The 57,671-nt window shown below is 51.8% G+C and carries 44 protein-coding genes (2 of these 44 cut by a window edge); 19 read left to right on the top strand and 25 right to left on the bottom strand.

Annotated elements, in window-relative coordinates; translation table 11 throughout:
- The 3 genes from SH302x_RS08020 to SH302x_RS08030 all read left to right on the top strand — a co-directional run.
- Positions 1–434, top strand: the 3' portion of a protein-coding gene (locus SH302x_RS08020; RefSeq protein ID WP_479368211.1) for a hypothetical protein. Its footprint begins 178 nt before the window's first position; only the last 434 of its 612 coding nucleotides appear in the window; its start codon lies off the left edge, out of view; it ends in the stop codon at positions 432–434.
- Positions 435–460: 26 nt separating this feature from the next.
- Positions 461–1,657, top strand: a complete 1,197-nt coding sequence (locus SH302x_RS08025) for a TadG family pilus assembly protein (protein WP_479368212.1) — start codon at positions 461–463, stop codon at positions 1,655–1,657.
- Between the two features lie 99 nt (positions 1,658–1,756).
- Positions 1,757–2,185 carry a TadE/TadG family type IV pilus assembly protein gene (locus SH302x_RS08030; protein ID WP_479369249.1) on the top strand — a complete coding sequence of 143 codons (429 nt, stop codon included), beginning with the start codon at positions 1,757–1,759 and terminating at the stop codon, positions 2,183–2,185.
- On the opposite strand, the gene SH302x_RS08035 is transcribed toward SH302x_RS08030, so the two are convergent.
- The 4 genes from SH302x_RS08035 to SH302x_RS08050 form a co-directional block, all read right to left on the bottom strand.
- A complete protein-coding gene (locus SH302x_RS08035; RefSeq protein WP_479368213.1) occupies positions 2,182–4,662 on the bottom strand; it encodes a c-type cytochrome domain-containing protein in 2,481 nt (826 codons plus the stop codon). The genes SH302x_RS08030 and SH302x_RS08035 overlap by 4 nt on opposite strands.
- Before the next feature lie 19 nt (positions 4,663–4,681).
- A complete protein-coding gene (locus tag SH302x_RS08040; RefSeq protein ID WP_479368214.1) occupies positions 4,682–7,159 on the bottom strand; it encodes a DUF1549 and DUF1553 domain-containing protein in 2,478 nt (825 codons plus the stop codon).
- A 63-nt stretch (positions 7,160–7,222) separates the two neighbouring features.
- Positions 7,223–9,652, bottom strand: coding sequence for a PPC domain-containing protein (locus SH302x_RS08045; protein ID WP_479368215.1), 2,430 nt, complete (start codon positions 9,650–9,652; stop codon positions 7,223–7,225).
- 58 nt (positions 9,653–9,710) lie between these two features.
- Entirely contained in the window at positions 9,711–11,015 is a 1,305-nt protein-coding gene (locus tag SH302x_RS08050; RefSeq protein WP_479368216.1) for a DUF1501 domain-containing protein, read from the bottom strand.
- A 541-nt stretch (positions 11,016–11,556) separates the two neighbouring features.
- On the opposite strand from SH302x_RS08050, the gene SH302x_RS08055 reads away from it, so the two are divergent.
- From SH302x_RS08055 to SH302x_RS08070, 4 genes are all read left to right on the top strand, one after another.
- The gene (locus tag SH302x_RS08055) at positions 11,557–12,186 is read left to right on the top strand and encodes an anthranilate synthase component II (RefSeq protein ID WP_479368217.1); all 630 of its coding nucleotides are present in this window, start codon (positions 11,557–11,559) and stop codon (positions 12,184–12,186) included.
- Positions 12,187–12,296: 110 nt separating this feature from the next.
- Complete coding sequence (gene aroE, locus SH302x_RS08060) at positions 12,297–13,856, top strand: shikimate dehydrogenase (protein ID WP_479368218.1); 1,560 nt, start codon at positions 12,297–12,299, stop codon at positions 13,854–13,856.
- 9 nt (positions 13,857–13,865) lie between these two features.
- A complete protein-coding gene (locus SH302x_RS08065; protein ID WP_479368219.1) occupies positions 13,866–14,942 on the top strand; it encodes an extracellular solute-binding protein in 1,077 nt (358 codons plus the stop codon).
- A gap of 17 nt (positions 14,943–14,959) precedes the next feature.
- On the top strand, positions 14,960–16,000 hold the full coding sequence (locus SH302x_RS08070) for a DNA polymerase III subunit (RefSeq protein ID WP_479368220.1): 1,041 nt from the start codon (positions 14,960–14,962) through the stop codon (positions 15,998–16,000).
- Here SH302x_RS08070 and SH302x_RS08075 read toward each other — a convergent pair.
- From SH302x_RS08075 to holA, 6 genes are all read right to left on the bottom strand, one after another.
- The gene (locus SH302x_RS08075; protein WP_479368221.1) at positions 15,936–16,346 is read right to left on the bottom strand and encodes a VanZ family protein; all 411 of its coding nucleotides are present in this window, start codon (positions 16,344–16,346) and stop codon (positions 15,936–15,938) included. The two genes, SH302x_RS08070 and SH302x_RS08075, sit on opposite strands and share 65 nt — an antisense overlap.
- 162 nt (positions 16,347–16,508) lie before the next feature.
- Positions 16,509–17,480 (bottom strand): ThuA domain-containing protein, encoded by a 972-nt coding sequence (locus SH302x_RS08080; protein ID WP_479368222.1) that lies wholly within the window; start codon positions 17,478–17,480, stop codon positions 16,509–16,511.
- A 50-nt stretch (positions 17,481–17,530) separates the two neighbouring features.
- Positions 17,531–19,297: a gamma-glutamyltransferase gene (gene ggt / locus SH302x_RS08085; RefSeq protein WP_479368223.1), complete on the bottom strand. Its 1,767-nt coding sequence runs from the start codon at positions 19,295–19,297 to the stop codon at positions 17,531–17,533.
- A gap of 93 nt (positions 19,298–19,390) precedes the next feature.
- Positions 19,391–20,149, bottom strand: coding sequence for a hypothetical protein (locus SH302x_RS08090; RefSeq protein WP_479368224.1), 759 nt, complete (start codon positions 20,147–20,149; stop codon positions 19,391–19,393).
- Positions 20,133–21,239 carry a glucose 1-dehydrogenase gene (locus SH302x_RS08095; RefSeq protein ID WP_479368225.1) on the bottom strand — a complete coding sequence of 369 codons (1,107 nt, stop codon included), beginning with the start codon at positions 21,237–21,239 and terminating at the stop codon, positions 20,133–20,135. The genes SH302x_RS08090 and SH302x_RS08095 overlap by 17 nt, the downstream gene beginning before the upstream one ends.
- Before the next feature lie 105 nt (positions 21,240–21,344).
- The gene (gene holA / locus SH302x_RS08100) at positions 21,345–22,409 is read right to left on the bottom strand and encodes a DNA polymerase III subunit delta (RefSeq protein ID WP_479368226.1); all 1,065 of its coding nucleotides are present in this window, start codon (positions 22,407–22,409) and stop codon (positions 21,345–21,347) included.
- A 23-nt stretch (positions 22,410–22,432) separates the two neighbouring features.
- Between holA and SH302x_RS08105 the strand changes: the two genes are divergently transcribed.
- Entirely contained in the window at positions 22,433–22,705 is a 273-nt protein-coding gene (locus SH302x_RS08105) for an acylphosphatase (RefSeq protein WP_479368227.1), read from the top strand.
- 159 nt (positions 22,706–22,864) lie between these two features.
- On the opposite strand, the gene SH302x_RS08110 is transcribed toward SH302x_RS08105, so the two are convergent.
- On the bottom strand, positions 22,865–24,022 hold the full coding sequence (locus tag SH302x_RS08110) for an FG-GAP repeat domain-containing protein (RefSeq protein WP_479368228.1): 1,158 nt from the start codon (positions 24,020–24,022) through the stop codon (positions 22,865–22,867).
- Positions 24,023–24,182: 160 nt separating this feature from the next.
- Positions 24,183–25,550, bottom strand: a complete 1,368-nt coding sequence (locus SH302x_RS08115; RefSeq protein WP_479364187.1) for an IS4 family transposase — start codon at positions 25,548–25,550, stop codon at positions 24,183–24,185.
- A 275-nt stretch (positions 25,551–25,825) separates the two neighbouring features.
- Here SH302x_RS08115 and SH302x_RS08120 point away from each other — a divergent pair, with 275 nt between their 5' ends.
- Positions 25,826–26,185, top strand: coding sequence for a hypothetical protein (locus SH302x_RS08120; RefSeq protein WP_479368229.1), 360 nt, complete (start codon positions 25,826–25,828; stop codon positions 26,183–26,185).
- Between the two features lie 216 nt (positions 26,186–26,401).
- Here the strand turns inward: SH302x_RS08120 and SH302x_RS08125 are convergent, their stop codons facing one another.
- Positions 26,402–27,817, bottom strand: a complete 1,416-nt coding sequence (locus tag SH302x_RS08125; RefSeq protein ID WP_479368230.1) for a transposase — start codon at positions 27,815–27,817, stop codon at positions 26,402–26,404.
- Between SH302x_RS08125 and SH302x_RS08130 the strand changes: the two genes are divergently transcribed.
- Positions 27,818–28,045: a hypothetical protein gene (locus SH302x_RS08130; protein ID WP_479363705.1), complete on the top strand. Its 228-nt coding sequence runs from the start codon at positions 27,818–27,820 to the stop codon at positions 28,043–28,045. It abuts the gene before it with no gap.
- Positions 28,046–28,073: 28 nt separating this feature from the next.
- Here SH302x_RS08130 and SH302x_RS08135 read toward each other — a convergent pair whose 3' ends face one another.
- From SH302x_RS08135 to rsfS, 4 genes are all read right to left on the bottom strand, one after another.
- Positions 28,074–30,302: a CRTAC1 family protein gene (locus SH302x_RS08135; protein WP_479368231.1), complete on the bottom strand. Its 2,229-nt coding sequence runs from the start codon at positions 30,300–30,302 to the stop codon at positions 28,074–28,076.
- Between the two features lie 45 nt (positions 30,303–30,347).
- Positions 30,348–31,541 (bottom strand): prepilin peptidase, encoded by a 1,194-nt coding sequence (locus SH302x_RS08140; protein WP_479368232.1) that lies wholly within the window; start codon positions 31,539–31,541, stop codon positions 30,348–30,350.
- A gap of 346 nt (positions 31,542–31,887) precedes the next feature.
- On the bottom strand, positions 31,888–33,030 hold the full coding sequence (locus SH302x_RS08145; protein WP_479368233.1) for a prenyltransferase/squalene oxidase repeat-containing protein: 1,143 nt from the start codon (positions 33,028–33,030) through the stop codon (positions 31,888–31,890).
- A 355-nt stretch (positions 33,031–33,385) separates the two neighbouring features.
- Positions 33,386–33,847, bottom strand: a complete 462-nt coding sequence (gene rsfS, locus SH302x_RS08150) for a ribosome silencing factor (RefSeq protein ID WP_479368234.1) — start codon at positions 33,845–33,847, stop codon at positions 33,386–33,388.
- A 198-nt stretch (positions 33,848–34,045) separates the two neighbouring features.
- Here rsfS and bcp point away from each other — a divergent pair, with 198 nt between their 5' ends.
- On the top strand, positions 34,046–34,516 hold the full coding sequence (gene bcp, locus SH302x_RS08155) for a thioredoxin-dependent thiol peroxidase (RefSeq protein ID WP_479368235.1): 471 nt from the start codon (positions 34,046–34,048) through the stop codon (positions 34,514–34,516).
- 162 nt (positions 34,517–34,678) lie between these two features.
- Here the strand turns inward: bcp and SH302x_RS08160 are convergent, their stop codons facing one another.
- Positions 34,679–37,003 carry an ABC transporter permease gene (locus tag SH302x_RS08160; protein ID WP_479368236.1) on the bottom strand — a complete coding sequence of 775 codons (2,325 nt, stop codon included), beginning with the start codon at positions 37,001–37,003 and terminating at the stop codon, positions 34,679–34,681.
- Positions 37,004–37,006: 3 nt separating this feature from the next.
- Positions 37,007–38,032, bottom strand: a complete 1,026-nt coding sequence (locus SH302x_RS08165; protein ID WP_479368237.1) for an ABC transporter ATP-binding protein — start codon at positions 38,030–38,032, stop codon at positions 37,007–37,009.
- A gap of 125 nt (positions 38,033–38,157) precedes the next feature.
- On the opposite strand from SH302x_RS08165, the gene tadA reads away from it, so the two are divergent.
- Entirely contained in the window at positions 38,158–38,622 is a 465-nt protein-coding gene (tadA, locus tag SH302x_RS08170; protein WP_479368238.1) for a tRNA adenosine(34) deaminase TadA, read from the top strand.
- 87 nt (positions 38,623–38,709) lie between these two features.
- On the opposite strand, the gene SH302x_RS08175 is transcribed toward tadA, so the two are convergent.
- Positions 38,710–39,147: a hypothetical protein gene (locus SH302x_RS08175; RefSeq protein ID WP_479368239.1), complete on the bottom strand. Its 438-nt coding sequence runs from the start codon at positions 39,145–39,147 to the stop codon at positions 38,710–38,712.
- A gap of 234 nt (positions 39,148–39,381) precedes the next feature.
- On the opposite strand from SH302x_RS08175, the gene SH302x_RS08180 reads away from it, so the two are divergent.
- Positions 39,382–40,521: a glycosyltransferase family 9 protein gene (locus SH302x_RS08180; RefSeq protein WP_479368240.1), complete on the top strand. Its 1,140-nt coding sequence runs from the start codon at positions 39,382–39,384 to the stop codon at positions 40,519–40,521.
- An 88-nt stretch (positions 40,522–40,609) separates the two neighbouring features.
- Here the strand turns inward: SH302x_RS08180 and SH302x_RS08185 are convergent, their stop codons facing one another.
- A complete protein-coding gene (locus SH302x_RS08185) occupies positions 40,610–41,332 on the bottom strand; it encodes a Uma2 family endonuclease (protein WP_479368241.1) in 723 nt (240 codons plus the stop codon).
- Positions 41,333–41,769: 437 nt separating this feature from the next.
- On the opposite strand from SH302x_RS08185, the gene ndk reads away from it, so the two are divergent.
- Positions 41,770–42,231, top strand: coding sequence for a nucleoside-diphosphate kinase (gene ndk / locus SH302x_RS08190; RefSeq protein ID WP_479368242.1), 462 nt, complete (start codon positions 41,770–41,772; stop codon positions 42,229–42,231).
- A gap of 410 nt (positions 42,232–42,641) precedes the next feature.
- Here ndk and SH302x_RS08195 read toward each other — a convergent pair whose 3' ends face one another.
- Positions 42,642–44,399, bottom strand: a complete 1,758-nt coding sequence (locus SH302x_RS08195) for a dockerin type I domain-containing protein (RefSeq protein WP_479368243.1) — start codon at positions 44,397–44,399, stop codon at positions 42,642–42,644.
- A gap of 129 nt (positions 44,400–44,528) precedes the next feature.
- Here SH302x_RS08195 and SH302x_RS08200 point away from each other — a divergent pair, with 129 nt between their 5' ends.
- The 3 genes from SH302x_RS08200 to SH302x_RS08210 all read left to right on the top strand — a co-directional run bounded on the left by SH302x_RS08200 (position 44,529) and on the right by SH302x_RS08210 (position 50,247).
- Positions 44,529–44,702 (top strand): hypothetical protein, encoded by a 174-nt coding sequence (locus SH302x_RS08200; RefSeq protein ID WP_479368244.1) that lies wholly within the window; start codon positions 44,529–44,531, stop codon positions 44,700–44,702.
- Positions 44,703–44,754: 52 nt separating this feature from the next.
- On the top strand, positions 44,755–48,903 hold the full coding sequence (locus SH302x_RS08205; RefSeq protein ID WP_479368245.1) for a hypothetical protein: 4,149 nt from the start codon (positions 44,755–44,757) through the stop codon (positions 48,901–48,903).
- A 180-nt stretch (positions 48,904–49,083) separates the two neighbouring features.
- On the top strand, positions 49,084–50,247 hold the full coding sequence (locus SH302x_RS08210) for a sugar-transfer associated ATP-grasp domain-containing protein (RefSeq protein WP_479368246.1): 1,164 nt from the start codon (positions 49,084–49,086) through the stop codon (positions 50,245–50,247).
- Between the two features lie 68 nt (positions 50,248–50,315).
- Here SH302x_RS08210 and SH302x_RS08215 read toward each other — a convergent pair whose 3' ends face one another.
- The 3 genes from SH302x_RS08215 to SH302x_RS08225 form a co-directional block, all read right to left on the bottom strand.
- A complete protein-coding gene (locus SH302x_RS08215) occupies positions 50,316–53,399 on the bottom strand; it encodes a valine--tRNA ligase (protein ID WP_479368247.1) in 3,084 nt (1,027 codons plus the stop codon).
- Positions 53,400–53,401: 2 nt separating this feature from the next.
- Complete coding sequence (cimA, locus tag SH302x_RS08220; protein WP_479369250.1) at positions 53,402–54,970, bottom strand: citramalate synthase; 1,569 nt, start codon at positions 54,968–54,970, stop codon at positions 53,402–53,404.
- A 323-nt stretch (positions 54,971–55,293) separates the two neighbouring features.
- Entirely contained in the window at positions 55,294–55,644 is a 351-nt protein-coding gene (locus tag SH302x_RS08225) for a hypothetical protein (protein ID WP_479368248.1), read from the bottom strand.
- Between the two features lie 569 nt (positions 55,645–56,213).
- On the opposite strand from SH302x_RS08225, the gene SH302x_RS08230 reads away from it, so the two are divergent.
- On the top strand, positions 56,214–56,819 hold the full coding sequence (locus SH302x_RS08230; protein WP_479368249.1) for an RNA polymerase sigma factor: 606 nt from the start codon (positions 56,214–56,216) through the stop codon (positions 56,817–56,819).
- Positions 56,809–57,671 carry the 5' portion of a serine/threonine-protein kinase gene (locus tag SH302x_RS08235; RefSeq protein WP_479368250.1) on the top strand. Its footprint extends 712 nt past the window's final position, so the window shows 863 of its 1,575 coding nt (coding positions 1–863); its start codon is at positions 56,809–56,811; its stop codon lies beyond the right edge, outside the window. Before SH302x_RS08230 ends, SH302x_RS08235 begins: the two co-directional genes overlap by 11 nt.

Consider the following 57,671-nt stretch of genomic DNA (forward strand, 5'->3'; position numbering starts at 1 on the left):
TACTTTTGCAATTGGATATCAATCATGCAACAGCGCCAAGCTTCTCACCCGGCGGCCTGCAAGTTCGATACGCGTATAACGACGAAGATGTCGAACAGTATCGAATTCTTCCTGGTGAAAAGCTGAAGTATGCCAGCGAAACGATCCAATGGACACAGGTCGTTCAAAAGTTATCGGGAGGTTTTGCATTCGGAATTGTACAAGGCGATAGTCAGACGTGGGGCAGCTTTGGGGGCAACGAAACGTACGTGCCTGTCAGTATCGAGGAATACAGCGATCTCAGCTTGTATGATCACCTCGTTTCGATCGAAAACTCGCAGGTCACGTTTGCGGGAAACCGTGTTGCTTCTTTGACGTTGAAGTCCGTTCGCCTGACACGTGCTGATGGGCAAGTTTCGGATGCTGACGTGAATATAAACATCAATGCGAATTAATGCCGAGTGCAATGGGAGAAACAATCATGACTAGTTGCCGCATATTGCAAAACCAGCAGTTGAAACACCATCAAGTCGCTTGGACTTTTGCCAGCTTGCGCCGAAGACGAGGAGCTGCATTGATCCTTGCTTCCATCTTGATGTTCAGTCTGTTTGGTTTCTTGGCCTTCAGTATCGACACAGGATATTTGGCGGGCGCGCGTGCTGAAATGCGTCGCACTGCCGATGCGGCAGCCCTTGCTGGCGGTTGGGAAATCTACGACCAACTGGATGCAGGCAATGAACTTTCCGGTCATATGGATGCTGTGTACGCTGCGGCAAGTGCCATGGCGGCTCAGAATGTCGTCTGCAACGCGTCGCCTTTCGTCGATCCGGCGATTGGCAGCGATGACATCCAAGTGGGATATTTGAGTCATCCGTCTTCGAAAGCGATCAGTAGTGACAGTTCGCTGCCTTACTTTGCAGTTCGAGTGGAAGTGGCGCGCACTCTGACAAAGAACGGCGAAATACCATTTTTCTTCGGCAGGATCTTTGGCAACAGTGGTCGCCCCATGACGACTTCCGCAACGGCTGTGATGGCCAAGCAGATCAGCGGATTTGAACTTCCAGATGGGAGCAGCCAAGCCCTAGAACTACTGCCATTCGCTCTGGACCAAGACACTTGGATTGACATGAAGAACGGTATAAATGTCGCTGACGAATATACCTATGACCAAGAAACGGGACGCATCCTCAATGTTCCCGATGGAATTCTAGAAGTCAATCTTTACCCGCAAGGGACCGGTTCACCAGGCAACCGAGGGACTGTCGACATTGGGGGCAGCAACAATAGTACAAACGATATTGCGAGGCAGATTATCCACGGCATCTCGGCAGCGGATCTAGCTGCTTTGGGCAAGCCGCTCGTCTTGCAGGATGGTTCCATGACACTCAACGGTGATACCGGTATCAGTGCAGGAGTTAAGGATGAATTAGCGAGCATCATCGGGCAAAAGAGAATCATCCCTATCTTCTCTACCGTGTCAGGCAACGGAAACAACGCTACCTACACCATTTCGAAATGGGTCGGTGTGCGTATCTTGGAAGTCAAGCTGACAGGGAAAATGTCAGGCAAGAAACTCATCGTCCAACCTGCTCCGATTGTGACGCAGCATGGCATCCCAACAACTGACAATAGTGAATTTAGCGATTTCGTGCTAACCCCCGTCCATCTTGCTCAATAAATACATGAAGTGAGACCCATGAATTCATCTGACATTCTTAACTCCAAGCACAAAGCACGTTGTATGACTCTCCGTTCGCAAGGTCGTATTATGAAATCCATGAATCGAAACAGGAATCAGGTTGTACGAAAATTAACTCAAGGCCGTCTAGGAGCAGCGGTCGTTGAATTCGCAGTGGTCTCGCCCCTGATGATCATGATGACCGTCGGCATGATGGAAGTGGGCCGGTTGGTCATGGTGAAGCAGATTATCGTCAACGCTAGCAGGGAAGGAGCAAGGCAGGCCTCTTTACCTGGAAGCAGCAATTTGGCAATTACGTCGACACTCGTCCAACAACTTAAGGATGCCTCGGTTCCCGGGGCAATGGTCAGCATAACACCAGCAGACCTGACGAAAGCATCTGCGGGAACGCCAGTAACAGTTGAAATCAAAGTTCCTGCGCAAGCCATCAGTTGGCTGCCGAAACCGATGTTCAGCTTGAATAAAGACATTGAGGCGGTCACGACAATGCGCAAAGAAAGTCTTTAGTTCGTTAAAGGATAAGCTGCTTCGAAGCGAACTTTCTCTTCCTCATTGGACTTAAATTCACCCATCACTTCGGCCATGAGGTCCGAAGTGGCAGTCATTTGCGTCTCCACTTCTCTCAGCGTTTCTTCCAGGGCGAGCTTCTCTTGTTCCATGGCGGCTTTACTCGCAAGCAAGGCGTCGATCTGCTTTTGCAATTCTGCCATTTGAGAGTTCTTTGCATCCATAGCTTGCTGTTGTTGATTTCGAGTCGCTTCCAATGTGGACTGTGTCAACTTCAGTTCCCCAACCTTCGATTCTAGTGTTGCTGACTGTTGAACCAACGCATTTCTTTCCGCGTCGATGCGCACAACCTGGCTTGTAAGTCGCTCTAGCTTGGATTGCGTAGTCACCAGTGTAGCTTCATTCGCGTTGAGTTTTTCAGCCGCCGCGTCACGCATTGCAATCTTCTCGTTGAGCGATTGCGTAATCGCTTGCAGTGCAGCATCCCACTCTGAACGTTTTTGATTTAAAGCGTCTTTCTCAGACTTGTGTACCGCCAAAGCACTTCTTTCAGTCAGCAGCGAGCCTCGCATTCCTTCTACCTGGGCTTCGAGTTGTTCTATCTCCTTGTGCTTTTCCGCCACCTGCATAGAAGCTGAATCCAATCCAGTAGCGATCTGCGAAATCTGCGAAGTCAATTCCGCCGCTATGGCCGATGCGTCTTCAGCGGTGGATTCCTGCGCTGTTGCATTTTCGTCCACCGGTGCGACTTGCACGGCGGCTAACTGGTTCTGCAACGCTTGATGCTGCGCTTTGATGACTGCAAGCTTATCGCTCAACTCTAAATGTTCATTGTGCTTGGCTTCAATGGTTAGGACACTCTGTGCGATTTGCTGCTGAAGCGAAGCGATCTTTGGTTCTGTGGCAGCTATCGATTGCTCAGCGGCAGCCATCGCCTGATCCACTTGTCCTAGCGATGACTTTAGTTTTTCGCTGCTGCTTTGCATCTCCGCCATCGCTGCTGCCAAGCTATCGACTTCGGATTTTAAGGAATCTCGGACCGTCGATAAAGCGTCGCTTTGCACCTTCACCTGCGATATCTGCATATCGAGAGTGGGAGGATTGGCAAAGAAAGACTTTTCATCTTCCACTTGCTCCCGTTTCCATCGACGAACGTTCCCTAACCAATCTCCGGCAATCACATATTGGCTGTCGACGCTTAAGGCGACTTCCATTCCAGATTCCGCTAAGTTCGGCATCTGACCGGCCGCATTGCCGCCGCCGTCCCAAATCTTCACGAGATTGTCGCGACCGGTGGAAGCGATCATGCCATCGTTAGCCACATCGATCGCGGTTACACCACCTCCGTGTGCATCCCACGACTTGATTACATTGCCATTGTTCATGTCCCACATCTTGATCGTGTTGTCCATCGAACCGCTGTACAGAACCAGCGAATCTGGTCGCCAATCGATGGCTCGAATTTCACTTTTGTGACCTATCAGATCAAGATACAATCGGCCAGTGTCGGTTTCCCAAACGACCATCCCGTTGCTGCGATCGGCACTTGCAAGAAGCAGTCCATCTGGGCTGAATCGCAACGCATATATCCAGTCGGTATGTTTCTTGAGTTCATGCAACAATTCCCCGGAAGCAACGTCGAACACACGTACGACACGTTGAGGGCCAGCAATTGCAATTTTTGTGTTGTCGTCGCTGATATCTGCAGCCATCACAATATCGATCTCGTCGCCAATCGTGGTCAATCGTTTTCCCGTGGTGATATCGAACAAAGCCGCTACCCCGTGTTTGGAATGTTGTCCGCCGCCAACCAGCATTAATTGTCCATCTCGGGAGAATGTAATTGACTGGGGTTCGCCTTCTGGGAAAGGGATCACGCCCAACAGTTCACCTGACTCGACATGGTACAACGAAACTTGTTGTTGACCGCCAACGGCTACGAAAGGAGACCACGGAGCTGCGCCCAATGCTGCGATCGCGGCTGCTTTGGCGGTATGGCGAGGTGTTTCCAGCAGTAGGTCTCCTGGCATGGGAGGTGCGCCTTCAGGACGCCCATTGGCTCCCATGTTTACGGCTGCGACCTGTACCTTCTTGCGTTTGATTTGAGAGCCGCTGTTTTCTGGCATGCCTTGCTCAATCCACGTCTTGAACAGCTCTAGCTGTTTAGCGTCGATTTTGTCTTGGTCAGGAGGCATCGTGGGTTGTTCTTCATGATTGATCAACCGCCACATCCGCGAAGCTGATGCGTCACTCGCAACCAAGGATACTCCACCAGACCCGCCTTCTAACGTAGCAGCGAAGCTATCCAACGCCAAACCGCTGCTTTTATCGCTCGCACTGTGACAGCTCACACAATGCTCGCGCAAAATCGGCTTGATGTGGTCTTCGTAATTGATAACCGCTTCGTCGCACAGCGCTGCTGATGCAACCGGCACAAACAATGCGAATACTTTCCAGACGTGAATTCTAACTTGCATAGCTACGATGTGGTTCGGATCAGTGATTAAACAAAAACTCACGTGAGTTGAGAGTCGCCCAGAAGACATCTTCTAGACCAACCAAGCGATTCGGTGACGCTGCGACAATCTTTTGCAGCGATTCGACTTCCTCCACCAGCGGCTTACGAGCCAAGGACCGTAGGAATATCTTTTCGATTATCTGAGGATCTGTTAGCCCCTCGTCGATCCAAGTCTGCACCAATTTACCTTGCGATATCTTGCCGCCTACCGTTTGACCATTGATGAGATTCAAGGCCTGCGACAAAGATGGATCTGTACTCGCTTCGCAGGCGCACACGGTGGAGCGAGGGGAACGTCCAAAGGTCGTCAAAAAATACGTGCTGGTTGAACCGTCCGCAATTTGTACCGCTGTGGCTCCTAGTGGCAAGCCACGGAATTTATCTTTTGTGTTAGTCACCTGGCAGATGCAATCCAGTAATGATTCTGCAGGAATTCGACGCGGCATTGCATGCGAGTAGTTTCGCAAGTCATCTTTGTTGTCTGCCGTGGGCTGCGCGGCGCGCTGATAGGTCTGTGAGTTGCAGATATCTCGCACGATGCGTTTGAAGTCGAAGTCGTAGCTACGCAAACGCTTGGCTAATTCATCCAGTAACTCTGGATTGGATGGTGGATTTGAAACGCGGAAATCATCGACTGGCTCGACAATCCCAGTTCCAGTAAAGTGAGCCCAGATTCGGTTCGCAATACTCAGCGAAAAATACGGGTTTGCGTCGCTGGTCATCCATTGGGCTAGCACCGCACGACGATCCTGGTCGCCCTTGATTTCGGGCACTTCGCCACCTAAAAATTTCGGTTTAACGACTGCGCCGCCAACAGGATGATTTACCTCGCCTCCACGAGAGTCAAACACCACGTTTTGACGATAATCCTCGCTTTGTTTGCGACCGATCTGAGAGAAGAACGCGACGAATCCGTAGTAGTCATCCATCGTCCATCGGTCAAACGGATGGTTGTGACATTGTGCACACTGCGTCCGAATACCCATGAAGACTTGAGCAACGTTCTCGGATAGTTTCAAACGGTCGCGTTCCACTTCATAAAAGTTCGTTGCTGGATTATCAAATACACCACCGGTGCTCATCAGCATTTCTTGAACAATTTTGTCGATAGGTTCGTTGCCAGCGATCTTATTGGTAAGCCATCGATTGTAGAGGAACGCTGCCTTATAGCTGACTTCATTATTGCTTTTGATCATCAAGATTTCCGCCCATTTGGCAGCCCAGATCTCGCTGAATTCCTTTCGATCCAGCAGTTGGTCAATCAGTTGCGAACGTTTTTCTGGAAGCGAGTTTTCCGCAAAAGCCACTACCTCTTCGATTTCCGGAAGTTTGCCAACGATATCAATGTAAACGCGTCGAATGAATTCTTCGTCGGAGCAAATATCACTAGGCGAGATTCGCAGTTTTTGGAGCTTGTTGGCAACCAATTCGTCAATGTAGTTGCCAGCCGCCATGGGTACTTGATAATCCAAACTGGCCGGAAGTGCCAACACTTGAGTGCCAACAGTATGCACGTCAAAGCGAGCCATCACGAATGCTTCGCCTCGTACGCCTGATGTGACGTTGCCGGTCAAATCAATCGCGGCCGTGCGGTCGTTGTTCGTCGTGAATCCTGCAAGGTCGGTCAAGTCTCTGGTCTTGCCATCGGAATAGGTTGCCACTGCAACCAATGGTTGCGTCTGCGACTCGCCTTCGATAACAACTTGTTTGGGGTAGAGGTCTACTTTAGTAACACTTGGAACTTCGCCTTGATCCAGCGGCACTCCTTCGGAGATCCACTGCAGCAAGGTGCGATAGTGATCAGAATCTGGTTCAATCTTTTTGCCGCCAGAGTGCGGGACCGCACCAATCGCTTTGAGTAGCAGTAGGCTGTTTTCCGGAATGGCTTGATTAATTCTCCGCATGCCAATCTCGCGAGTGATGCGGTAATAATCTCCACGGGGATCATAACCAAACAGGCTGATTCGAAAGCCATCCTTGCCTCGGGCCGCTCCGTGGCAACTGCCGGTGTTGCAACCCGCTTTTGTTAGGATGGGTACCACATCGTTGATAAAACTGATCGGACGCTCGGCTGCGAAATCAGAAACAGTAATCGTCACATTGGCCGCAAGCCCATTCCAGTTTGCATGCAACACACCGCTGCCATCTGCCAGCGGTGTGACGAGGCGATCGTTCAGCTTGAACACGTTTTCCGAATCCGTATCCCAACGAACTTGTTGACTAACATGCTGCGTAACGCCATCGCTGCGTGTGGCAACGACCATCAAGTGTTGGAAGTCGCCTTTACCTTGCAATTGAATGGCCGGCGGATAAATGTTGATACGCTCCCATTTTACTTGGCTGGTCGTCTGAGGTACGGGAGCCTCTGCAGCTTGATCTGCAGCCAACATGCCTGAGGTCATGACAAGGAGTGTCAACCCTTTAAGTAAAACGGCGGATCGTTGGACGATATTCATCGGATGGGTCTGCAATTACTAGGAAGGTGTAAGACGTAGGATTTTCGGGCTGGGTCAGGATCGCTAGTTGCTCTGACGCATGGCCCGCAATTGTTCGAGGCGGGTTAAGACTTTAGGGGCAGCAGGCTGCTCTGCCTGCGCCACTTCTGCCGCTGGGGCAGGCGCCGGAGTGGTAGGCAATGGCACATCGATTTGAACTTCACCATTGCCATTGGTTTGCGTAATTACACCGCTCTGACTGGTCACCGTGGCGCGGCAGACAATCGTTTTGAAGCTGCCAGGTTTGGCATCGGCGGGCACGTTTAATTGGTAAACAACTTTGTCATTGGCAGGATCGAATTCGACCTTAGAGCGATCGCAAGTAGTGCCTGGCGGTATGCCCAATATCTCAAGTTCGATTTTCCCTTCTACGGGACGCTTCAATTGTGCCCCGATCAAGACATCTACCGGTTTACCTTGCTCGGCCATGGACTTGTTAAAGGCAAAATCGAACAAGCGATCTGCGATCTCGATCGTAAAAGGTTTTGAAGAAAGTTTGATGTCACCGCCATTGACACGCGACCAACCCAAGACAGCAAAAGTCCAAGTGCCCATCCGTGCATTTCCATTAGCCGTCACTGGGATCACAGCCTCGGTTTGATCTTTTTCGATCCGGACCGAACCACTGGCTGACATGCCCGGAGCGTTATAAAGGAATCGCAATCGAACTTGTTCGTTAAACCCTTCTTTGCGGATCAGCTTCACTTTGATGTCTAGCGAGCCGTCTCGTACTAAAGGCACGGCAGGCTGTTCTACTTCTAAATCAAATGGTGCGGCGTCTGTTACCGCCAAGGCCACTTTGTTGGAATCGTATCCCAATACATCACGGTCGTTCTGCGCGCGGATCAATTGCGTCCGTTGTTTTAGTTGGCCAGCAAACTTGTTTTCATTTTGTGTGATGCTTGCTTGGACCCCAACTAATGTGGAATTCAGCGGCGCATCTTCAGCGGCGTAAACAATCACGGGCACATTCCCTCGGTCGGCAGCACAACCAATCGTTTCAAAGGTCACACCTTCGGGCAGCCCGTCAAGAACCACTTCTGCCTCACCACCGATATTACGGCGATTGACCGTTACTTCGATGGCGGTTCGTGCTCCTCGAGGAATCACAAGTTGCTGAGAAACCAATCGTTCCTGATCTACGATCGTGGGAAAGACTTCAGGCGATTTAGGCGTAACCTCGATGCGATAAGCGAAATCCTGGCCTCCGCGGCCTAGGTGATCACGAACTCGGATTGCGTAGTCTGCGTCTTCGGGCGCCTTGAAGTCGACAAAAGAATCGGGGCCTTGGCTATCGTCGTTGCCAACAATATGCCCACCGCCAACTTTAAAAACATTGACCACGGTATCAGTTGGCGAGCGCATTAAGGACCTGGCAACCGACCGAATTTCGAATTGCTGATTCTTTTTTGCGTGGAACACAAAGAAGTCCTCGTCATTTTCTTCCTGCAGCACACCATGGAACGCCGCTGGCAAACTTGGGGACACAGCCACTTTGGTTGCGTCGCCATTTGGCTCTGATTCGAGATAGTGCTCCGCATTCATGACTTTCACATAGTTGGGCGACGGCGCTTGGAAGCCGTCACGCTCGGACCAGACGGCAAACGAATCCTTCGGCCCGGCGGGCAACTGAAAGCTCTCCTGCCAGACATTTCCCAATTCATCAATCAGCATTGCTTGCAGCATCTCGCCGGGTTTACCTCCAGCAGGAATGATCGTTACCGGTCGGCTTTGATCGTTGATGTGTAACCGATACAGGCAGTCGTCGTTTCCACCAAACGCACTTTCGCGAACCTCGATGACAAAGCGGCCGTCTTTGGTCGCCTTGTAAGTACACAAACAATCCTGCTTGAGGAGGTTTGAATCATCGCAACTAGCAACCTCGAATCGATCCTCGTCATAGATCGAAATCGACGGGTCAAAGAAATTTCGATCAAAGGAATGACGCAAGCCTTCTAGCTCGACACACAAGATTTGGTCCTTTTTCAAGTCGACTGCGTAATAGTCGACATCCTCATTGCGAACCGTACCGTCTACCGTTGTCCGCAGCGCTACGATTTGCGGAGTGTCGAAATCACTATTGGGCTCTACCTCGTCGACCGACGGATTACGATTCACGCCAATGAATCGCAGATTTGATAACCCTGTTTTGGTCACTAAGCGGAAGGCATACAGGTTATTCGAAAGAGTCGCTTCCGTTTCCACCTGCAACTTGATTTGTTTGTCATCGACCACTTCAACGTTTGAAGCCTTGAGGCCTTGGTCGTAAAACTGAATGCTGGTCACGTCCGCTAAACGTTCGCCGAGAATCGTCAACGTGCGTGGCTGGCCTGCCGTCACGCCCGCAGGTGTAATGCGTCGGACCACGGGTTCGGCAGCATAGCTGAATGAAGCTAAACCAACGAAGAAAGCCCAGACGAAAGTTCGTCTACTAGAAGTCAGAAACCGTAACATAAGCTTGCTCGCTGGACGATAGATTAAGGTTATCGAGGTAACCTTCATTGGATAATGACTACGCCAAGATATCTGTCAGCAGATTTCCGCCGTCACAGATTTCAATAGGCCGATCACCGGGAGCCATCAACTCTTTGTCGGCGACGATTCCCAGCAGATGGTACATCGTGGTTGCCAAATCCTCGGGACTGACAGGGTCCGAATCCGGTTCTGTAGCCGTGGCATCGGAGGAACCGTAGACCAGCCCTCGCTTCACGCCGCCGCCAGCCAACATGACACTGAATACTTTAGGCCAGTGATCGCGACCCGCATCAGGATTGATCTTGGGCGTGCGGCCAAATTCGCTGCTAACCATGACCAGCGTTCGCTCCAACATCCCGCGGCTTTCCAGATCTTCGATCAATGTTGCAAGCGCTTGGTCCAGCGGAGGCATCTGCCCGCGAATGTTGCTGGTGATTTGTTGGTGATGATCCCAGCCGCCGTAGGTGAGGGTAACAAAGCGGACGCCAGCTTCTACCAAACGTCGCCCCAACAGCAGTCGCTGTCCTGCTTGATTGCGACCATATTTATCACGCAACGCATTATCTTCGGCGTCGATATTGAAAGCCTCGCGAGCTTTCTCGCTACTGATCAGGTTGTACGCCTTCTCGTAAAAAGAATCCATCGCGATTACGTTATCGCTGTTTTGTCTACCAGAGAAATGTCGATTCACATAATCCAGGGCTTCGCGTCGGCGCTGGAAACGCTCAAAATCAACGCCGCCCGATAGATTCAAATCCTGCACACGGAATCCGTTGTTCGCGGGATCGGCCCCCAACGCAAATGGGCCGTACGAGGAACTCAAATAACCGCTGCTGGCGAATTCGTTGGGCACATTCGGAATCGCAACATACGGTGGCAAGTTGTTCCTTGGGCCATACTCATGCGAGACGACGGAACCAAAACTCGGGAAAATCAAAGCTGGCGAGGGCTTGTAACCAGTAAACATGTTGTGCGTACCGCGTTCATGAGCCGCTTCACCATGCGTCATCGATCGGATGACGGTTAACCGATCAGCCATGGAGGCTAGTCGCGGCATCGACTCGCTAAAGATTTCGCCGGTATTCGTTTTCGCAATCCCCATTTCGCCGCGGTATTCTATCGGGCTGTAGGGTTTGGGGTCAAAGGACTCTTGTTGAGCGAGCCCGCCTGGCAGAAAAATATGGATTACGCTATCGGCCTTCGGCTCGATAAAGTCATAGTGCTTCTGGTCCGCTTGAGCCTGCTTGGCTCGGAAAAAATCAGCCAATGAGAGCCCTACAGCTCCAAAGGTGCCGACCTGCAAGAAACCACGTCTACCTAGTAAATTACCATGACAACGCATTGCCGAACTCCAACTGGGTACGAAAAATACCGGTGAACTGTAATGAAGCGATCTTTTGGGGAAGATGTACCGCCAAATTTATGCTCACTGAATGAAACACGAAATTAGCGATAGAACGAATTCGAAAGCTGTGGACCTTTGCATAACTAGCAAATCAATTTCAACTCGCGAAGGCTGGGCGGGAGCAAGCTTCAGGCTGGACCTGGCTTGCCTTGGGGTGGGAGGGATTGTGCGAGTCCTTTTTTTCTGGCGGTCGAACCACGTCGAACTACAGGTGCAAGTCCGCGCACTCCTAAATAGAATAGCCAGCCTGACAAGAAGAATCAACGCCCCCGCATAGCTTCATCGACACATTTTGTACGTGCCACGAGACTTGCGCCGCCGCAAAGTTTTTAAAGAAGTACAGGCACGCACGGTAATCGAAGCTACAACAAATGTTCCCAATGTGTTCTAATAGTCGCGAATTCCTTAAAAAAAATGACGTCCGCTCGGATGTCCGCTGCCCTGCTCGCTTAATTCCCTTTGTCTACAGTCGCCTTGTATGATCCTGGTTATCGACAACTACGATTCATTTACCTTCAACCTGGTCCAGCGACTGGGTGAAATCGACAACTCCCTGGACATTCAGATTTTCCGCAATGATGCGGTGACCTTGGCCGAAATCCGAGAGATGGCTCCCGAACGCATTTTGATTTCACCTGGACCGTGCACGCCGACGGAAGCGGGAATCAGCATTGATGTCATCCGGAACTTTGCGCCGACCATTCCTACCCTGGGAGTTTGCTTGGGGCACCAGTCGATTGGCCAGTGCTTAGGCGGGACCATTGTTCGAGCTCCGCGGTTGATGCACGGCAAAACCGATCGTATCTCGCACGACAATCAAGGTTTTTTCCGCGACCTTCCCAACCCTTTTGTTGCCACTCGCTACCACTCTCTGGTCATCGATCCTCCAACGTTGCCAGACTGCTTGGAAGTTTCCGCTTGGATTGATGATCCCCAATATGGCCGAATCATCATGGGAGTGCGGCACAAAACGTGGCCCCTGGAAGGCTGGCAGTTCCATCCGGAAAGTTTTCTTACCGAACCGGGAAAAATCTTGTTGCAACGATTCTTGGAATGGAAGCAGCCAACCGTTACATTGCAGCCTCACTCGATCACAGCGTCGGACTAACGTCCTTGCTTGTTCGAAGGTTGCTCTGATCCAAGATGGTCCAGCAATACTGCTTAAGCGTAGCCCGGTGCGGCTAAACACTCTTCAACTCGAGATTGGATTTACAGCGAATGATTTGCGTAACGATAGCCAGAACCCGTCACAAACACACCATCAGCGAACATCAACGCTTGGCCGAAGCTGGTGCCGAACTTGCCGAACTGCGCTTAGATTACATCGGTCGAAAATCTATCGACTTGACCAAACTCATCAAACCGCGGCCAACACCGGTCGTGGTCACTTGCCGTCGACGCGAAGATGGCGGTCGTTGGAATCGTACGGAGGAAGAACGCCTCATGCTTTTGCGATCCGCGATCGCTATGGGCGCCGAGTATGTTGACCTTGAATTCGACATCGCGCTCAAGATCCCTCGTTACGGAAAGACCAAACGGATCGTCAGCCTGCATAACTTTGAAGGGACGCCGGAAGACCTCGCTGATATCCACAAAGAGCTGGCCGCGATGGATGCCGACATCGTAAAAATCGCTACCTACGCCAACTCATTCAGCGACGTGGTTCGCATGTTGGATTTGATGAAGAATGCAAAAGTGCCCACCATCGGTATCAGCATGGGAGAGACGGGAACACTTACACGAATTCTGGCAAATCGCTTCAATGCTCCCTTTACTTACTGCGTCTACAGCTCAGAACGCAGAGTTGCACCGGGACAGTTGACCTTCGAGCAAATGAAGAATGTCTATCGCGTCGATTCGATCGATGCAGAGACTACTTTGTTTGGAGTGGTGGCCGATCCAGTTGCGCACAGTTACTCGCCGCTGATCCATAACGCTGCGTTTGCTCACGAGCAGCTTAACGCTCGCTACCTGCCATTTCGCATTGCTCCCGAAGATCTTGGCGAATTTTTGGCTTGGTGCCCCGCCAACGGCGTGCGCGGCCTCAGCGTGACGATCCCTCACAAAGAAGCCGTCATGCCATTCCTCGATCGCGCTGAATCGGCAGCTCAAGATATCGGTGCCATCAACACCGTTGTGTTTGACCAACAGGACCAAATGCTAGGCTTCAACACCGATTATCGCGCTGCCATGGATTGCTTAAACGAAGCGATGAAGACTCGAACTAGCGAAGCGGAGCCTTTCAAAGGCCGCAATGCTCTGCTGTTGGGCGCTGGCGGTGTCAGCCGCGCCATTGGTTACGGTCTTCGCAATCGGGGCGCGAAACTTTTCATTAGTTCCAGAAGCATGGAACGTTCCGAGCATCTCGCAGCACAATTTAACGCCACCCCTGTCGCTTGGGCCGATCGCTACGAAGTCAAAGCGGGCATTATCGTCAACGGAACTCCCGTTGGTATGTTCCCAGATCTCGATAGCACTCCCTACGACACCAAAGGTTTAGATCAACGTACCTTAGTCTTTGATACCATCTATAATCCAGAACAAACATTGCTGTTGAAAATGGCTCGCGGTGTTGGTTGCCCAGCGATCAGCGGGCTGGAAATGTTTATTCGCCAAGCGGCTTATCAGTACAAGCTGTTCACCGGTAAGGATGCGCCAGTCCAACATATGGTCAAAGTGTTGCGGAAAGCGATCTCGCCGATCAACTACCAAGATTTGCCTGATGAAGACGAAAGTGATGATGACATCACCACTAAAATCGCTACCAGCAACTCGTAGGACGGCTTGATGAAAAATCGGATTCGAAAAGGTCGAGCTCTACTGTGCTTTGTTAGCCTGGCTCTGGTCGTTGTCGCAGGCTGTATTCAACGAAGTGAAAAACAAGTCGTTCTCTACTGTGCGGTCGATCGTGAGTTCGCCGCGCCAATCTTGGATGCATTCGAACGAACCCACGAGCAAATAGATATCGCTCGTCAGTTTGATGTCGAGTCGACCAAATCTGTCGGTTTGGCCAACCGGATCTTAGAAGAGCGTAATAAAACACGCTGCGACGTCTTTTGGAATGGCGAAATCTTGCAGACCATCCGCTTGCAACAGGCGGGCTTGCTGCAGCGACATCGTTGGAAATTGCCGAAAAACATGCGCGGCAACTATCAATCCGCAACCGGACACTTTGCCAGCGTGTCGGCTCGCGCGAGAGTTCTGCTGGTAAACAAAGAGCTTTTACCCAATCAAGCGGACTGGCCGCAGTCGGTCCAAGAGCTCAGCGATCCCAAATGGAAAGACCGTTGCGCACTGGCATCGCCATTATTCGGCTCTACGTCTACGCATTTTTGCGCTCTAGCTCTCAAAGATCAAGAATCCTTCTGGAACTGGTTGTCCTCTGCAAAAGAAAACGCAGTAGTGCTGTCGGGAAACAAGCAAGTCGCTCAAGCGGTCAGCCAGGGCAAAGTCGCTTGGGGACTGACCGACACCGACGATGCCTTGATCGAAATTGAAAATGGTCTCCCATGCGAAGTCATATTCCCGGATCAGGCGGCAGATCAAGTGGGCGTGCTGTTGATACCAAGCACCGTAGCGATACTCAATAACTCGCCCAACCCGGTCGCAGCACGATTGCTGGCCGACTATCTCGCGAGCCCGCAGACATCAAGCCGACTAACGATGGCCTCTGCCGCGCAATTTAATCTTTGGCCCGAACAGCCATTATCCGATCAGTTTCCAAATGCAGGTGAACTAAAACTGTTGGATGTTAACTATGAAGCGGTCGGGCAATCATGGGACCAATCCATGAAACGGCTTGAGCAAGTTTTCCGCAGCGGGACTCAGACGCTGGCAGACCCCCTTACGGAAACCTCCAATTAGTATTGGGATAAATTGAAATGGACTGGCAGCAATTCATCGGCCATCACACACAGCAAGCCTGGTTTAAAACTGCGATCAGTCGCGATCGATTGGCCAGTACCTTCTTGTTAAGTGGTCCGCCGCAAATCGGTAAACGGACGTTCGCGCGATTGGTCGCAAAGACATTGTTCTGCACCGGTCGCAGCGGCGACACGTTTTCGGTTTGCAATCGCTGTGAAGGCTGTGCCCAAGTAGATGCGGATACGCATCCAGATTTGATATTGATCTCTAAACCACCAGAAAGATCGACTTTGCCTCTTGAGTTGTTGGTAGGCAGCGATGAACATCGCATGCGAGAGGGGCTGTGCCATGACATTCGGATGAAACCCTTTTACGGGCAGCGCAAGATCGCGATTATCGACGACGCCGATTACTTGCCGATTGAAGCCGCCAACTCGCTGCTCAAAACTTTAGAAGAACCCCCGGCAGGATCGGTCATCTTTTTAATCGCAACTTCCGAACAGAGACAGCTACCCACCATCCGTTCAAGAACACAGTCGATTCGATTCCAAGCATTGCGTCCTGAGGAATTGGCCAAATTGCTGCTCCAAAAGGGCTACTGTGAATCGATCGAGCAAGCGTCCGAGATCGCGCGTTACAGCGATGGGACGCTCGCTCTGGCCCGGCATCTTCAGAACGAAACAACTAGGCAGTTGCGAACCGACATCACAAACATGTTGACCCAATCGCCACTGCCGATCGTCAAGCTTACGAAGTGCTTCGAAGGAGCCCTCAAACAGATCGGCGACGATGGGCAAGCCAAACGCGATTACTTCCGCATCCTGATGCAATTCGCGATCGATGTGTTTCGACGAGAGTTAACCGGAAGCTATCTGCGAGAACATCGCTCGGCACCGCTTCAACGCAAGCTTCATCCGGCTATCGCGATTCAAGCGATTAATGCAACACTGGAGACACAAAATTTGATCGATCGCAATCTGACCGCCGCTGGACTTATCGAGTCGTGGGTAACCCAACTGGCGAGAATCGTTGACGCCGCCAGAGCCAAGTCCGGCTAATTAAATAGCTGGTCAATCCAAAGGTCACTCCCGCACAATCAGCTAGCCAGTCGTTCAAGTCTGCCGTACGACCAACCGGAATTTGACTGAACTCATCAATGGCCGCGTAGGTCACGCATACGACTGCGGCGACTAACACATTCCACCGCGGTCGTCGCAGTTGCGTCGGTATTGCCCACGCCATCAGAAAGGCAAGGATCGAGAACGCCGTAAAGTGAACCACTTTATCAAAATGAGTGATCCGCGGCATGGGCACTCGAGGCAGGTGAGTGCCTGTGAAGATAATGATCCAATAAACAATCAGCAGAACCGTCGCGATTCTAACCCCATATAACGTCGATTTCATCAGTAAGGACTGCTCTGCTTTCAAAACTAGAATTACCGCTCTGTGACAAGATAGATCAAAAGACGTGAGATACGCTGATGACCTTACCTAAATCAACGGCAAAATCTACCCAAAAAGCAGAATTTAACGGTTATGCGAATATGAAGTTCGGGTGAACGAGGCCTAGGGCTGGAATGCTCGCGTGCTGGCCGTATCCGCCGATGGGAAGTCCTCTGGGATCTCCGTTAGAGTGACTTCGCCGGTCGCTGCCCATTCTGTTCCTCGCAATAAAACGGTGATGAAGCCAGCACAAGAAGTTGAAACGTCGTCATGGCCCATTGGTGTATGAAAAATACGCCCTTGACCGTAATCGATGGTCATCAACATTGGCTCGTGTCGACCAGTTCCCCTGAACTCTTTGGCTGAAAACGCGGTGGCCAAGATCGTCATATTGACCGCTGGCCCGCGAAGTTGCTGGTAGAGTTCATCCTTGGCATGCATCCAAGCACGTGGTAATCCCTTGGTAATCGGATGATCGGGCTCGCGGACCACGATTTGGTACTCGTGCTGAGGACCATGAGAACCGCCCGTTCCAGGACTGGTATCGCGGACTACTTCACCATCAACGTTGATGTAGACATAAGGCCCCGAGCGTTCATTACGACCATCCCAGCCGCCTAGGCCAATCATCTTGTTGAACTCTTCCCAACTGCCAAAAGAATTGTCGGCCGCATGGATGATGACCAGTCCACCGCCTTCGCTCACAAACTTGACCAATGCTGCTTGCGTTTCTTCTGGCCACGGAGCGGCTCTCCATCCGAAATTACTTAAGATGACGTCGTACTTCGAAAAGTCAGGTTTGAAATCGGGGTCACTCTTGGGCTCTCGCAATTCTTGATACTCTTTACCATCCTTCAAAGCGTACTCTTCAAGCAATTTACCTCCTTGCCAAGTGAACTGCGTGCGTTCAACATCGACAGTGAAACGGCCCGATTGCTCAAGATACTGCTTCATCATCGCAGTTGTTTTCGGCCACATCACATGGTTATTCTGGCCATCAATAATAAGGACCTTCAGTTTTTCCTGGCCCAGCAGCGTGTTTGCTGCACTGAATGCAATAGTGACCGCCAGAAGGTATGCAATGGTTTTGTTCATGTTGTCCGTCTAATTCTTTTGTGTATAAAAAACTGCCCACGCCAATTATATCAGTAACCGATGGCGATGCCATCGGTCCGCGATTCAGATGCCCCTTGCAAGGTCCTGCGTTGGTGGTCAATCAGAATCCCTTGATAGCCGCCAAAACCACCCTTGGCTGGCCGAACCACGTGCCCTTTCGACGTCAAAGCTTCCACGGCCGCCTGGCTGACGCCCGATTCCAATTCAATCACGCCGACGCTGGATTCCAATGGTTCGTCGGTCGGCTTTGCACCACCTGCATGACGTACACGGGCAACATCTCCTGCAGCTTGTATGTCTAAGCCGAAATCAATCATGTTTACCAACACTTGTACTTGCCCTTGCGGTTGCATGTCTCCTCCCATCACGCCAAAGCTAAAGTAAGGTAAGCCATCTTTGGTCACCATCGCAGGAATGATAGTGTGAAACGGACGCTTTCCAGGTTCAAGTGTATTGGCATGGTCAGGAGTCAACGCAAATAACGCTCCGCGATTCTGCAGTGCAAAACCGAGTTCTTCGGGAACCATGCGGCTGCCGAACGCATGAAACGTGCTTTGAATCAACGAACAACAGTTTCGATCTTTATCGACGACCGTTAAATATACGGTTTCGCTGGTCGAAAGCGTTTGGTCACCGGCAGCCACGACGGAACTCGCTTGGTCCATGCGAATGCTAGCCGCTCGTTGCTTGGCATAATCTTCTGAGATCAACCAGTCGATTGGTACCTTCGAAAAATCCATGTCCGCATAATACTTAGCGCGATCGGCATACGCTAACTTTTTCGCTTCAATAAACAAATGCAGATAGTTCGGATCATGCGGCGATAGGCTCTTGACGTCAAACTGCTTGAGAATGTTGAGCATTTGCAAGACCGCTAGCCCTTGGCCATTGGGCGGCAACTGCCAGACATCAAAGCCTCGGTAGTTGACTGAGACCGGTTCAACCCATTGGGCGCGATGCTGTTCAAAATCTTGCTTAGCGAAGTAACCGCCTTTGGCCTGACTATAAGCCACCATCTTATCGGCCAAACTGCCCCGATAGAAACTATCAAAGCCTTCTGCAACTAGTTGCTCTAAAGTCCGAGCGTAGTCTGGGTTTCGAAAGATCTCACCATGCTGCGGTGCGCGTTCTGAATCGATTAAAAAAGTTCGCGCTGATTCCGGATAAACCTTCAGGCCCTCTTCAGTAGACTTCCAGTATCCCGATATGATTTCCGAAACTGCAAACCCTTCTCGAGCTGCACGGATCGACGGCTGAACTAATTTCTCAAGCGGCTGCGAACCAAATCGCTGATGCAGTTCTTGCCAGCCGCTGACGCAACCGGGAACACTCCAACTCAATGGCCCTTCGGTTGGAATCTGCGTAAGCTTAGCGTCCGCGAATACTTGACGGTTCAATGCCAAAGGACTTCGTCCGCTCGCGTTCAGTCCATACAGTTTTTGCGATTTCGCATCCCACACCAGCGCATATAAGTCGCCGCCTAAGCCACAATTAAATGGCTCAACGACCGAAAGCATCGCGTTGGCAGCAATCGCCGCATCGATCGCATTTCCGCCGCTCTTGAGTACTTCCAATCCAACCAGACTGGCTTGCGGGTCACTCGTGGCGACCATGCCATTTTGAGCCACCGAGACACTCTTGGATTTTTGAGCCCAGCCGAACTCGCGATCGCGTAACCCGAATGTTGCAGCAGCTTTCACGTCTTGCGCTCGCACCAAATGACTTGCCCCCAATACGCTCCCCAGACTTGCAAAGAAGATGAAGACTACACGACCAGCAAAAGAAGTAGAGCTCATAGAGTAACCGTTCTTGTTGTTTTTCGCTCGAAACATTCGCGCGACTGAAAGTGCGCTGAATTCAATCTCGCCAGCCAGTATACCAGCCGCAACTCAGTGCTGCTTGGGATCGCGGTCATGATGGTACTGGTCCAGATGTACATGCACATCTGGGCGTTGCAAGAAGAACTGCTCCCACGCCTGATCACTCAACGGACAGTCATCCAAGTAGAACGATCGCAGCGACTTGCAGTTTGCGACCAATTGCAAATCATCGTCGGTGAACTTTGGGCCGATCAGATGCAAATGTTGCAGTTTTGCAATCTCGGTCACCTGCTGCAGAAAGCTCCTATCCACACTGTGACCGCCTATGCGTAAGGAGTTCAGTTGCTTCAAGTCCAGTAGAACGCGTTGACTATTGGAAGTTACTTCCAAATGGGGTAGGTTTAGGATCTGGAGATTTGGATATGCATCGACAATGTGCTTCAGCCCCGCATCGTCTACTTGCGTATCTCGAATGCGAAGATGCACCAGCGAGTGGTTGTTGGGCAACGCCAGCACATCTTGGCTTGACTGAAGTCCTGCATCTAGCAGCAACGTCCTTAACGAGTCGGCCTCGTCCAAAACCTGCAAACTCTTTAATTCCGCGGCCGAGGGCTGCAAATATGTCAGCAGTATTTGACGCGTTTGGCCTTCACGAACCAACGCAATCTGCTCGTCCAGCGAGTCCACTGGCTCAACTGCGAGCGTCCCCTGCGACGGAGTATTCGACTCAGCATTATCTGGAACCCGCTTTTGACACGCGGCATTGGCCAGCAGTGTCAGTAATAACGCGAGGCCAGCGATCTGCCACTGGTTATTCTTCCGCCACATTCACAAAGACTTTCAGTGCCGAATCGTCTTCAACTAACAATCGCATCATCTCTTTATAGTTATCCAAGCCATCGACAGGAGTTGTCAGGATTTTCTGAATCACACCTGGATACATCATTTCGCCCATCGCCAAGTCGCGAATACCCAATTCAAAATGTTCGCGGTTCGCGTTGACCGATCCAAACAACAGCTTGTTACCCAATACCCAATCGAGGTTGATTTTATCGGAGGGCAGACTGAATTCCTTGCTTCCACCGGTGATGCTAGTCCAAACCAATACGCCGTTGTGCCCAAGAACCTTCATCGCGCCGAACGCAAGATGACTTGAGCCCGTTGCGTCAACAATCATGTCCGCTTTGCCAACCTTCTTGGCCATCTCATCCAAAGAAATTTCGCTGGTTGGAACATAAGTCGCTTCCATCCCTTCAACGATTTCGGATTTAAGGTGCGGCCCTTTGGCACGTGCAAACGTGTAGACTTCTAGACCTTTCATGCGTAGAGCTAACGTGGTCAACAACCCAATCTGACCGGCACCCAGAACGAACGCTCGCTGAGGGCGCCACACTTTCAGACGACGCTGAGCGTCAAAGGCATGGGCAACGGCTTTCGCAGCACAACTCATCGGTTCCATCAACACATGCAAGTGCTTTAGACCTTGTGGCACGCGAACAATGTAGTCCTCGGCATCGACGAATTTTTCCGTCAGAAATCCGTGCAGCAAATTAATGCCACGTTCGTAGTAGACTTCTTCGCTGGTCACATCGTAGGTGCCAATCTGGTCATAGATCGATCCTCCGGGACGACGCACGGTGGCGCAAACATAGTCGCCGGGTTTGACGCGGCGAACTTTGGGACCAACCGCTTCGACAATTCCGAACGATTCGTGCCCAATGACCAAGTAATCGTCCTTTCCAGGCGCATTGCCATACAAGGCGTCATTGATCTCGCGGTCGGTGGCATCAACACCAACCTTCAAAACCTTGACCAGCACGCCCGTGCCGTCAGCAATAGAATCAAGTTTCGGCTCAGGTATCTCTCGTTGGTGGACACTATTGGGGGTACCTGGTCGTACAGCGACGGCTTTCATCATATAACAGGCTCGGAAGTTGGCGATGGAATGTTGGAATTGAATTACTAGGACTACTGGGCTAACAATCGTAGCAACAATTCAAGTGGTTTCGAGCCCCCACGGCAATCAGTGAAATCGCATCAGAAATTCTTCGACCGCAAATCGGGATCGCGATTCATGGCTGTGCGTGCCCTTGAGCTTGAGATCAAGTTCGGCCAACCATTGCGGTATATGGAGCGCTCGTCGCAGGCCAATTCGCCGTAACTGTTGGTCAGCACTGTTTAGCTTGTTGGCAAAAAATCCCGATTGAGCGAGAGCTTCGGTCGTTTTCAACGAGGACCCCACCTCTTTCGCTTGATGAAGTAGGCTGGCAGCTAATCCAAAACGTCGCAAGGACCAGCCAATCTGAGCCATCAGGCCCACGGCAGCTTGCCCGGCCAAGAATAAACGATCCAACTCCTGCATCGCAGCGGCAATCTTTCCTTCTGCAATCCAGTCAGCGATATCCCACGCCGTTTTGGTTCGCCAGCCGCCCACCAACTCGTCAACTTTATCATCAGCGACAATCTTCTTTTCGTTGGCAAATAATGCCAGTTTGGCTAGCTCACAGTCCAGCAAGCCAAACACCGGCCCAATGCGATCAACCAAAACACGCGCTTGCGAAGTCGTCAGCTTCAAACCATGATTCCGATTTCCCCAGCCTATCACCCAGCTTTCTATCGCGCGATCGTCCGGCGGATTACCGAATGATTTGAGGGTCGGGACACGGCAATCAACGATCACGCCTGTGTTCTGCAACTGCTTGTACAATTTCAGAGTGGACGGCAATTGATTCATATGCAGAACCAAAGTGGCATCTATTGCCGTAGCAGCAGCCCACCGTTCGACCTGTTCGCGGTATTTGCTGACAAATGCGTCTGCAGACCTCAAAATGACGGTCTTATGCCCCCCCTCGTCAAACAACGAGCGTGTTGCCAGTTGATCGTGAACATCTACCCATGAGACTTCTTCGCCATGATGCGACGATACGGAAGCGGAATCAATCTTCCAAGCTTCAATCATAAGTGCCAAAGACCGCTCGCGCAGAAAGCTATCGGTACCGACCATTGCAACACAAGGCAACACCTTGGGGATGGTCTTCCCATCCATTACACTAAAGGCAGTAAATACTTCGGCTTCGGATTTGGCCACAATTCTCTCGCCCTACAAAAAGCATGAAAGTTAGATTATCAGCGATCTTCCGGGGACATGTCCAGGGGGTAGGCTTCCGCTATACGACTCGACAAATAGCCAGCCGATTTGCGGTGACAGGCCAAGTCCGCAATTGTACGGATGGTACGGTCGCTTTGCTCGCGGAAGGCGACCGCGACGAGTTGCAGGCCGTTGTGGACGCGATAAGCGACCGCTTGGGAGATAACATCGAACAAGCAGAGCTTGCTTGGGCAAATGCCTCCGGCGAATTCCAATCGTTTGAAATTAAAGTTTGATTCGATCGGAGGAAAAAGGAGCCAGTCAATTCTTGCCGGAACTTCGAACGATATCGCATGACATTCAACTCACAAGAGAATTGAGCCTAGGTTTGCGATGGTACTATAAAGGCGCGTGTCGTTCTTGTTCCGGCCTACGATTTCATCAGATCGATTGAGTTACTCAGTTGCGGCGTTGATGTAAAGCTTCAAGTTGTGAGTCGCTCTGCCGCCAGCCACAATATCGGGACGCCCGTCGCCTGTCAGATCAGCAACGACCAAGTCCTCGGTTGCCATTCCGCCTGCATCAATCACATGCTTGCGCCACACGGCCCCCGAGTTGTCAGTGGCTCGATACGCTATGACTCCAAAGGTTTCCGGCGTATCGCTGTGCCCAAAGATGATCTCATCGCTACCGTCGCCGTCTAAGTCTGCCAGCCATATGGCGTGGCCTCGCTGAAAGCCATCTTCAATGACCAAGCGTTTCCACGTCTGACCGTCATCGTCAGTCGGAATATATACGACCAGCATCGTGCCATGCATCGGTTCCACCGTAGCAAGAAACCTTACGTCGGGCGTCAAGCGTCCCAACTTGATTTCACCAGCACCGCTAAGCGTCGGCTCAGAAGACACGTTGCCTTCCGAGAGCTTGATATCTTTCCAAGTTGTGCCAGATCGAAATATGCGATGTACACCTTCTTGGCTGGCGGTGATCGTTTCGACTGCGCCTTCATGTTCAACATGCCAATGATTATGCATGCGATTGAATTGATCATTGAGAACTGTTGCTGGCCATCGCTGCGATTTGGGATCGTCCGGGATTTGAAAAGCAGTCAGTGCAACGCCCTGCCCGCTTGTACCATTGAGCGGAGATACGACCAGTTGAGGCTTGCCCACTGCCAGTACGTCTGCAAAACGCATTCGATGAGTCCACCTGAGATCGGCGATGAAGTGTACATCCCAGGGTTCATCCAGCGATTTGTTGCGAGAGGCCCAGTGCACAGACCCCTTGCTAGTCCATCCGGCGCCAATTGCAAAATCGACGAGCCCATCGCCATCGATGTCGCCTGCTTCAATGCACACATTGTCCAAGGGTGTTTGATTTTGGATGATAACTCGTTTTTCCCAATTAGGGTTTTGGTACCAGAAGACACTATTTTCAGTGACAGCAACGATGTCAGTTTTTCCATCCGCATCGACATCCGCCAGCGTCACGGCATAGCAAACCTTCCCGATTGACGGATCGATGACGACCTCACGAAAATTTGGGAACGATTCTTGTCCGCATGCCACTGTTAGACAGGCACACACCATACTGATCGCAAGTATGCAACGCATTTCATAAGACTCCGCCAAGTATTCGACAAAACAGGTAAACGTGGTTCATGTGAGCATCTGCATTATACCTTCAATGTTGAACGAACAGGTGGGTGCACGTATTCCCGGCTTCAGCCGGATCAAGCGCATCGTTCGTAGTCCCGCCTTTAGGCCAATACCACTAAGTTAGCAGGCGAATGGTTTCTGGGAAAGTGTGCGTTGGAGGCGGCAAATTACAGTGTTCGTCGCGTTTTTTGGGCCATTTGCTTTGTGTGCGTTTTATCACTCGTGGATTGAGGCGGTTGCGACGTGGTTCAACTACCTCAAGGCTGATCTGCAAGACCATGTTGCTGTACCATGGCTGGAACAACTTTTGCGAACGCGGAGCTTCTACCAAACACATTCGCAGTACCTTGATCGCACCTGTAAATGATATCCGACGCGGCGACACTCCAGCTTGGACTGCCGCCTCAAGTGCTAACTTGCGAATCACGAAATGTGCTATCAGTAAACCATTGATTTCCTGCACAACCCCGGCCGGACTATGGCTGCGGAGTTTTGGGGAATTGCGAAGATGAGTCTTAGCCTCATCAATAGCAATCTCCTCTTCCCAACGCTCGTGATATAGAACTATCAGTGCCTGGGCTGGGTGCTCATGCTCATCAAGCAGTGTTGTCAGCAAACGATGCGTCTGGCCATGGCCAGTACGCTGAGGGTCATCCAATTTGTATTCGATCACGCGAACGCTTTGGCCGTTACGATCATGGCGCCGGTCATACTCGTTGGCATAGATCTTTGACAGAAACGTTCCGTCGGAAAGCACCTGCATAATTTTGAAACAACGGTTCATTTTCGAACGCCCCAGGAAGTCCGACTTCTGATCAATGACCTGGTTCATTAGTTGGTACGAACAAAAGCCAATGTCGAACAAAAGTAGACTTTTCTCTGGCAATTTTCGATAAACGTGTTTCGCCATGGTCGCTTCGCCACATCGCATTGGCTTAATAAGAAAGTTGATAAAGACGTGCGAGCCCACTTCGCAAAGTGCGATGATCCTGGCTTGTGGAAACGCACCGAAGTCTGTTCCATTTTTGGGCCTTCCGAAAGCACGGCGATTGGCATCACTGTCAGGAAGGTTCAATACAAATCCATCGACCGCCACGAGCCTACGACCTGCGTAAAAGGAATCAGGTGTCTGGCTATCACATAGGCAGTGAACCAACTTCTGGTAGACAAATGCCAAGATTGCAACGCCCAGCCGCACTCGGGCTTGAGTCAGGGCGCTGGATGAGGGCATGAGCCCAATGGAGAATCGGTGCAACCAGCGAAACACGTGTGTGTAGCAATCGTCGCCATATAGCCACAAGGCGATCGTAAACCACACCATCATGTCAGCCGGGCATTTTCGACTGCTTCGTTTTTCGAGCTTGCGACGGCGTACTTCGGCTTTCAGCATGCAACTGCGAACAGTCCTCTTGAGGCAAGTAATTCGCTCATGTGAAAGTAACTTATCTTGCTTTGATTGAGAGATCGTGCGAACATGAGTCATGGCAGCTTCCTTGCTTGGTGATGAAATTCAACACCTCCGATCCTCGCAGGAAGCCTGCCTTTTTGGAATACTAACTTAGCGGTATTGGCCTTTAGGCGGATCACGCGCAACGAAGACCGGCTAAAGCCGGGACTACGAACCCCTACCCCCTTCAGGCCGACTTATTCGACTACAATAAACCGCTCCTCCTTCATTCCAAACCAAATCTCATCCGCCTTACCAGTCCCATCATAAACAGCAAACTAGATCAGCCGCCAAGCAAGATCGAAACGCAGATGTCCAACCTCAATCCCTATGACGCTCCGGCCGAACGCGAGCCAACGAGCCCTAAAGAGAAGCCCGTCCCATCACATCTCTTGAGCCGCGTTCTTGCCATACTCACACTTACATTCGGCGCATTGTGTACTATCCTTCCCATCGCCGATATATCGATCGCAGTTTATCACGCATCCATCGCACAGGCTCAGGGACTCAGCATCGATCGTTCGGCGTTTGGAATCAACTTTTTGTTTCTTCCAGCAGGGTTGTTCGCGTTACGAGCCGGCGTTCTCTTTTGGCAAGAAGAACATCGTTGGGCCATACTATGGTGCTTGATGTCGATTGGTTGGATAATGGCACTTTTTGTGAATGGGTAATTGCAAAGGGTCCAAGAGTGCGTTTCATTACGAAAAACTACCGACTAAACAGCAGGCTACCACCGTTCGTAGTCGCGCACCGTTCGCAGTACCGCCTTCAGGCGGATCAAGCGCATCGTTCGTAGTCCCGCCTTTAGGCGGATCAAGCGCATTGTTCGTAGTACCGCCTTTAGGCGGATCACGCGCAACGAAGACCGGCTAAACAGAACGTCCGGCTTAGATTGGTTCGTTTTTGCGGCGTTCTTCTCGTTTGTAAAGGGTCAAGGTATTCTGAGCCACGACGAGCAGTCCAACTTCCGCTTTGACACGGTCCAGGCCGCAGCCGTTTTGACACTCTTGCCCGCGGTGCCGTTTGCCATCGGCGAAGCGGCGTTCGATCACTTGCGAACGCAAGCGTTGGCTGCGCTTGCCTGCGTCGGTACTCATCTTCGCGGCTTGTTCGTCCAGTAACGCCTGCTCGGTTTGACGCGATACGGTGCGACGTTTACCGCTACCGCCAAGGCAGCGGGCCGCCAACGCACAGCCACTACAACGCTCGGGAAGTTGCTCATAACGAAGCTCCCCGACGCAGCGCCCGTCAGCTCGGGGAACCTGAGCTTCTCGTACTAGTTTCATCGTGTGACCAGCCGGGCAGGTCATTTGCTTGGTCGACTCATCGTATGCGAATTCGCGAGAAGGTATCTGCACTTGACCACTTGCCGCCTTGCGTCCCAGTAGCATCGTTCCGTCTTGAACCGGTGCATATAAGTCGATGCCCAGAGCTTGGCAATCCTTCAGCTCAAGGATCGAGCAGTAGCCAGAATCGGCATGCAGTGTTGTGAATGTTGACCCGACGATCCACTGAGTCAGCGCGATCATTAAAGCCAAGGTGCCTGCATCCGTGTTTTGCGCCAAAACGTCATAGGCGACGATCACATCGCTGGCACAATCGGTGACGTACTGCGTGTTATACAGCGGTCGAAGAACATTCTTCTTGTCTCGTCCAATCACCGCATCGAGATCCATCGGACTCACTACCATCTTCGATTCGTCACGACGATGGCGGGCGTGTTTTTCGCGGTTTTCTTCGATTTTTCGCAGCAGGCATCCCTTGGCACGCCGCAATCGCTCCAGTTGGCCGTGGCGTCCCGCAGGGGTCGATGCGATCCACCCAGGGACTGGCGACAATGGTTTATTCGAAGCAACTTGATCTTTGTGATCCAGAGAGCGTATGGCACGTTTGAGCTTGTTCAGTCGCCGACTGATTTGTTTGAGACTCAAGATCTGATGGCGAGATGCATGCGCAGCAGTGAAGGTGCCATCGATCGCACACTCTACAGGTTCGATGAGTGATTCACAAATGGCGCTTTGGACTAAACTGCGATGCACTTTGTCGATGAACTTTGCAGCCCGATCGCGGAATGCATACCAGGTGGAGCGAGCTGGCGAGATGCCTTGCCCTAGAAGTTTGCACTGATCGCGGGTTGTCGCGTCCTTGTGCCACTTAGCAGGCGAGGTGTTGCCGTTGAGGATTTCGTAGAGGGCAATCGCCAACATGTTCTGAGGTGGAAATGCGTCCGATCCAGTTCCCCGATAGGCTTGGTACAAGTCGTCCAAGTCGACTTGGCGAATGGTTCTCAGAACAGCTTGCACATGGTCATCGTCTTTGAAACGTTGATTGAGCAGTTGGAGTTCTTGCGAACCGGACTGCAGCAGTGTTTGGGAGAAGTGGACTTTTTAATTGCGGCATTCATGGTTAAATTCCATTGGTGGCCCGTCGGTCTGGAACAATTCATTCGCATTATTAATGCGAAACCCACCATGCCGGCGAGGCCACTTTTTTTGCTAGCATCGAAAAATTCTAAGCCGGACGTTCTGTAAAGGCGGTACTACAAACGATGCGCGTGCATCAGCGTGCAACAGATTCGAGTTTGGGGAACACAAAGGACTTCAATCGCTGAGCCTGCAACTTGGAAGAGCCCTCGGTAATCACAACGCTCTGGTCAACTGCCACGTCGGTAAACTCTTGCGTGGTGTCTGACGTCGGCCAGTATATCTCCAGCTTGCGTACCACCGTCGCCTTGCCCAAGCCTAACTGCTGTGCCAACGGTTTAGCTCCAAACGATCCGCCGCTATTGACCCACGCATAAACCGATCGCACTTCACTACCCTCTTCAATCTCAGCGCGAATTCGAGCGCCTATGGCAGATCGATTGGATTTTGTTCCTACCAGTTTCACTCGCAAAAAATGATTTCCAAAACCAGGGTTCTCAAACAGAACGTCGCCAAACGAATCGCCTTTATACGCCCCACCCATTTGGATAAAAACATCTTGGTCGCCATCGTTGTCCAAGTCGACAAAAGATGTTCCATGCCCTTTTTGCAAATGGCCAAAACCACCCGCAAAAGTTACGTTCGAAAACGACTTGCCGCCTTGATTGTGAAACATCAAATTCGGCATCAACGCTTGGAAGTCTGGAAAGCCAGTGCCCAAGTAGAAATCAGGGTAGCCATCGTTATCCAAATCGCCAAAATTACAACCCATCGGCTCGGTCGCTGTCGTCAATCCATACGCTTGACTCGCCTCTTGAAAGCCTCCTTTGCCATCCCCCAAATACAATCGGTCCGTCTCGTTATCGATCGCTCGATTCAGGTACTCGGCCGGGATAATGTCTAGCTGTCGAGTGTAACTAGCAACATAGATATCCAACACGCCATCGTTGTTGACGTCCCAGAACCAAGTCCCAAAACTAGTCTCCGGCCGATGAACCCCTAGCTCCTTTGCGACATTCGTGAACTTGCCATTTCGGTCATTGCGAAATAGGCAATTGTCCCCATCCAAATTGGATATATACAAATCCGGATAGCGATCTCCGTTGTAGTCGCCCCACACCGCTGCCTTGGTAAACTTGCCATTGATGACGCCAGCTTCGCGCGCGACATCAACAAACTTGCCATTATCATTGCGGTACAATTGGCAAGGATAATTTTCGTTACCGACAAAAAGATCCAAATCGCCGTCGTTATCAAAGTCTGCCCAAGCGGCCGTTGGAGTAGGAGCCATCATTTCCAATCCAACTTCAATGGTCACATCCTGGAAGCGACCATTCCCTAGATTTCTCAGCAGAGAATTTGGGATCATGCCAGATTCGCCCAGCCACGCTCCTCGCGTTACAAAAATATCCACGTAACCGTCGTTATCAAAATCACCTTGTACGCCATTGATCCCACCGGTGATAGCTTCGATACCAGCAGCTTTCGTTATGTCTTGGAAAGTACCGTTACCAAGGTTACGGAAGATGCGCCCATGGTCATCGGGGGCCCAACTGGCTGCGTAGATATCGAAGTAGCCATCATTGTCAAAGTCATCGGTGACCAACGCTCCGCCGCAACTGAGCGTCTTTAATCCGAGGTCTTGTGCGATATCAATGAATTTTGGAAATGGAATCGGCGAAACAAAGCTTTCGGGTGGAATCTGAAACTGCTGCGGCAACATTTGCGGATGCTCCCCCAAAGTCATGGCCGCAATGTTTACTAGCCACACGGCTTCAAGATTGGTGGGATCAATCGCTAGCGATTTCAAAAAGTATTTTACTGCGATGGTGCTGCCTTCTTTTTGCGTATGGACACCGCCGGCTTGAATAGGCAAGATGCAACTTTCTCCAGTACGGCAGTGGATGCAATTGGTAGTTTCTGCAAAACGTAGCCATGATAAGCCCGCTTCGAAATAAAAGGCAGCTTTTGCACGGTCCATTTTCAGCAGGTTGTATTGATCCGAAATTCGCTCCGCTTCTGTGATATGCGCAACTCCCTCTTTGTCTTGGCCCAAGCGGCGATGATCGATGGCTAACTGCAAGTTGGCGATGTAAGCTTGCTCGGGATTAGCCGACTCATTGATCTGACTGAGCATCGTATTCATCTGAGTGATCGATCGATTCTCAAAGAATGGGTCAATGCTCAGTGCACGCTGTCGCACTATCTCAAGCATCATCTCCATTTGTCGCTGTCCGCTCATCGACGGAAGGTCCGATATCGGTTCGTTGGAGGGTTTGGAGCAACCTGCCAACACCCCTAAACAAAGCAGCAACAAGCGTTGAGCATAAAGTTTGATCTGGTGAAGATACGACTGTCCAAGCATGCTTATAACTTTCCTCCCACAAGGGAGTGTGTGATCCTAGCAATATCAATTCCATGCCTCGGCGAGAAAACGCCAAGCCACAATGAATAGGAAGGTAACCGGCAGCAGCCAGCTTTGCGTCGCTGAAAGCCACGACACGGCTTCATTGTCACCCCGAAACCCTGCTTTGTAAACTTGAGAACACGCAAATGCACTAAAGCAAACAACACAAGCTGCTGGCAAGCCTAAGGTGATCACCAGTAGAATGAGAACCGGCAGCCAGAATGATAGCTCGCGGCTTTGGGATGCTGAGCCTGATTGACCACCTATTGGCAGGTTGCCATCGCGTTCATTTCCGGGCACGTTGTGCGATTTCGACAATCTCTGCTGAGCGAAGGTGCTTAACGCAGCGCCGATTATCAGCACCGCACCTAAGACAATCAGCAAATGAACTAACAATTGACGCGGGCTAGTCGCTGGCTGAATCTGTAAGCGAAGTAAGCTCACGTTGCTGGCACCAAGCTCGATCAACACGATCATCAAGGCTGCTGCCATGACCAGGCTTATCCATCGTGCTGGCAACGTTTCACCCGAATGACGTGTCATAAAGATCGCCAGAAGGCACGAAAGCAACAGAAGGTGCATTCCAAAAATCCAACACAAGGTGACTGACAGGAATGCAAAATTGACAGGCATGCCGTAGTACTTGCTGTGCACTGCAAGATGCAGCGGCAGATTTGCGCCATGGCTCAAGAACTCGACTGCGTACAAAACAAGGAACAACAGTCCGCCGATCGCTTCAAAGATCGGATACTTGGGAGAAATAGGAAGTTGGCATGTTGCACAACGACCTCGTAATCGCAACCAACCGATGATGGGGACATTATCTATCGCTGCAATCGCGACGCGGCATCGCGGGCAGAACGAAAAACCATTGAGACTCAGGCCGCGAGGAGCTCGCCACGCAACGACGTTGAGAAAACTGGCGATGCTGCTACCCACAGCAAACAGCCACAAACCGAGTGTCAGTTCCATGCCCCGGCACAGCCAAAAGTCGTGCGAAGCAAGCGGACTTGTGAAGTAAACTCCATCGCGGAATTGTACGATTGTTGCCCCCCCGCAACTGATTGCCACAATCAGCAACAATAACGATGCGATCGTTAGTTTACCAAGCTTCGTGGCATAACGCTTCCTGCGCAATCGGTGCGGTGGAGTGGCAACGGCCGTCGGGTTACTTTGGTTGGAAAAGAAACTGCTCACAAATCTCAACTTTGTCGAAGGGCATGAACTTCAGTTGAGATTGTAAGCTGCCGCAATTTTGTTTGTAGTCCCGGCTTCTTTGTTCGTAGTCCCGGCTTTAGCCGGTCTTCGGCTGCGCTTAACGAACGATGCGCTTGATCCGCCTGAAGGCGGTACTGCGAACGATGCGCTTGATCCGCCTGAAGGCGGTACTACGAACGTTGCGCGTGGTCCGCCTGAAGGCGGTACTACGAACGGGGCGCTTGATCCGCCTGAAGGCGGTACTACGAACGGTGCGCGTGACCCGCCTGAAGGCGGTACTACGAAGGTTGCACTTAAAAGGGCACAGGTTCTTGCAGATGCGACACTACTTCGATTCAAGTAAGGTCCCAAGCGTCAGTAGTACGTAACCGGTGACCAAGTTGGGATCGGATTCCATCCAGCGTTGATCTTCGTTAACCCACGAACCGTCCGCTTGTTGGTTCGCTTTGAGTTGGCTAAACAGTTCGCGTCGCCAGTTTCGCTGGCCATCTTTGGTGTCGAACAGCGGCTCGCCGTTAGCATCCAGTGCTTTGGCCATCGTTTGGTAGTAATAGTACAAACCCGATTTACCTAGCCCGGGGTTGGTTTCGACTGAGTAATTGTCGTGCAGGAATTTTTTGGCAGCGCTGACACGTGGGTCTTGGTCGTCCAAGCCAGCGTAGATCATACTCTTGAGGCCAGCGTACGTCATGGCGGGATAAGAGCGCAGTCCGCCGTTGCCATCTTCGCCGGCCATGGAAGCCCCACCGGCTGCAACCGTGTAATAGAATCCACCATCGTTCACTTTAGCGGCAAACGGTGATGAATTCTGGTCCGACTCTAGGTTTTGGCAACGAGTGACGAACAGCAACGCACGCTGGATAGCGGGATCATCCTTACCAGCACCTAATTGGTGTAAGGTTTCCATCATGAAAGCCGTATTGGACATGTCCGGTCTCGCTTTGCTGCCATACCCTGCACCACCAAACCGCAAGTCCTCTTCTGTCACTCCCTCGTCTTCGTCCCATTGGCCTTTGCGAATAAACTTCTCAGCGTTCTTCACCACTTCGTCATACTGCCCTTGGTCATTTGCATGGACAAACGCCAATACTGCGATGCAAGTCTCATAATTTGCATGAGTGGACCCCCGCGAATAAATTCCACCGTCTGGTTGAACATGGGAGAGCAGGAAGTCAAATGACTTCTTTACGATCGGGTCGTTGTCCTTCAGACCCACTGCGGTCAATCCAGCCGCGACAACCGCGGTGACTCCCACACTACTGCTGGTGCTGAAGGAACCATCGGCTGCTTGGCCACGTAGACGCAGGTAATTGACCGAGCGATCGACTAGCTCTTGCAACTCAGCTCTTGGAATTGGCTGGACGGCAGGCGCGGATGCCGTCGCTTCTTGGGATCGGGCGGGCTGAGCCAGGGAGACACTTGCTCCCAAAATCATTGCGTAGGTAAAGGATGACAGGAGTTTCTTCATGATTGACGATGCCTTTGAAGTGATTCGTAGTGCGCGCCAGCTCGACCGTCTATTGCGAGCGGGAGGCTCACGTCGAAACCATTTGACGCGAGCGGTTACTATAGCTAACTCTATCCAAGAACGTTCCGCTTGACCACTTGGTTCGATGCACAACCTTTGGCCGTCATGATAGCACAAGCGGACAAAAAACAGTCGCTGAGCACAATTGGCGCGCCGTTAGATCGTAATCCCGGTGTTGGACGGTCGTGTTTCGTAGTCCCGGCTTTAGCCGGTCTTTGTTGCGTGTAATCCGCCTGAAGGCGGTACTGCGAACGATGCGCTTGATCCGCCTACAGGCGGTACGGCGAACGTCGCGTTAGACGCCACGGACCATGGTCGCACCGGTCGACTTAAGCGCTTCGCTGATGTCGATTTGAACACTATCGGCCCAAAGGTTCTCTAGATCGTAGTAGGCTCGAGTTTCTTCGTCGAATAGATGGACTACCACGCCGCCGAAATCCAGCACAATCCAGCGGCTTTCGTCATAACCACTGCGATTGCTGCGTCCATAATCGACCGCTCGCAAGGTCCGCTCAATGTCATCGGCAATTGCGTGCAGTTGTCGCCGCGAAGCTCCTGTGGCAATCACGAAAAAGTCGAAAATCGAAGTTTGGCCAGATAGATCTAGGACAACGATATCCTGTCCTTTATTCTCCGCAGCACACTTGGCCGCTTCAAGAGCGGCGTTTAGACTGGATTGGCGTTGTTCTTGGGCAATCGGTACAACGCTATTGGGTGTATCTTCCAAAATAGATAATCGGTGTGCTTTTGTGCTCATTAGGTTAGCATCAACTCCTGTGTTTTGATCATTACTGTCAAGACGTTACTCCAACGGGAAAGGTTCATCGCTTACCAATATGCCGGAAAAATGCTTGCCCAACCGCCTATTATAATCGTGATTTCATTGTCCTCTAGCTCACATTGAGCTCCGGGGACACATTTAACAAGTTTTTGATGACAGTTCTGGGAGACATGTATGGCGGATTGGCTTGAAGAGGGTAGCAAAGCGCCCGACTTTACTTTGCTTGATGACAATAACCGCAAAGTGAAGCTGTCAAATTTCGCGGGGAAACCGGTTGTGCTCTATTTTTACCCCAAAGACGATACACCCGGCTGTACCAAGGAAGCTTGCGCGTTCCGAGACGCCGAAAAAGAGCTTGGCAAATTGGATGTCGTCGTGTTGGGTGTCAGCGGCGATGATGTCGCTTCGCATGTCAAGTTTCGCGATAAGTACTCGCTGAACTTCCCCTTGCTAGCCGATGAAGGGTTCAAAGTCGCAACCAAGTATGGAGCATATCGCGAAAAGAACATGTATGGGAAGAAGTCGATGGGAATTCAGCGAAGTACCTACATCATTGGCCGAGATGGGAAGATTGCGAAGATTTACAAGCGTGTTTCCGTCGACGGCCATGCCGAAGACGTGCTGGCCGTTGTCCAAAACTTGTAGCTGCCGTGGTTTGTAGTCCCGGTTTTAGCCGGTCTTCGGTTGCGCTTGACGAACGATGCGCGTGATCCGCCTGAAGGCGTTACTACGAACGGTGCGCTTGAGCCGCCTGAAGGCGGGGGCACCGAAAGAGTCCCTGCTCTGTCCGTGCAGACGCATTGTGCATCAAGAGTCTTGCCTTCGCAAATATAGGCAACTAATCGCTAACACGATGATAATGAACAATGTATTGGACCAAATCGGTGTCCACAGATCCAGCTCTTCTTTGGGCTGCTCCAAATCTTCCGTCTGCATTCCCAAGTTTAGCGGGTCTCCGCTGCTCAATGCCCACTGGATGAGGTTATCGACCGCTGCGGGTTTGGGGTTCACCAGATAAATTGGCCGAATAATCGTCCAATAAACCCATTGGGAAGTAGTCCATTGCGGTTTGCAGATTCGTGACCACTGGTTGCTGCTTTCATTAAAGCGATGCACTTCGTTACCAAGGGTGCTGACCATCAGTGATTGGTCTTTATCGACAGCAATGGCTGTGACTCGCTGTGGAACCGATGGCTTAGAAACCGATCGCCCGGCGGCATCGACCAGCAGCAGCTCGCCTTCGGTCGTCAAAATTGCAAATTGATTTTCTCCGCGTCGGTGGATCTCCTGTGGTTTAATCGCTTTGAGCTGGTTATCGATATCTGGTTCCAGCGTCCAGTTTTTTAAGTTAAGGCTAAGTGCTGATTCCTTGTTGGTCACGATCAAGCAATGCTCGGGAGTCGAAGACATTAAGGCCAGCGCGTCATCGGGGATATCGAGCGCAAGGGTATCGGTTAACTCAAGGCGCGGTTGGCTGTCGGTTTGGTTCCATTGGAAACGCTGGATTTTCGAACGAGAGATGACCAGCAAGTCTTTGGTGCCCGGGATTGCGCAGAACTCGATCGGCGATTGGAAAATGACGTCATCAGAAGTCAATTTCGGATAGACCGATTTGGATTCAAACAGCGGCAATTTGATTCCGAACAGTGAAGGGCCTTCGGCTGGTTGTTTGGCTGCGTCGAAATCAAAAGCGAAAATGCCATTTTCACTAACCGCGATGACTTGGTCGCCAACCGACTTCAGTCGGCGCGTTCGCGATGGCAGGTCCGGCAAACTATCGACGCGTTTTTCGCTCCACAGCGGTACGTCCTGAAGCTCGCTGCCGGAGCTTCCAGCACTGAGATTCATATCGATGGATTGCAAACGAACCCCGTCGCTCTGCAGGCCAAAAAACGGGTTCCAGCTTGGGCGGCCGAAGATGACCAGTTTTCGCTCTGGCAGCCAGAGCGGCCCTAGGACGCGACGTTCGGAATCTCCACGGCCGCCCATTTGCTTCCACTGCGTCTGGCCTTCATCCCACAGCAACAACTCGCCATCGCGATTGGAACCGAACAGATGCTGATCAATTACCGTAAGTCGCGTTATCTGCGGGCGTTCGACCGAGAACAACTTCAATTGTTCATACGTTATTCCCAAAATAAAACATACACCCCAGAAGAGTGCCACACAAACAATGGAAACAATCGCATTTTTCCAGATCAATCCAACCAAGGTCGAAACACTGTAGAAAATCATGAAAACAAATAAGAACAAAGGGATGCACCAAAGTAACCCGCTGTTCCAGATACTCAAACGCCAACCTAACAGCAAATAAAATCCAACTAGTAAGTAGGCCACGTTGATCAAGATAAAGCAAACGCCGCCGACGAATTTGGACAATAGTAGGCCGCTGCGCGAAAGAGGTTTGCTTAACAGCAATGCCATCGAGCCCGGCGCGAACATGTCTGGCACTAAATTGCTGGTGACTACGATTGCGACCAAGATGCCAACGACTCCTAAAGCGATCTTCAAAAAAGCAATGAGAATAAAGCCATCGATGAAGGGTCGCAGTTGCTGGCGGCTTACAGGAATTGGATTGAATAACTTCATTCCCGCATACCCGATCCAGATCGAGTTGCTTGCCGAGCTGCGTAAGCTGGCGGGAAAGGCAAGTTCCACCAGTCGCCGATTCACACGTGTCAAATCATCGCCCGACAGTTTGCCTGGCTGATAGCCCGAAAGTTCTTTGGTTAACTCTGACCGCTTATTGGCATCCGGCCAAGCTTCCTCCGAATACAAATCCGGGATGCTTAACGCGGAAGTCAGGCCTTCCGCTAAAGCTCCCAAGCGTATTTGCGGGCTGGAATCCTTAGGGATCTTGTTGATGCGATTCTTGAAGTCTTCATCCAAGGCATTCCAGACTCGCTGTTGAGCTTGCGAGCCACGTCCTTCGCTGGCTGTTTGCAAGTCTTTGATCAAGCGATCGCGATTGGTGATGCTCTCGCTGCGGAACGAGAAATCGCTGCCTTCAATCCAGCCAAATGGTGCGATGGCGGCCAGCAGTACGGTCCAACCGAGAAGCAACACCCACAAGATCCGAGACTTGAAGGCTTCAAAGAAGGAATCATAAATGACCGCAAAGTAAGGTCCCATCGGTTACTCAAATCTGCTGGAGTCGGACGTGGTAATATTCGGCACGCCGTTGGGCGTCGTGGCGTTCTGAACTAATTGCATAAACACCTGTTCGAGTTTTGGCTTGTGTACGGCAAGTTGCACAATGCTAAGTCCGGAGCTGCGGATCAAATCTACCAACGCATCGACATCAGTTTGCTGGATACTTGGCAATTCGATTTGCCAGTTGTCATCGTCCGCAGCCAGAGGGACAGCTACTTGTACGTCAGCAAATTTCGCGGCTGTAGCCTCGCGGACTTGTTCCAAGGCTTCGCGGCTGCCCGAGACTAGTACGGTGGTCCGGCTGCCTGCCTGGCTCGCGTTGGAAAGCAGTTCATTCAAGGTTCCGCTGGCTGCCACATGACCATGCGACATAATAGCGAAACGATCGCACACCAGTTCGACTTCTTGCAAGATGTGGCTGTTGACGAAAACTGTTTTTCCGTCATCTCGCAAGCGTTCGATACATTGGCGGATGTGGTGGCGGCCTACTGGGTCCAAGCCGTCGGTGGGTTCGTCCAGAAACAGCAACTTGGGTTCGTGCAAAAGCGCTTGAGCTAAACCCAAGCGTTGCTTCATGCCTTTGGAGTAGGTTCGAACCAATTCGTTTTCGCGCCCTTTCAATCCGACCAGATCTAGCAGGCTAGGTATGCGAGCTTGAATCTGCGAATCGTTCATTCGCGATAATCGCCCTAGAAAATGAAGAGCGGTGATGGCGGTATGGTGTCGGGCGACGTGGAAATTTTCCGGCAGGTAGCCAATGCTGCGTCGTGCTGCCTGGCGATGGTGCGGTTGGTCAAAGATCAATGCTTTGCCGGAACTGGGGCGAACAATTCCCAGCAGGATCTTGATCAAAGTGGTCTTGCCTGCGCCGTTGGGGCCCAGCAAACCGAATATACCGCCCGCTGGGATTTCTAGATTGATACCGTCTAATGCTCGTACCCGCCGGCCAAATAGAAAGCCGCTGCGATAGGTCTTCGCTAAGTTGTCGATAACGATGGCTGTGGGCAAGCTAAATTCCGTATCTCTTCAAGTGCAACATTTGAGTTTAGGCAAGACGCTGTCCCTGGACTGCAATTGCCGTTATAAGATAAAACTTATCCTGATTCTTGAACCGATTATACCCGAAGGCTTCCATGGATTCTGATCAACAGTGGATGGTACACGCAATTCGACAAGCAGTCCAAGCGGCTGAACAGGATGAAGTTCCCGTCGGCGCCATTATTGTGCACAAAGATAAAATTATTGGTACGGGCTATAACCAACGCGAACAACTAAATGATCCCACGGCTCATGCCGAGATGATCGCTATTACACAAGCCGCTTCGCTATTGCAGTCTTGGCGTTTAACCGAAACCACACTTTATGTGACGTTAGAACCCTGCCCAATGTGTGCCGGAGCGATCTTGCAATCGCGGATTACCCGAGTCGTTTATGGTGCAAGCGACCCCAAAGCCGGCGCGGTCCACAGCTTATATCAACTGCTAAATGATGCACGTCTGAATCATCAAACGGTTGCTACCGGCGGCGTGCTGTCGGAGCAATGTGGCCAACTGCTGAGCCATTTTTTTCAAATGAAGCGAGAACAAGGCAAAAAGTAACGGACGTTTCGCACGTAGACTATCCCGGCCTTTTTCTAGCGAATGCGGCTGTTCTGGCGATCGCGCCCACTAGCGCGAAGTCTCCAATCACTTCGCAAATGCGGCCGGAAAAAGCTCTTCGGCCGCAACCCATTCTTTGGAACCGACCGGACATAGGCTCGTATCGGCCGTAATCCGCTGTTGGCTGATCCAGCTTTCAATGGTCGCCCAGTCTGCCGGCCCGTAGACTCCGCCGCTGGGGGGACGTACCAAATACATGGGGGAAACCCTCGGTTCGCCGTTAGGACTCCGTTGACGATCAAGCCGATGTTGCCCAACATTGCTCACGCGGTCGTCTGGGGAAACCACGTTACTTCCGGAGCTCAAGCCGTCTCCCACGCTCCCCAATTCCCCGGAGTAGTCTTGGTCTTGGTGGGGTATCCGAAAGCGACCGCTGCAACTGGGGCAAATGCCTCGACGGCCGGCCAGATTCGCTTTGATGTTGAGCTTTTTTTGGCAATGGTGGCAGCGAAATCGAATCCCCACGGCGGATGGCTCCTTATCTTCCTCAGTTCGGTAGTTCGCTATGAATATAACAGAATGGACAACCGCATTTGTGAGTGCAAAGGGAAAAGCACTACTGAACCAAAATTAACGAACTTCTCTACTGCAATGTGAGTGAATCTCTGTTTCGCTGGATTTCGGTAGCCGATACAACCCACCATATCGCTAGAGTTTCTCATAACGTTTTTGCTGGCAAATGGCTCTGGAGCTATCGACGTGCAACCGACCTTCATCGACGAACGCAAACCTGCACCGATTGACCTTGGAGAAAGTCCGCGAATTCTCATCACACGGTTGAGTGCGATTGGCGACTGCATATTGACATGGCCGCTGGCTACCTACCTCAAGCAGGTTTGGCCACATAGCCAAATCACTTGGATTGTTGATTGCGCCGCGAGCAAGCTGCTGGAGCAGCACCCGTGTGTGGATGAGGTGATACGGTTGCGTAAAGGTTTTTTGTTGCGGCCTCGCGAACTTTACTCCTTGAGAAAAGAGCTGCAAGCTCGCAACTTTCAGCTAGCGATCGACCCACAGGGGTTGGCCAAAAGTGCGGTCTTAGCGTGGCTGTCCAACGCGCCTCTGCGACTGGGCTTTGACAGTTGCCAAGCCCGCGAGGGGGCGTCTTGGTTCTACACCGCTCGGCGTCACCCCTTGGCGCAACATTTGGTTGAACGGCAATTAGAGTTGTTGGAGATGTGCAACTTGGAGCCGCCGGCCTGCGATCAAGCGGGATTGCTGAAGGTCGACTTTGGTTGGGACGATCGACGCTTGGACTGCAGCGAAATCAACCAATACATGGATCAACTTGGCTTGTCTGCAAAGCAGTTTGTTATCTTAAATCCCGGAGCGGGTTGGGAGAGCAAGCGTTGGCCGCTGGATCGATATGCCGTCTTGTCGGAGCAAATTTTAGAAGCGACGGGCTTGCCGTCGGTGATCGCTTGGGGCGGAGAACGCGAATACGACTACGCTCGAACCATCGCAGCCTTGGCACCTGGCAGTTGCATTGTGGCTCCCGACACGGATTTGGTCAGCCTGGCACAATGGTGCTATCGCGCCGCGTTGTTTGTGGGGTCAGACACCGGGCCGATGCATTTAGCGGCTGCGATTGGAACCCCTTGTGTCGCCATGTATGGAACATCATTGCCTCAACGCTGCGGCCCCTATGGCGCTCAGCACGTCGCAATTCAAAAGCGTTATGACGGAGGTTCCGCTCGCTACCGACGCAACACAACCAATGCCGCAATGAAGGCGATTGAAGTGCAAGATGTATATCAAGCGTGCCTGCAAACTTTGCAACGTCATCGCGCATCGAGACCTGACTTAAAGATCGCCAGTTCTACGTCCTGGGCCGCCTGAGAACGAACGATAATGTGCTTGGAACTCAATTGGAAGCCAGCATGCCGGCCAGCTATTGGAGCACCGCAGCCAGTTCCGGGATAGATTTTCAAAGTTGCCGTTTCAATTGCTCTAATTCGGCTCGCAGCCGGTCCACTTCTGCTTCAGCTTTTCGGCGAGCTTCTGCTTCACGTTGGCGAGCTTCCGATTCACGTTGGCGAGCTTCCGATTCACGTTGGCGAGCTTCTGCGTCCAGTTCTGCTTGTTCTTGATGGGTCAGCAATCGATCGTTGGTGCCCCGAGTAAACAAATTCAAATCCTCCTCGGATATTCGAAGCTCTAAATCCAGTTCCTCGCTATAAAGTCCGCCGGAAGGTTCGGCGGCGATCTCTTGGTAGACGCCGTTCTGCAGTCGATAACCCTGCAAAGGCGGATCCAAGTAATCGCTAGTAGGGTCATGCAAGAAGTACTCGTGTACTCCAAGTTGTTGATACAGTAGGGGTTTATCGACGGAGTCCTTCTTTTTGGTCTTTCTAGAAGTTGTTTCAATGACCAATTGGGGAACCACGCGTTCTACCCAAAGCCGATAAATCCTGCGTCTACGTTGCAGGAGTCCTTTGGCGATAAATGCGTCTGGGACTATAAATTTTTTGGGATTGCCTTGCTCATAATACAATAGCAAGTCGCCGCTGACGTAAACTTTCTGACCATAGAAATGCTTCTTTAGAAGTTCGATGATGCGAATCATCGCGTCACGATGTTCGTCGGTTTCTCCCATTGGACGTCCATCCGATTCAGGATAGTTAACAGATCGAATATTTGGCAAGTTCATCGCAAGAACCGTTCGCGTCAAGGATTTGCGAGCCCATTTTGGCAACTATGGCTAGCTGTCCGCATTGTACACGTTTGCCTTGCCAGAATGAACTGGTTTTTAAGCAACGGCTGTTACAAACGGCAGATTTGAAGACGTAGGTGGAAGCAAGAATTCGCGTCGGCAACCGGGCTGGGAAGCTGGCTTGGAGCAAGTGCATGGCCAGTCAGTTTTTCAAGCTACACAGAATTGAACGTAGTGGACTTCGCCAGCAGTCCCCCTTTCTTCGCCAGGACTTCTGGCGAATTCCACTGCCATCTTGAAAAACTGATTAGCCCTGGGAGCGTGTGAGGTGCCCTTGGCATTGACGTCTGAAGTGCGCACAATGCTGCAACTAGATCGCGCGGCGACTTACCGGTCGCCGCCACTCTCTTTTTCCACCTCAATTTAGAATGAACATGGAACGCACTTTAGTTTTGTTGAAGCCCGACTGTGTCCAGCGACGGCTGATGGGTACGGTAATCGCTAGATTTGAAGCGAAGGGACTCAACGTGATCGCAATGAAAATGCTGCAAGTCTCGCCGGAATTAGCCAAACAGCATTACGCCGAACATGTTGCTAAGCCTTTTTATCCTTCGCTGGAAGAGTTCATTACCAGTGCCCCAATCGTTGCGATGGTATTGGAAGGCTTGGAAGTCATTCGAGTTGTCCGCGATATCCTAGGAGCGACCAACGGACTGAAGGCGGCAGCGGGAACGATCCGCGGCGACTTCAGTTCGTCGCGTCAAATGAACTTGGTTCATGCCAGCGACAGCCCCGAGTCAGCTCAACGTGAAATCGGTTTGTACTTCCAAAGCAACGAAATTTGTGCTTACGAGCCCACGTTGGTTTACAGTTTTCGAGCTCCTGACGAAGCTTGATCTGCGAGTTCCATACGCTTACGCGACTTCGCGAGGCGGAAGTGTTCAAGAAGTTCTTCACGGTACGGGGCAAGCGTGATGTTTTGCCAAGTAGCAAGAAACGGCTGGACGGGCTTCCAATCTTTTGATACTCCACAAGTCATGCTGGCTTGTTCCCCAGGGCAAGTCAGATAATCACATTCCGCATTAGCCGAAACGCGAAAGCGTCGGTTTTCTCGGAAACCGTGAGCTATTGCTCAACGGCTAATTTGCCTAAATTCAAAAATTGATTTGCCCTGTCCTAAGAGCAGCTTCGGTGTCCAGCTTGCGAACGTTATTCACCCACGGGTGCGAGCTCGGGGGGCAAAACGATGTGGGGCATAAAAAGGCTTCTGATCCCTCATGTCGCAAAAATCTGCTGTGGCAGAGCGTTAGCTTGATTTGCGAAGCTTTTCTTGGAAGTCGGCGAGGCTCTGCGCGGTGGCAGGCTCAAATTCGAACTCCTGAATGAGTGCGTCGACTTGACGGTACGCTTCGCCTTGGCCAGCCACCAATTGGCCATAACCGCCACCGCCACTGCCACCGCCGTTTCCGTAATCGCCACCATTTCCGCCATTGCCGTAGCCGCTATCACCGGAACCGCCCACTTCTGAGCCACTGCCCTGCGTTGACTCGGTTTGCAAACCTCGCACGCGTCGCATGAAGTTCAAATGGTTGATGACGATAAGAACATCCAGGGACGATAAAACGCGATCGCCGTTGACATCAATGAAATCGTAATTCTGGCTCGGTGGCGGTACACTTAAATCGCGATTGGAACGGGCGTTGAGTGCATTGATGATGGCCAATACATCCAATGAATTGATCTCCCCATCGCCATTCACATCCAACGGGAATGATTGGTTTTGATACGGCGGAGGCGCTTGTTCAACCGAAATCAGGATCTCGGTAGAAACAGAATCGCCTCCTGTCACAGAAGTTGCGGTTACAAAAAGCGGCAGGGTCCACTGGTCTCGCGTTGCGAGAAACACGCCCGCTCGCAAGCGAAGCATGTTGGAAGCATCGACTATAAAGCGATCGTCGGAAAGCTCCCAAGTGAATTCTTCATTGATGTCTTCATCGATGACGCGCAGTTCGCCGAACCTGTGCCCGGCACGGAACTCGACCACCTGCGGGTTGCCCAAGAAATCGATACCGATCGATGGGTCGTTGAGATCGGTGACTGGGATTGTGGCAGACGCCAGGAACGCTTGAGAGCCAGACTCTTCACTGCCATGAAGCCAGACGGAGATCGAAAACTGTGCGGACTCCTCGTAATTCAATTGGCGGCCATTGGCTAAACGGATGACACCGTTGCCAGCTTCTACCCAAGCTGGATTCGAGGTTTGAATCTGCGCATCGCCGTTATCGATGTCATCAATCTCGTATGTGGCAATGACTGCGTTGGGGGTATTCTCTGGAATTGAATCGACAAAATTCACTCGAAACCCTGTCGGCAAATCATCGACAGCTTCTAAACGAATGTCGACGACTAAATCGTCGCTCCAGGACTGTCCATCAAAAGCTCGGACGACAATCGAATCGTTACCAAAGTAATCTTGCGATGGTTGGTATGTGCCGCCGGTTGAAATGGCCCAAGTCAGCGAGCCAAAGTCGGGTTGTTTGGTAACGAAGTAGAACAGCGCCTCATCTTCCGCAGATTCCAAAGCCGCTTCCAGTAAGGCAGCGTTAATTGTTAGCGGATAATCCTCAAACCCCTCGAGCAAAATACTTGGGGACAGCCACATGGGCAGCGGATTGTCTGGCGAAACGTCGACATTGATGGCAACATCCAGGAAGTCGTCCGGTTCGTTGATATCAATGCGGAAGGAGTTGCCCGGTCGGCCCAAAAGTTCGAACCAGTGCGTGCCGGGTTGAATGTCAGAAAAGCTCGCGATGCCAGTTTCATCGGAGATGGCAAATGCCTCCGATGAATCGAGTTGCCCGTTGCGATTGCTATCCAGGAATACGACACGTCCCGACACGGCCGAATCGAGTTCTTCGTCGTAAGTACCGCTCTGGTCAATGTCTTCAAAGACCAACACATTGAGTCCTGCCAGCAGACGTCGATCTTCTAGCGTGTCAAATAGCAGGGGGCGAAGCCGCTTACGCCTTGCCGATTTTACTCGCTGCAAATGACGTTTCGCCATGGATTAGTACCCGTTAAGCATAAGAGAGGAACATTTTAAAACGGCATCGCTAGCTGAATTCGGCACCACGCGTCCACCGCCAGCAGGATCTGGCTTGTGGAGAAGCATACGCATCATCAGGCTATAGCTATGAACTCCAATGATACCGGCAAAGTACTTTTAAAAACAGGATTTAGTCCAAAAAAAGCAACCAACGGCCCGCTGGCATCCCCTGCGCCGAGCAAAGTTGGAAAATCTCGGGTATTGATTTTGCTTTGGCAGGCAGATAGCTCTTTTGCAATTCTCAGGGAATGCTCACAATAGTCAACGGTCAGTGAAATTCAGGACGAATCGCAAATGGATGGTTTTCTGCTAAGTGAGTGACAGCTACAACGCCAAGGAACGTGACGAGGACTTAGTCCATGTACTTGGTTACATGAATTTCTCCTCGGGCCGTCCGGATACGAAAATGCTTTCGGCGGTTAACCGCTTGTACGGGTTGGCCTTGCGATCAGGTTCGATAACCAACCGGCCATTTGCTGGGATGCCTGCTTGGCTAACCGTCCAGCAATGGTTGCAAGATCGACTGGCGACTTTGGCTCAATCGCAGCCTGCGTTCGCGGAAACAGGCCAAGCGGCCGAGGTATTGTCTTTGGTTTGGTTGGACATTCTGCCATCGTACCTAGACTTCCATCGCGATTTGTTATTCCATCAAGAACCCGAGGGCTTGTTCAACGGTTTGTTTTTGGGCCGAGCCATCCAGACCGTGGTCGCACAAGGCGGACCGTGGAATGAGACTGAGCGGATCATTACCAACGCGATACGTGAACTGAATTCTTTTGTAGGCTACCGCCCGGTGGCGGTGCTGGAAACCGGGCAACTGGAGCCTTATTCGCACGAGTGGGTCTGTCCGATTCCGCTTTATTTGGAACAGGTTGGTGTTGCGGTTGGACCTTACGAAAGAATTATTACCGTTGCACTCGAAATCCTGCGGGCTACTCACCCGGAAATCCTGCGCAGTGCATCGTTTGATCCCGACTTACTCCAAGAGTTAGCTGTTGACCCTCGAGCGTACGATTTTGATCATCCAGTCAACAAACGCCCCAACTTCCAGTTCGGTTCATGGGATATGCGTTCGGCTGACGAACAGGGCTACTACCGTCGCTTTGTTTTGCAGCAAGTGACTCTTGATGCGCTCAATGCACGAGTGTTGTCGGAAAAAGAACTGTCCGAAGAAGAGGTGTTGTTCGAAGCCGCCACCGTTTTAGCCGGTACGATGCTAATGGCATCGGGAATCACTGGCTGGGGGCCTACTGCGAACGATTCAACCGTGACCTTGGTCTCTTTGTTACCACCCATCGCGGCTTATCGAGATCGCTTTTATACCGATGTGCTTGCCAAGATGACGGGGCCTCATGCTGATCGATTGCGAGAGGAAGAAGCCAAACGCCGGCAACCATTCGGTGGCGCGCGGCAGTATTTGAACTCATTCATGGCAAAAAAGCGTGCTAGTCAACTAGAGCATGTCCAGCTCGCACGTCTGTTTGCTCGCATGGGCAGCAGCGATAGTGCTCGAGCGGAAACGGACGAAGTCGCAGTTCCATCAGCGCGAATGATGTGTCGCATCGATTGTTTGTTGACTTCTGGACGGCGCTTGCTGCGAGAAGGGGATTTGCAAAAAGCGATCTCTATTCCGTCCGACATCATCGATCTCTTGCATCGTGGAATTGAGTGTGGTGCGTTTGTCGATCCTTGGAACATTTTGGGCTTTGCTGGGAATTTCCCTTACTTTCCCAGCAGTGACGCGGCCAGCGAAGATCACCGTATCGCTGAGATCAACGAGTTGCTGGAACGTATCGCAGCGTTCTTCTCTCGTATTTGGCGCGAGGCGGCGGCGGCTGATGATTCTATCGTTTCGGAAAAGATCCGCTTATGCTTCCTGGACTTGGCAAATTGGTGGCATCAGTTTGCTTCGCATGAACTGACGGAAATCAACGGCATCAATCTGCTGGACAGCTATCAAAGTGCCGAACTTGTCGCGCGAGCCTTGCGGCTTTGGCATGCGGGTGGAGCTTCTGCCGGCGACGTCCGCTTCTGGGGGCAACATGCAGAACTTTTTGATTCCCCTCGAGCGTATGCGCTTGTGATAGAAGCGCTGCTTGAACGCCATGACTTTGTGGCTTCACTTGCGCTGTTGGTCCATTGGCTGAGCGAGTCTAGCAAGACGGGCTTGCGCAGTGGAGAGACGTCGTTTGCTGAACATGCCGAAACTTGGTTCTATCAGGTCAACGGTCACTTTACGCTAGACCATCAGACTCAAAAGACCTTTGACACCGAACGCAAAGCTGAATCTGCGTCAGGAGTTGTACCGCATCCTTCCATCGACGAAGTCTGGAAGTTGAGCAAGCGGTTCTTTGACTATATCGAAGCCAATGCGGATGAATATTGGCAGCCACCGTCGTTCAACTTGGGTGATCCTAAAACGAAAGCTGCGCCGACAGATGCCCTGGATTCTCCGCCCAGCGAAGCGTGGCCTGCAGGTGATGGTGCCGACGAAGAATCACCTTACGAAGCGGCCTACGAAGGCGTTGTCTTTGAAGATAGCACCGACGACGGGCACGAAGGTGCAACCTTTGAAGAGGAAACCGATTCGCAAGATGAACTCATTGCGGAGTCGAGGCGTCTAAGCGAACACCTCACGTTCTTGATTGCCATTGCTAAGATGTGGAAGCATACTGCGCTGCGAATCTGCGCGGATCATCGCAACATCGATGCTACCAAAACGTGCATGCAGGATCGCCTTGAATCCTTACAGCAATGGTGTATCCAGTGCAGCCGACACTTGCGCGGTTGCCTGCGTTTGATTGATCAAGTCAAAGTTTTTCCGGTTACGCGTGGCGGTGCCGATCAAGATTCCATGTCTCGCTATGACCGCAAACGATTGATGAAGGAATCATTGCTCGAACGCATCATTCAGTCAGCTCTCGAAATTGCTGACTCAAGGCGAATGCTGTTGGCCGCGATTGCTGCGTTCCAAAACGATCGACCTGACTCGGTCCACCTGCAGTGCGACGACTTGGGCGAAAATGATTGGGACGTTGTTCAGCTCTACGCCAGCCTACTTGCTGGCCGCCACGACTGTGTCGATGAGCAGTTCAATGTGTTTTTAACTGCCTTGCGAGCAGAGAAACTGTTGTATGTCCCCATGGCACGCGGCGGAGATCCTCTTGAGATTTTCCGCGTGCGATTAAGACGACGTTCGTTGTCGCATCTTTTGACTTGGCTGCCCCGGCAGGGATTGATTTTGTCCGCTTGTCGGCTGCTGGAAACCGCTCGAAATATGGAGCACCATAATCCGGTTGGGCCCGGTGCGGTGACGGAGTTCGACGAACTGTTTCATATCGGATTTGTATCGATCGCTCGAGCTGTCGTCCGGAACGCCTACAGTTTCCGCCCCAACAATGGTGCTACGCCATTCATGGAACTGGAGGATATTGTTGAAACGGATATCAATGAACCAGCGGTACCCCGCTTGCTAGGATTGATCGAGCGTTCGATTGAAGTGCTGCTGCACAGTTGGCTCATGCACTCGCGCACGTTGCGGCTCAGCGTTTTAGAGTTGATCGATTCGCCTGCGACCTGGTCCGAATTGACAGAGTTCATTAAGCAATATGGCCAAGGCATTTTCACGCAAGGGTTCCTGAAGCTGGGCAATGTGCGAGCGATATTGCATCAAGGGGTCGCCAATTGGTTGCGCCAAGCTCAAGAGCAACAAGAAACAACAGTGATCGATCCCATCTTGATCGCGATCGAGTCGGGCAAGCTGCCGTTAGAAAAAGCATCCAAATGGTTGACAATCATTTTGGAGTCGGTGCTTGACCATCACGCAGAGTACCGCGACTACAACAGCACGACCACGCAGTCAGATCGCGGTGAGATGATCTACATGTTCCTGGATTTCTTAAGGCTGCGTGTTCGGTATGAACGCGTTTCCTGGAACCTGCGACCTGTGTTTTTCGCTCATGAAGTACTGGTGCGAAATGGTTGCCAACAGACCGCTTTGCAATGGCGTCGCGCACTGGCCGAACGCGTTGGACGGGAAGCGGCCTCCTATTTGAGCGAGCTGAACAAGTTGCAAGAACGTTATGCCATGCAGATGCCAACCGTCGCAGACCGATTGAACGAACGGTTTCTTAAGCCGATGAGTATCGGTCGCATGCGAGCGTTGGTTCGCCCGGCAATGAAGCAGCTTCAGGACAATGGACGTCCTGTCTCCTCCGCTTTTGAACTGCTGCTGCAAGAAGCACATTTGAATATGCGAGAGCCTTCCGGCGTGGGGTTTGAGATTCCGGAATGGTTGCAAGCGCTGCATGAAGAAGTGGACCAGATCGTCAGCAATCGTTGGTCGCAGATCAAGGATTCGGCCTTCGAACGTGCCGTACCATTCGTGTTCTTGCGTGCCGCTGAGATCGAAAGCCAATTGGATGCGTTCGCCAAAATGATACGCACCAAGAATTTAAACTGATTGTCCAAATTGCAGGCAAGCGTCTCCGGCGGGCTGCCTGTCGGTCGCGGCTCTCACGCCTGTTTCGTGCCGGTTCTTTCTTGCTTTCCATGGTCGCTTCGGTGGATACTCGAATTATACTTCGAGCAATAAATCCATTTGAAACTAGATCTCCAAGCCAAGCCGTCGTTCCGCTGACCCATGAGAAAACACCTAAGCCAACTAGCGCAGAAGGAACGCAAGCGAAGGCTAAAGACCACTTATTCCGCAATTGCCAAATGGGTACAAGTCGCTGCTGCGCACCGTCAAGCGCGACGGCACTTGCAATTGATTCAAAAAGAACATGGAAGCTTGGCCCCTCAACTCAAGCGACAAGCTTCCGACTATGCGCAAGACGTACTGGGCAATCGCCGACACGCCGTCGGTCTTTACACTTACATGGCAATTCAGCGGGTCTTCAAAGAAGGTTGGATTCCGAACTCATACTACATTCAGCATGTCCTTCCTGCGACCTATCGAGCCGCTGGTCTTTACCGCGAGCGTCAGTTTATTGGACGCTTCTTGAACGTCGATAACGTACCAGATATCGGATATGTGCTCGGAGGAAAGCTTTACGATCGTCAGTTCCTTCATCTGTCCAAGTCGCAGACGCTCAACATTCTATTCGCAAATCGTGAATCGATTATCTTTAAAAGCAATCGGTCTGCACGAGGCCAAGGAGTTTATCGAGTCACGCGTGCAGACTTTGAACAAACCGCCGTGGAACACCTTCCAGACGGGGTGTTTCAAGAGATTGTTTGCGTTCATCCCGCATTCAAAAACCTTCTGCCAGATCGAGGGCCAACTGTTCGTATACTGACAGTCCGAGAACCGAACGGTCAGCTCACGGTTCGGACCACTTGCTTGCGATTAGCGAGGTTGTCTTCTCCCTTTGTCGAGGCTTCTTCGGAGATCTGCGTACCGATTGACCAAAATACCGGTGTACTTCACAAGGTTGGGTACTCAGGCAAAGAATTCAAGATGCATCTCAAGCATCCAGACACTGGTTTTGCATTTGAAGGCTTTGAGATTCCGAATTATTCAGCGGTTCGACAGGAGCTTTTGCAGCATCATCAATCGTTCCCATACTCGGACATCATTGGGTGGGATGTCTGCATCGACCAAGCGGGAGAAGCAAGGATCATTGAATGGAATCTTTTGCGAGCTGGGATTCGGTTTGATGAAACGGTGGTTGGTCCGAATTTTCGGGGGCTAGGCTGGGAATCGCTGTGGAAGCGGCCCGCCGACAGGGAAGGCGTTCTGAGTCATGAGTTGACGCACAACGAAATTGCACTCAACACGAGCTTGGTTTCTAAAGGGTTCTGACCCTTTAGAGTCAATCGGATCGTTCGGCAAGTATTCAGAGCTTTTTAATAAGCAAGCGGTGCTGCCCGCTAGCTGCCCAATCGCTTCAGTTGTTCCAGCGATGACTGAGCGATATCTCGTTGTGAGATCAGGTCATTCAGCGAAGCTCGCTCTTTCTCGACAACTGCCGCCGGAGCACGAGAAACAAACGTGTCGTTAGACAGCTTGGATTCTTTACTTGATATCTGCTTAATCAGATTCTCAAGCAGCTTCTCGTTGCGTTGGATTTCCGCTTCGACATCGATCAGCTTGGATAGATCCACGTAGACAATCATCTTGTCCAGTGTCACAGTTGCATTGATTGCAGGCGGCTGGACGTTGTCACCCAGTTGAGTAAGTTCCGCAGAAGCCATCGATTCGACAAACGGCATCATCGGTCGCACGATCTTTGCGATCGACGCTTCGGCTTGTAGACTAAACGACACGGTGTCCTTCGGCGGTACGCTTTGCCTGGCCCGTATTTCGCGGATAGCACCGACCAATGCCGTAAACAGTGCGAATTGCTGTTCGATATCCGGAGCTTGATCCGCAGTTCGATAGGTTGGCCAATCCGCCAGCATGACATAGTTTGCTGCTGGTTTTGCCATATCCAAATCTCGAATCGGCGCAAACTTAGCCAACTGCTGCCAAATCGCTTCGGTTACAAATGGCATAATCGGGTGCAGTAGTCGCAGAAGTTGGTCCAGCGTATGAGCCAAAACTCGTTGTACCGTAGTTTTAGATTCAGCGGATTGCAGTCGCGGCTTAGCAATCTCCAAATAATTGCTGCAGAAGTCATCCCAAGCAAAATCATAGATGGCTCTTGCTGCATCCGCATATCGAAACTCTTGGATCGCGGCAGTCATCGATTGGTTGACCGTCGACAATCGAGAAAGCAGCCAGCGGTCTTCCAGTGCAAGCTGTGATCGGTCGATCGCTCCTGGAGTAAAACCTTCCAAGTGCATCATCGTAAAACGAGCTGCGTTCCAAAGCTTATTGGTAAAGTTACGCGCCGATTCAAATCTTTCGCTGACGACGGGCGCTTTTGGCAATGCTTTGTCGGCTGGCGATTCAGCCCACTGCGTCGAAAACTCTTGCGAGCACTTCTCGCACTTCAAGCGATGCTGTTGCCGATTCTGCTTCGTCTGATTGATTAACGCAGAACAATGAGGACATTCGAACTGCACGGGCATCCGAACATCTTGAGTTTCCGTCGTCAGCCAGCACAAGCCGAATCGCAACGCATCGGCACCGAATTTGTCGATAACATCGATGGGGTCCACGCCGTTGCCCTTGCTTTTGGACATCGTTTCGCCGTAACCATCGAGAATTTTCGGATGGATAAAGACTTCCTTGAATGGAATCTCGCCGCAATTGTTGAGCCCCATAAGTACCATGCGCGCCACCCACAAGGTGATGATGTCACGTGAGGTTATCAAAGTGCTGGTGGGATAGAAATACTTCAGCGCATCGGTTTGTTCTGGCCAGCCCAAGGTGGAATGCGGCCAGAGGGCAGATGAAAACCAAGTGTCCAAAACATCCTCTTGGCGAACGAACCCCAGCGACTCCACCTTGGTCTGCAACGTTGGGTTTTCGCCGCGCAGCGAGACATGCAGAATCGATTCGCCCTCGAGGCTCCATGCAATCTCGCCTTGGCTTTCCTTGGCCAGCGTTTCGATGAGCTTTTGGCTACGAGAAAGCTTGTCTGCGGCATCAAATGTCTGCGACCAGATCGGAATCTGATGGCCCCACCATAACTGACGACCCACAGGCCAATCTCGTTTTTCGCTCAGCCAGTCAACGTAACCACTCGCGTACCGATTCGGGAAGATCTTGACTCGTCCGTCTTCCACCGCATCGATCGCAGATTGAGCAAGGCTGTCCATCCGCACAAACCACTGGTCGGCAAGATAGGGCTCAATCGGCGTCTTGCTGCGATCGGAGTGAGCAAGCTCAATCTCGCGGTCTTCAACCAATTCCAGTAATTCCGCTGCTTCGAGGTCCGCGACCACGCGCTTACGAGCTTCTTGAATGGAGAGTCCGGCATAGGTACCGGCCTGCTCATTCAGTTTGCCATCGGGTTGCAGGATGTTGATCATCGGTAAGTCCTGCCGAAGTCCAACTTCGTAGTCGTTGGGGTCATGGGCGGGCGTGATCTTCACGCACCCGGATCCCAGTTCGGGCTTGGCCCAAATGTCAGCCACCAGTGGGATAGTTCGGCCCGTCAGTGGCAACGTCACGTGTCGCCCGTCGGCAGCCATCTTGGCAAGTAGAATCAATTGCGGCAGAACGGTCTGCTTGCGTTCATCGACCTGTTCTAGCTGTTTTTGGATGGCGGGAGCTTCCTTTTCGTTTGCCGCTTGCAATTTTTCTTTCAGAGTGGCCGTTAGTTTTTCTAACTCAGCCGCCGGGTCGGGATGCACTGCGACAGCGGTATCGCCCAAAAGTGTTTCTGGTCGTGTTGTAGCGACTACGACATAGCTCGGCTCGCCAGCCTTTGGCGATACAACGGGGTATCGAATATGCCAGAAGTTGCCTTTCACCGTTTCATGAAACACTTCGTCGTCGCTGACAGCGGTTTGCAGATACGTGTCCCAGTTGACTAATCGTTTGCCGCGATAGATCAAATCCTTTTTGAATAGATCAAAAAACGTTGCTTGCACCGCTTTGGCACATTGGTCATCCAGTGTAAATCGCGTTCTTCGCCAATCGCAGGATGCTCCCAGTCGTTGAAGCTGCCCGAGGATTCGCTTTTCGTACTGGTCCTTCCAGTCCCAGATGCGCTGCACCAACGCCTCGCGTCCCAACTCGTGCCGCGTGATATTCTCTTGTTCTTTGAGTCGTCGTTCGACAACCGCCTGTGTCGCAATGCCAGCGTGATCGGTACCGGGCATCCACAAGGCCTCAAAGCCTTGCATTCTGTGCATGCGAATTTGGATGTCTTGCAACGTGTTATTTAGCGCATGTCCCAAGTGCAAAGCACCCGTCACGTTCGGCGGTGGAATGACAATCGTGAAAGGCTTCTTCGCGGGGTTCACCTCCGCGTTGAAGCAGCCAGCGTCGTTCCACTGGGCGTAGATCCGCTCGCTCTCGCTAACAAAGTCAAATCGATTAGGAATATCTTCCGAAGCCATATTTAAATCTTTCCGTGATCCTTGTGAAGTTTGTATTCGACTGCGTCGATCAAGGCCAACCAGCTTGCTTCAATGATGTTTTCGCTAACACCGATGGTTCGCCAAGTCTTGCCGTTGTCTGATGATTCAATGTTGACTCGGATCTTGGCTGCCGTACCCGCGTCACTGTTGACGACTCGAACCTTGTAATCGAGCAAACGCATCGATTCGAGCGTAGGATAGAACTCGCGAAGCGCTTTCCGCAGAGCTGCGTCCAGCGCGTTCACGGGTCCGTGCCCTTGCGCGCCTTCAAAGCGAGTTTGGCCGTTGACGTCAACTTGCAAGACGGCTTCCGCATAAGCACCAGCGGAAGCGTCGCCCGCATCAACGCGGTACTTGGAGACTGCGAAATGCGGTTGAAACTCATTCGCACAGCGTTTGACCAGTAACTCAAACGAAGCTTCGGCGGCCTCATATTGGTAGCCCGCATTTTCCGCTTGCACGACCGCAGCAAGGATCTTTTCTTGCATCTCGCGATCTTGTGCAATGTTGCCCTTGGTGACCGCCACAATATTTGATCGCCCCGATAGCTCGCTGACCAAAATTCGTCGCTCGTTGCCGATAAGCTCTGGGTTCATATGTTCGTAAGTCGACGCGGCTTTGTTGATCGCATGCACGTGCATACCACCCTTGTGAGCAAACGCACTTTGCCCGACAAACGGTTGACTATTCCGCAGTTGCAGATTCGCAGTTTCATAAACGAACCGTGAAAGCTCCGTCAAGCGACTTAGCGAGTCACGGCAGTTGATCGTGTACCCTTGCTTTTTGAAAACCAAGTTGGCCATCAGCGCGATCAAGTCCGCGTTACCGCAACGTTCCCCAACGCCGTTGATGGTGCCTTGCACGTGGTCGCAACCAGCATCGATTGCGGCTAATGAATTGGCAGTCGCCATATCGCCGTCATTGTGGCAGTGGATACCGAGCCTAGCTTTGGTGCCTGCCAGCTTTTGCTGAGCGGCTTTCACGATCGCCGCAACCTCCTCTGGCAACGATCCACCGTTGGTATCGCACAGCACAATCCACTGCGCGCCGGCGGAGGCCGCGTTGTAGATCGCCTTCAAAGCGTATTCAGGATTCGCTTTATAGCCATCAAAGAAATGTTCGGCATCGTAGACCACTTCCGCATGGTTTGCACAGAAAGCCACACTCTCGGCGATCATCGCAATGTTCTCATCCAGCGAAACGTTCAAGACGTCGGTCGCATGGAAATCCCAGGATTTGCCAACTACCGTGATCACGTCCGATTTGGCGGCCACAAGTGCTTTCATGCCGGGGTCGTCTTGAGCCAAGACTCCACGTCGGCGCGTCATGCCAAAAGCCGCAATCTTGCTGCGGCCCAAGTCCAATTCACGGACTCGCTGAAAGAATTGGACGTCTTTGTCATTTGATAGCGGGTAACCACCCTCGATCATGTCGACGCCAAATTCCGCCAGTCTAGCGGCTACATTGAGTTTGTCCTGCAGCGACAGAGATACGCCTTCCCCCTGCGTCCCATCTCGCAGCGTGGTGTCGTAGACCAAAATGTTTCGCATATTGATTTCTGGTTGGGTGTTTGGCGATTGCTGAGCGGCACGCGGCAACTGGACGGATGTAGTCGGCATATTTTTGGTTCCACAATGTAACAAAAAACCCTCGAAGGTCGGATGCCCGGCCTGCGAGGGTTTGCTAATTTTTTGATGATAACTTCGAAGCACTACCCAATCGCGGCCGGACTTTGGTCCGTGCTAATAATCACGACAGCAATAATTCGAAGACGAACAGACATTTTTTGCGTTTAAATGGGGAAATTCCAAGCAGCCTGAATCCTATTTGGGATTCTCTTCAATGTCAACACTGCCGCGAAAAGGGCCTGAGCTTATCCCACAAGTCGTACAACGCGAACTTCGTCCAGGACCGACAGATTCTGAGCTATCGGATCAGCAGAATCCCAGATTGCCGTTTCGATCAGGACGATGTCCCAGGGATCACGAGCCACCAGCACCAGCCCATCGGCAAGCGAATTGCAGGTCCGCATGCGAAATCCAGCAAGATTGTATTGCAGTTGCGTTTCTTGCCGCAGCTCTCGTTGGGCCGCGATAACCAATCCCCGTGGACGGTAAGTAGGCCGTACGCTAACCGGATCCGGGTCGATGACCGCTGTTTCGCCAAGCCAATCGGCGACGACGCTGTCCCAGCGTTGCGTTCGTAATGGATTGGGTTGATTCACGGGCTTGGTCCTAAATGATGGAAGATTGGATCATCTAGAGAATCGGCAACGATCAGCGAAATTCTTAGGGCTGACGAAAGATTCACGGTTCTAGCGGTTTTAACGGTCGGGCAGCGCATGTCGTAGGCCGCTAACGAGGGTCGCTGTTAAATTGCCGGAACTTCGTCAAGCCGATCGTTCATCGCATCTGGTGTTAGTGAAGTCGACTAGTTTCCAGCGCCCGAAGTTACGGATTGGCTTTGGCTTTCCTTGTTCCGGCCTACGATTTCAGCCCGGCCGAGCGGGCCGGAGTGGCATGTTGTAGGCCGCTAACGAGGGTCGCTGTTAAATTGCCGGAACTTCGTCAAGCCGATCGTTCATCGCATCTGGTGTTAGTAAAGTCGACTAGTTTCCAGCGCCCGAAGTTACGGATTGGCTTTGGCTTTCCTTGTTCCGGCCTACGATTTCAGCCCGGCCGAGCGGGCCGGTAATAAGGTCGTTTTTTTCTAACTTCAACAAATTTTTGTGTCAGAACAGAAGTCGCTGCACTGTGTACCATGGTAGCGAACACTTCACGTCACGGTTGCATAATGAACGACGCCATTCCCGACACTCGACTTAGCCTGATCCTGCGGTTGCCCAAGCCCGACCAGCAGCAGGCATGGCAGGAATTCGTGGAAACCTACGAACCTTTCCTGTATCGATTTATGCGTCGACGAGGGCTGGAGGATGCGGCCGCTCAAGATGTCGTGCAGCGGGTCATGATGTCCGTCATGAAGTCCATCGAACGCTGGACGCCAATGGAAGGCGGGCCGAGATTTCGCAGTTGGCTGTTTACGATCGCGCGAAATCACTTGATCAATGAACGCAAGCGACAATCGCACGAGGTGCCCGTCGGGGGGCTAACGGCCCTCATGGAACTTGACTTGTCGCAGTTCGCTGATGTGCGAGCCATGTGTGACCAGACGGATTATCGTCGCGAGTTGATTTTGTTTGCTGCGGCTCGCGTGCGTAAACAGGTAGATCCGAAGACTTGGCAAGCCTTTTGGATGACATCTGTCGAAGGTCAGCCTTGTCAAACGGTTGCGGTGCAATTGGGCTTGGATATCGCAAGTGTGTACGCAGCGCGTAGCCGTGTGTTGCGTCGGGTTCGCGAGCAGATTGAGTTGATGTGGGAGTGTAGCGATGAACAATAAAGCCTTGAACCCCCTATATCCCTTCGAGGCCGGTGCGGGCTGTGCTCAAGTCGACTTGCAGTGCGTCATGGTCGGCCACGAACATGCTCAAGAATATAAGTTTGCGATGGAGCATTTGCAGACCTGCAGCGATTGCCAGTTGAAACTCGATTCGATGTTCGAGCAAGAGAATGTCTTTTCTGAAGTAGCCACAACGCTGCGAGATTCGGGCGAGCATGAGATCGAGCAATACGCCAACGCGACGTTTCATGATGATGTACAGCGGACACGGGACTATGAGCCGCAGGCGTTAGCCGACGATATGCAGCAGCAGTTGCACTTCTTAAAACCCGCATCGCATCCCGAGTTGATGGGGCGATTGGGGCGATACGATATCGAAAGAGTTGTTGGCGTTGGTGGAACGGGGATTGTGCTGAAGGCTTACGATACCGAACTGCATCGCGTCGTCGCGTTGAAAGTGCTAGCGGCTCATTTGGCTCATCATGCATCCTCGCGATTAAGATTTGCGCGAGAGGCCAGAGCGGCCGCGGCGATCTTGCATCCTAACGTGTTGCCCATCTACAACGTCGAAGCGGACGGCGATTCGCCTTATCTGGTCATGCAGTATGTGGCTGGTGAATCCTTGCAATCTCGTGTTGATCGCGTTGGGCCGTTGCCTGTTGAAGAAGCGTTGCGGATCGCGAAACAGACCGCTGCCGCGCTGGCTGCCGCACACCAGCAGGGATTGATCCATCGCGACGTCAAGCCCGCGAATATTTTGTTAGAAGATAAGACCGATCGCGTGGTCTTGAGCGATTTTGGGTTAGCGAGAACCGCTGACGACGCGGCGTTGACTCGCACTGGCGTCGTTGC

This window comes from Njordella calcicola (genome assembly GCF_056494125.1).

Coding starts and splice junctions, on each gene's coding strand:
- SH302x_RS08025 (WP_479368212.1), top strand. CDS start 461: ATGACTAGTTGCCGCATATTGCAAAACCAGCAGTTGAAACACCATCAA.
- SH302x_RS08030 (WP_479369249.1), top strand. CDS start 1,757: ATGAATCGAAACAGGAATCAGGTTGTACGAAAATTAACTCAAGGCCGT.
- SH302x_RS08035 (WP_479368213.1), bottom strand. CDS start 4,662: ATGCAAGTTAGAATTCACGTCTGGAAAGTATTCGCATTGTTTGTGCCG.
- SH302x_RS08040 (WP_479368214.1), bottom strand. CDS start 7,159: ATGAATATCGTCCAACGATCCGCCGTTTTACTTAAAGGGTTGACACTC.
- SH302x_RS08045 (WP_479368215.1), bottom strand. CDS start 9,652: ATGTTACGGTTTCTGACTTCTAGTAGACGAACTTTCGTCTGGGCTTTC.
- SH302x_RS08050 (WP_479368216.1), bottom strand. CDS start 11,015: ATGCGTTGTCATGGTAATTTACTAGGTAGACGTGGTTTCTTGCAGGTC.
- SH302x_RS08055 (WP_479368217.1), top strand. CDS start 11,557: ATGATCCTGGTTATCGACAACTACGATTCATTTACCTTCAACCTGGTC.
- aroE (WP_479368218.1), top strand. CDS start 12,297: ATGATTTGCGTAACGATAGCCAGAACCCGTCACAAACACACCATCAGC.
- SH302x_RS08065 (WP_479368219.1), top strand. CDS start 13,866: ATGAAAAATCGGATTCGAAAAGGTCGAGCTCTACTGTGCTTTGTTAGC.
- SH302x_RS08070 (WP_479368220.1), top strand. CDS start 14,960: ATGGACTGGCAGCAATTCATCGGCCATCACACACAGCAAGCCTGGTTT.
- SH302x_RS08075 (WP_479368221.1), bottom strand. CDS start 16,346: ATGAAATCGACGTTATATGGGGTTAGAATCGCGACGGTTCTGCTGATT.
- SH302x_RS08080 (WP_479368222.1), bottom strand. CDS start 17,480: ATGAACAAAACCATTGCATACCTTCTGGCGGTCACTATTGCATTCAGT.
- ggt (WP_479368223.1), bottom strand. CDS start 19,297: ATGAGCTCTACTTCTTTTGCTGGTCGTGTAGTCTTCATCTTCTTTGCA.
- SH302x_RS08090 (WP_479368224.1), bottom strand. CDS start 20,149: ATGTGGCGGAAGAATAACCAGTGGCAGATCGCTGGCCTCGCGTTATTA.
- SH302x_RS08095 (WP_479368225.1), bottom strand. CDS start 21,239: ATGATGAAAGCCGTCGCTGTACGACCAGGTACCCCCAATAGTGTCCAC.
- SH302x_RS08105 (WP_479368227.1), top strand. CDS start 22,433: ATGAAAGTTAGATTATCAGCGATCTTCCGGGGACATGTCCAGGGGGTA.
- SH302x_RS08110 (WP_479368228.1), bottom strand. CDS start 24,022: ATGCGTTGCATACTTGCGATCAGTATGGTGTGTGCCTGTCTAACAGTG.
- SH302x_RS08115 (WP_479364187.1), bottom strand. CDS start 25,550: ATGACTCATGTTCGCACGATCTCTCAATCAAAGCAAGATAAGTTACTT.
- SH302x_RS08120 (WP_479368229.1), top strand. CDS start 25,826: ATGTCCAACCTCAATCCCTATGACGCTCCGGCCGAACGCGAGCCAACG.
- SH302x_RS08130 (WP_479363705.1), top strand. CDS start 27,818: ATGGTCATCGTCTTTGAAACGTTGATTGAGCAGTTGGAGTTCTTGCGA.
- SH302x_RS08135 (WP_479368231.1), bottom strand. CDS start 30,302: ATGCTTGGACAGTCGTATCTTCACCAGATCAAACTTTATGCTCAACGC.
- SH302x_RS08145 (WP_479368233.1), bottom strand. CDS start 33,030: ATGAAGAAACTCCTGTCATCCTTTACCTACGCAATGATTTTGGGAGCA.
- rsfS (WP_479368234.1), bottom strand. CDS start 33,847: ATGAGCACAAAAGCACACCGATTATCTATTTTGGAAGATACACCCAAT.
- bcp (WP_479368235.1), top strand. CDS start 34,046: ATGGCGGATTGGCTTGAAGAGGGTAGCAAAGCGCCCGACTTTACTTTG.
- SH302x_RS08160 (WP_479368236.1), bottom strand. CDS start 37,003: ATGGGACCTTACTTTGCGGTCATTTATGATTCCTTCTTTGAAGCCTTC.
- tadA (WP_479368238.1), top strand. CDS start 38,158: ATGGATTCTGATCAACAGTGGATGGTACACGCAATTCGACAAGCAGTC.
- SH302x_RS08185 (WP_479368241.1), bottom strand. CDS start 41,332: ATGAACTTGCCAAATATTCGATCTGTTAACTATCCTGAATCGGATGGA.
- ndk (WP_479368242.1), top strand. CDS start 41,770: ATGGAACGCACTTTAGTTTTGTTGAAGCCCGACTGTGTCCAGCGACGG.
- SH302x_RS08195 (WP_479368243.1), bottom strand. CDS start 44,399: ATGGCGAAACGTCATTTGCAGCGAGTAAAATCGGCAAGGCGTAAGCGG.
- SH302x_RS08200 (WP_479368244.1), top strand. CDS start 44,529: ATGAACTCCAATGATACCGGCAAAGTACTTTTAAAAACAGGATTTAGT.
- SH302x_RS08210 (WP_479368246.1), top strand. CDS start 49,084: ATGAGAAAACACCTAAGCCAACTAGCGCAGAAGGAACGCAAGCGAAGG.
- SH302x_RS08215 (WP_479368247.1), bottom strand. CDS start 53,399: ATGGCTTCGGAAGATATTCCTAATCGATTTGACTTTGTTAGCGAGAGC.
- cimA (WP_479369250.1), bottom strand. CDS start 54,970: ATGCGAAACATTTTGGTCTACGACACCACGCTGCGAGATGGGACGCAG.
- SH302x_RS08230 (WP_479368249.1), top strand. CDS start 56,214: ATGAACGACGCCATTCCCGACACTCGACTTAGCCTGATCCTGCGGTTG.